The 57,671-nt window shown below is 71.5% G+C and carries 48 protein-coding genes (1 of these 48 running past the window's edge); 28 read left to right on the forward strand and 20 right to left on the reverse strand.

From position 1 onward, the window contains the following. Positions 1 to 12: 12 nt before the first annotated feature. Positions 13 to 156, forward strand: coding sequence for a dienelactone hydrolase family protein (locus ACFY2Q_RS18610; RefSeq protein WP_387132062.1), 144 nt, complete (start codon positions 13 to 15; stop codon positions 154 to 156). 137 nt (positions 157 to 293) lie between these two features. Here the strand turns inward: ACFY2Q_RS18610 and ACFY2Q_RS18615 are convergent, their stop codons facing one another. Continuing rightward, the gene (locus tag ACFY2Q_RS18615; RefSeq protein WP_387131687.1) at positions 294 to 863 is read right to left on the reverse strand and encodes a peroxidase; all 570 of its coding nucleotides are present in this window, start codon (positions 861 to 863) and stop codon (positions 294 to 296) included. A 277-nt stretch (positions 864 to 1,140) separates the two neighbouring features. Between ACFY2Q_RS18615 and ACFY2Q_RS18620 the strand changes: the two genes are divergently transcribed. The 3 genes from ACFY2Q_RS18620 to ACFY2Q_RS18630 all read left to right on the forward strand — a co-directional run bounded on the left by ACFY2Q_RS18620 (position 1,141) and on the right by ACFY2Q_RS18630 (position 4,267). After that, complete coding sequence (locus tag ACFY2Q_RS18620) at positions 1,141 to 2,304, forward strand: M20/M25/M40 family metallo-hydrolase (protein ID WP_387131689.1); 1,164 nt, start codon at positions 1,141 to 1,143, stop codon at positions 2,302 to 2,304. A 47-nt stretch (positions 2,305 to 2,351) separates the two neighbouring features. Beyond that, complete coding sequence (locus ACFY2Q_RS18625; protein WP_387131690.1) at positions 2,352 to 3,503, forward strand: glutamate--cysteine ligase; 1,152 nt, start codon at positions 2,352 to 2,354, stop codon at positions 3,501 to 3,503. 164 nt (positions 3,504 to 3,667) lie between these two features. Further along, positions 3,668 to 4,267, forward strand: a complete 600-nt coding sequence (locus ACFY2Q_RS18630; protein ID WP_387132064.1) for a nitroreductase family protein — start codon at positions 3,668 to 3,670, stop codon at positions 4,265 to 4,267. Here the strand turns inward: ACFY2Q_RS18630 and ACFY2Q_RS18635 are convergent. The 4 genes from ACFY2Q_RS18635 to ACFY2Q_RS18650 form a co-directional block, all read right to left on the reverse strand. Then, positions 4,251 to 5,795, reverse strand: a complete 1,545-nt coding sequence (locus ACFY2Q_RS18635) for an NAD(P)-binding domain-containing protein (protein WP_387131691.1) — start codon at positions 5,793 to 5,795, stop codon at positions 4,251 to 4,253. The two genes, ACFY2Q_RS18630 and ACFY2Q_RS18635, sit on opposite strands and share 17 nt — an antisense overlap. A gap of 94 nt (positions 5,796 to 5,889) precedes the next feature. After that, positions 5,890 to 7,908, reverse strand: coding sequence for a hypothetical protein (locus ACFY2Q_RS18640; protein WP_387131693.1), 2,019 nt, complete (start codon positions 7,906 to 7,908; stop codon positions 5,890 to 5,892). After that, positions 7,908 to 9,656, reverse strand: coding sequence for a hypothetical protein (locus tag ACFY2Q_RS18645; protein ID WP_387131694.1), 1,749 nt, complete (start codon positions 9,654 to 9,656; stop codon positions 7,908 to 7,910). The genes ACFY2Q_RS18640 and ACFY2Q_RS18645 overlap by 1 nt, the downstream gene beginning before the upstream one ends. Positions 9,657 to 9,762: 106 nt before the next feature. Further along, positions 9,763 to 11,541, reverse strand: a complete 1,779-nt coding sequence (locus tag ACFY2Q_RS18650; RefSeq protein WP_387132066.1) for an ABC transporter ATP-binding protein — start codon at positions 11,539 to 11,541, stop codon at positions 9,763 to 9,765. A gap of 97 nt (positions 11,542 to 11,638) precedes the next feature. Here ACFY2Q_RS18650 and ACFY2Q_RS18655 point away from each other — a divergent pair, with 97 nt between their 5' ends. Beyond that, positions 11,639 to 12,070: a MarR family winged helix-turn-helix transcriptional regulator gene (locus ACFY2Q_RS18655; RefSeq protein WP_387131696.1), complete on the forward strand. Its 432-nt coding sequence runs from the start codon at positions 11,639 to 11,641 to the stop codon at positions 12,068 to 12,070. 167 nt (positions 12,071 to 12,237) lie between these two features. Continuing rightward, positions 12,238 to 14,022, forward strand: a complete 1,785-nt coding sequence (locus ACFY2Q_RS18660) for an N-acetylglutaminylglutamine amidotransferase (RefSeq protein ID WP_387131697.1) — start codon at positions 12,238 to 12,240, stop codon at positions 14,020 to 14,022. A gap of 74 nt (positions 14,023 to 14,096) precedes the next feature. Here the strand turns inward: ACFY2Q_RS18660 and ACFY2Q_RS18665 are convergent, their stop codons facing one another. The 5 genes from ACFY2Q_RS18665 to ACFY2Q_RS18685 all read right to left on the reverse strand — a co-directional run bounded on the left by ACFY2Q_RS18665 (position 14,097) and on the right by ACFY2Q_RS18685 (position 21,488). Beyond that, on the reverse strand, positions 14,097 to 15,230 hold the full coding sequence (locus tag ACFY2Q_RS18665; protein WP_387131698.1) for a glutamate--cysteine ligase: 1,134 nt from the start codon (positions 15,228 to 15,230) through the stop codon (positions 14,097 to 14,099). Between the two features lie 69 nt (positions 15,231 to 15,299). Then, positions 15,300 to 16,508, reverse strand: coding sequence for an RNA polymerase sigma factor (locus tag ACFY2Q_RS18670; protein WP_387132069.1), 1,209 nt, complete (start codon positions 16,506 to 16,508; stop codon positions 15,300 to 15,302). A 1-nt stretch (position 16,509) separates the two neighbouring features. Continuing rightward, positions 16,510 to 16,866 carry a YciI family protein gene (locus ACFY2Q_RS18675; protein WP_387131699.1) on the reverse strand — a complete coding sequence of 119 codons (357 nt, stop codon included), beginning with the start codon at positions 16,864 to 16,866 and terminating at the stop codon, positions 16,510 to 16,512. A 512-nt stretch (positions 16,867 to 17,378) separates the two neighbouring features. After that, on the reverse strand, positions 17,379 to 20,012 hold the full coding sequence (locus ACFY2Q_RS18680) for a discoidin domain-containing protein (protein WP_387131700.1): 2,634 nt from the start codon (positions 20,010 to 20,012) through the stop codon (positions 17,379 to 17,381). Positions 20,013 to 20,285: 273 nt separating this feature from the next. Then, the gene (locus ACFY2Q_RS18685; RefSeq protein WP_387131701.1) at positions 20,286 to 21,488 is read right to left on the reverse strand and encodes an ROK family protein; all 1,203 of its coding nucleotides are present in this window, start codon (positions 21,486 to 21,488) and stop codon (positions 20,286 to 20,288) included. Between the two features lie 233 nt (positions 21,489 to 21,721). On the opposite strand from ACFY2Q_RS18685, the gene ACFY2Q_RS18690 reads away from it, so the two are divergent. The 10 genes from ACFY2Q_RS18690 (at position 21,722) to ACFY2Q_RS18735 (ending at position 31,778) form a co-directional block, all read left to right on the forward strand. Beyond that, the gene (locus tag ACFY2Q_RS18690; RefSeq protein ID WP_387131702.1) at positions 21,722 to 23,020 is read left to right on the forward strand and encodes an extracellular solute-binding protein; all 1,299 of its coding nucleotides are present in this window, start codon (positions 21,722 to 21,724) and stop codon (positions 23,018 to 23,020) included. A 70-nt stretch (positions 23,021 to 23,090) separates the two neighbouring features. Then, positions 23,091 to 24,083, forward strand: coding sequence for a carbohydrate ABC transporter permease (locus ACFY2Q_RS18695; protein WP_387131703.1), 993 nt, complete (start codon positions 23,091 to 23,093; stop codon positions 24,081 to 24,083). Further along, positions 24,076 to 24,915, forward strand: coding sequence for a carbohydrate ABC transporter permease (locus ACFY2Q_RS18700; protein WP_387131704.1), 840 nt, complete (start codon positions 24,076 to 24,078; stop codon positions 24,913 to 24,915). Before ACFY2Q_RS18695 ends, ACFY2Q_RS18700 begins: the two co-directional genes overlap by 8 nt. 29 nt (positions 24,916 to 24,944) lie before the next feature. After that, a complete protein-coding gene (locus ACFY2Q_RS18705) occupies positions 24,945 to 26,333 on the forward strand; it encodes a GH1 family beta-glucosidase (RefSeq protein ID WP_387131706.1) in 1,389 nt (462 codons plus the stop codon). Between the two features lie 148 nt (positions 26,334 to 26,481). Next, positions 26,482 to 27,030 carry a 2Fe-2S iron-sulfur cluster-binding protein gene (locus ACFY2Q_RS18710; RefSeq protein ID WP_387132071.1) on the forward strand — a complete coding sequence of 183 codons (549 nt, stop codon included), beginning with the start codon at positions 26,482 to 26,484 and terminating at the stop codon, positions 27,028 to 27,030. Then, positions 27,027 to 28,010 (forward strand): FAD binding domain-containing protein, encoded by a 984-nt coding sequence (locus tag ACFY2Q_RS18715; RefSeq protein WP_387131708.1) that lies wholly within the window; start codon positions 27,027 to 27,029, stop codon positions 28,008 to 28,010. The genes ACFY2Q_RS18710 and ACFY2Q_RS18715 overlap by 4 nt, the downstream gene beginning before the upstream one ends. After that, positions 28,007 to 30,106 (forward strand): xanthine dehydrogenase family protein molybdopterin-binding subunit, encoded by a 2,100-nt coding sequence (locus tag ACFY2Q_RS18720; RefSeq protein ID WP_387131709.1) that lies wholly within the window; start codon positions 28,007 to 28,009, stop codon positions 30,104 to 30,106. The genes ACFY2Q_RS18715 and ACFY2Q_RS18720 overlap by 4 nt, the downstream gene beginning before the upstream one ends. 28 nt (positions 30,107 to 30,134) lie before the next feature. Beyond that, positions 30,135 to 30,500 (forward strand): ArsR/SmtB family transcription factor, encoded by a 366-nt coding sequence (locus ACFY2Q_RS18725; RefSeq protein WP_387131711.1) that lies wholly within the window; start codon positions 30,135 to 30,137, stop codon positions 30,498 to 30,500. Then, the gene (locus tag ACFY2Q_RS18730; protein ID WP_387131712.1) at positions 30,500 to 31,141 is read left to right on the forward strand and encodes an SRPBCC family protein; all 642 of its coding nucleotides are present in this window, start codon (positions 30,500 to 30,502) and stop codon (positions 31,139 to 31,141) included. The genes ACFY2Q_RS18725 and ACFY2Q_RS18730 overlap by 1 nt, the downstream gene beginning before the upstream one ends. A 121-nt stretch (positions 31,142 to 31,262) precedes the next feature. Next, positions 31,263 to 31,778 carry an NUDIX domain-containing protein gene (locus ACFY2Q_RS18735; RefSeq protein ID WP_387131714.1) on the forward strand — a complete coding sequence of 172 codons (516 nt, stop codon included), beginning with the start codon at positions 31,263 to 31,265 and terminating at the stop codon, positions 31,776 to 31,778. A gap of 27 nt (positions 31,779 to 31,805) precedes the next feature. Here the strand turns inward: ACFY2Q_RS18735 and ACFY2Q_RS18740 are convergent, their stop codons facing one another. From ACFY2Q_RS18740 to ACFY2Q_RS18750, 3 genes are all read right to left on the reverse strand, one after another. Further along, positions 31,806 to 33,752, reverse strand: coding sequence for an ABC transporter ATP-binding protein (locus ACFY2Q_RS18740; RefSeq protein ID WP_387132074.1), 1,947 nt, complete (start codon positions 33,750 to 33,752; stop codon positions 31,806 to 31,808). A 104-nt stretch (positions 33,753 to 33,856) separates the two neighbouring features. Next, on the reverse strand, positions 33,857 to 35,296 hold the full coding sequence (locus ACFY2Q_RS18745; protein ID WP_387131715.1) for an ATP-binding protein: 1,440 nt from the start codon (positions 35,294 to 35,296) through the stop codon (positions 33,857 to 33,859). 55 nt (positions 35,297 to 35,351) lie between these two features. Beyond that, positions 35,352 to 37,019, reverse strand: a complete 1,668-nt coding sequence (locus ACFY2Q_RS18750; RefSeq protein ID WP_387131716.1) for an FAD-dependent oxidoreductase — start codon at positions 37,017 to 37,019, stop codon at positions 35,352 to 35,354. Positions 37,020 to 37,208: 189 nt separating this feature from the next. On the opposite strand from ACFY2Q_RS18750, the gene ACFY2Q_RS18755 reads away from it, so the two are divergent. The 6 genes from ACFY2Q_RS18755 (at position 37,209) to ACFY2Q_RS18780 (ending at position 43,128) form a co-directional block, all read left to right on the forward strand. Next, complete coding sequence (locus ACFY2Q_RS18755) at positions 37,209 to 39,401, forward strand: hypothetical protein (RefSeq protein WP_387131718.1); 2,193 nt, start codon at positions 37,209 to 37,211, stop codon at positions 39,399 to 39,401. A gap of 22 nt (positions 39,402 to 39,423) precedes the next feature. Beyond that, positions 39,424 to 39,915: an SsrA-binding protein SmpB gene (smpB, locus tag ACFY2Q_RS18760; protein WP_387131719.1), complete on the forward strand. Its 492-nt coding sequence runs from the start codon at positions 39,424 to 39,426 to the stop codon at positions 39,913 to 39,915. A 123-nt stretch (positions 39,916 to 40,038) separates the two neighbouring features. Beyond that, entirely contained in the window at positions 40,039 to 40,461 is a 423-nt protein-coding gene (locus tag ACFY2Q_RS18765) for a molybdopterin-binding protein (protein ID WP_387131721.1), read from the forward strand. A gap of 11 nt (positions 40,462 to 40,472) precedes the next feature. Continuing rightward, entirely contained in the window at positions 40,473 to 41,252 is a 780-nt protein-coding gene (gene modA / locus ACFY2Q_RS18770; RefSeq protein WP_387132077.1) for a molybdate ABC transporter substrate-binding protein, read from the forward strand. Continuing rightward, entirely contained in the window at positions 41,249 to 42,064 is an 816-nt protein-coding gene (locus tag ACFY2Q_RS18775) for an ABC transporter permease (RefSeq protein WP_387131722.1), read from the forward strand. Before modA ends, ACFY2Q_RS18775 begins: the two co-directional genes overlap by 4 nt. Then, a complete protein-coding gene (locus ACFY2Q_RS18780; protein WP_387131723.1) occupies positions 42,061 to 43,128 on the forward strand; it encodes an ABC transporter ATP-binding protein in 1,068 nt (355 codons plus the stop codon). The genes ACFY2Q_RS18775 and ACFY2Q_RS18780 overlap by 4 nt, the downstream gene beginning before the upstream one ends. 43 nt (positions 43,129 to 43,171) lie before the next feature. Here ACFY2Q_RS18780 and ACFY2Q_RS18785 read toward each other — a convergent pair whose 3' ends face one another. The 3 genes from ACFY2Q_RS18785 to ACFY2Q_RS18795 form a co-directional block, all read right to left on the reverse strand. After that, positions 43,172 to 43,585 (reverse strand): type II toxin-antitoxin system Phd/YefM family antitoxin, encoded by a 414-nt coding sequence (locus ACFY2Q_RS18785; RefSeq protein ID WP_387131724.1) that lies wholly within the window; start codon positions 43,583 to 43,585, stop codon positions 43,172 to 43,174. 42 nt (positions 43,586 to 43,627) lie between these two features. Next, a complete protein-coding gene (locus ACFY2Q_RS18790; RefSeq protein ID WP_387131725.1) occupies positions 43,628 to 44,200 on the reverse strand; it encodes a GNAT family N-acetyltransferase in 573 nt (190 codons plus the stop codon). Positions 44,201 to 44,496: 296 nt separating this feature from the next. Beyond that, positions 44,497 to 45,696 carry a hypothetical protein gene (locus tag ACFY2Q_RS18795; RefSeq protein WP_387131727.1) on the reverse strand — a complete coding sequence of 400 codons (1,200 nt, stop codon included), beginning with the start codon at positions 45,694 to 45,696 and terminating at the stop codon, positions 44,497 to 44,499. Positions 45,697 to 45,918: 222 nt separating this feature from the next. On the opposite strand from ACFY2Q_RS18795, the gene ACFY2Q_RS18800 reads away from it, so the two are divergent. Then, entirely contained in the window at positions 45,919 to 47,475 is a 1,557-nt protein-coding gene (locus tag ACFY2Q_RS18800) for an NAD(P)/FAD-dependent oxidoreductase (RefSeq protein ID WP_387131728.1), read from the forward strand. Positions 47,476 to 47,536: 61 nt separating this feature from the next. On the opposite strand, the gene ACFY2Q_RS18805 is transcribed toward ACFY2Q_RS18800, so the two are convergent. Further along, complete coding sequence (locus ACFY2Q_RS18805) at positions 47,537 to 50,617, reverse strand: S8 family serine peptidase (RefSeq protein ID WP_387131729.1); 3,081 nt, start codon at positions 50,615 to 50,617, stop codon at positions 47,537 to 47,539. A gap of 182 nt (positions 50,618 to 50,799) precedes the next feature. Between ACFY2Q_RS18805 and ACFY2Q_RS18810 the strand changes: the two genes are divergently transcribed. Then, positions 50,800 to 51,072 carry a hypothetical protein gene (locus ACFY2Q_RS18810; protein ID WP_387131731.1) on the forward strand — a complete coding sequence of 91 codons (273 nt, stop codon included), beginning with the start codon at positions 50,800 to 50,802 and terminating at the stop codon, positions 51,070 to 51,072. Positions 51,073 to 51,173: 101 nt separating this feature from the next. After that, entirely contained in the window at positions 51,174 to 51,941 is a 768-nt protein-coding gene (locus tag ACFY2Q_RS18815) for a hypothetical protein (RefSeq protein WP_387131732.1), read from the forward strand. Positions 51,942 to 51,963: 22 nt separating this feature from the next. Here ACFY2Q_RS18815 and ACFY2Q_RS18820 read toward each other — a convergent pair whose 3' ends face one another. The 3 genes from ACFY2Q_RS18820 to ACFY2Q_RS18830 are packed head-to-tail and all read right to left on the reverse strand — an operon-like array spanning position 51,964 to position 55,066. Then, positions 51,964 to 52,767, reverse strand: coding sequence for a sugar phosphate isomerase/epimerase family protein (locus ACFY2Q_RS18820; protein ID WP_387131733.1), 804 nt, complete (start codon positions 52,765 to 52,767; stop codon positions 51,964 to 51,966). Further along, on the reverse strand, positions 52,764 to 53,918 hold the full coding sequence (locus ACFY2Q_RS18825) for a dihydrodipicolinate synthase family protein (protein WP_387131735.1): 1,155 nt from the start codon (positions 53,916 to 53,918) through the stop codon (positions 52,764 to 52,766). Before ACFY2Q_RS18825 ends, ACFY2Q_RS18820 begins: the two co-directional genes overlap by 4 nt. Beyond that, positions 53,915 to 55,066 carry a Gfo/Idh/MocA family protein gene (locus tag ACFY2Q_RS18830; protein ID WP_387132080.1) on the reverse strand — a complete coding sequence of 384 codons (1,152 nt, stop codon included), beginning with the start codon at positions 55,064 to 55,066 and terminating at the stop codon, positions 53,915 to 53,917. Before ACFY2Q_RS18830 ends, ACFY2Q_RS18825 begins: the two co-directional genes overlap by 4 nt. 228 nt (positions 55,067 to 55,294) lie before the next feature. Between ACFY2Q_RS18830 and ACFY2Q_RS18835 the strand changes: the two genes are divergently transcribed. The 3 genes in view from ACFY2Q_RS18835 to ACFY2Q_RS18845 are tightly spaced (at most 41 nt apart) and all read left to right on the forward strand, a layout consistent with a single transcriptional unit that may run on beyond the window. Continuing rightward, positions 55,295 to 56,368 carry a LacI family DNA-binding transcriptional regulator gene (locus ACFY2Q_RS18835; RefSeq protein ID WP_387131737.1) on the forward strand — a complete coding sequence of 358 codons (1,074 nt, stop codon included), beginning with the start codon at positions 55,295 to 55,297 and terminating at the stop codon, positions 56,366 to 56,368. Positions 56,369 to 56,409: 41 nt separating this feature from the next. Then, entirely contained in the window at positions 56,410 to 57,393 is a 984-nt protein-coding gene (locus ACFY2Q_RS18840; RefSeq protein WP_387131738.1) for a phosphotransferase family protein, read from the forward strand. Between the two features lie 10 nt (positions 57,394 to 57,403). After that, on the forward strand, positions 57,404 to 57,671 hold the 5' portion of the coding sequence (locus tag ACFY2Q_RS18845) for a GNAT family N-acetyltransferase (RefSeq protein ID WP_387131739.1). Its footprint extends 218 nt past the window's final position; the window shows 268 of its 486 coding nt (coding positions 1–268); its start codon is at positions 57,404 to 57,406; its stop codon lies off the right edge, out of view.

Genomic DNA, 57,671 nt, shown 5'->3' on the forward strand with positions numbered 1-57,671 from the left:
GCCGCCCGTGAAATCGTCGCGTCCGCCCCGCAGGCCGAACTGTTCCTGTACCCGGGAGACCAGCACTACTTCGCCGATTCCAGCCTGCCGTCCTATGACCCCCAAGCCACGGCCCTGCTCAACAAGAGGGTGCTCGACTTCCTCGCCAGCCGCTAAACGCCCGCAGCCTCACGGAATCCTGTTGTTGTCCGGCCTCGGTTGTCGGGCCCCGCAGCGAGCCACACAGCGAAAGACCTCAACAAAGCCGGCGTCCTCCGCGCTGGGACAGCACCGTCGCTGGGCTCTTCCTGGGTCTAGCCGCCGAAGCTCAGCGCCTGCCGCAGGTCCACGTCGAGGCTGTCGTTGTACTGCGGATCGGGTTCAGCCCCGGCAGCGCTGAGGACCGTGCTGAAGAAGCATCTGGCACCAACGGCGAGGATCACGCGGAAGATCTCCGTGTCATCGAGACCGTGACTGCGCAGGCCCGCGATGTCGGCCTCGACGACCGAGTTCGCATCGGCCGCGACCTTTCCGGCGAAGTTGACGACTGCGACCTCCTGCGCGGAGAGGCCGGTGCTTCCGTGGTCTGACGCGAGGGCGGCGACGGTCGACGCGTCGAAGAACTTGTCTCGCAGGACCTTCCCGTGCGCCAGTCCGCAGTAGGAGGATCTCAGTGCCCGGGCTGCGGCGAGGGTCGCCAACTCGTAGCGGCGCAACTCCATCTCGGCCTTCACCGCACCGTTTAGCTGCTGCCAGGCCAGGTAGACGGCCGGGCTGTGGGCGAACAACCTGGTGTAGTTGGGCAGGTAACCCATCGCCTTCGTGTCCGCGTCGAACATCCGCTCAGTGTCCGGCGACTGCTCAGCCTGCTCCAGATGGCTCATCCGGCTCCCCCTCCGCTCGACCGCGAACGGTACGCCGCTGGGACGGCGGACGCTGTCGGGAAAGTGGCGCACGCGGGGCGCGACGAGATCTGGGGACCGGGTAGCGGCGACCGGGACGGTCGACCCCAGCGCCTCCCGCTCATGCGCGAACGGCGACGGCGGGATCGTCGTCCACCCGGCCATCTGAGCACAGACAAGGGTGACCGCAACCCGATCCCCCTGCGATCGTCGATGGGCACGCCCGGCCACGCCCGTCAGCCGTGCAGTTGGAGGGACGATGGAGCACCCGCGCTCTCTGCTCGATGCCGCTGAGAAGTTCCGAACCGAGATGGTCGACCGGCTGGGCGCGCTCGTCGCCTGCGAGTCGGCGCCGGGCTCGCTGCCCCACCTCGGGTCCTGTGCCGACCTGCTCGCCCGGTGGGGGGAGGAGGTGCTCGGCCGGCCCGCCCGCCGGGTCGTGGTCGACGGCCTGCCGCACCTGCTGTGGCCGGCCGCCGATCAGCGTGTGCTGCTCCTGGGTCATTTCGACACGGTCTTCCCGGTCGGCACGACACTGTCCAGGCCCTTCACCGTGCGCGGGGACGTCGCGACGGGGCCTGGCGTGTGCGACATGAAGGCCGGGATCGTGCAGATGTTCACGGCGCTGCGCCTGATCGAGGACACTTCGGCTGTCGGCGTGCTGCTCACCTGCGACGAGGAGAGCGGGTCCGGCACATCCCGGTCCCTGATCGAACGTGAGGCGCGGCGCTCGGGTGCTGTTCTCGTCTGCGAGGCGGCCACCCCGGACGGGGATGTGAAGGTGGCTCGCAAGGGCGGCTCGGTCTACCGGCTCACCGTCTCGGGTCGCGCCGCGCACGCCGGTGTCGAGCCGCAGCGCGGGGTCAACGCCACGGTCGAGGTCGCCCACCAGGTTCTCACGTTGGGTGCGCTCGGCGCGGCGGACAGCGGCGGCACCTCCGTCACACCGACCCTGCTGTCGGCGGGCACCACGACGAACACGGTGCCGGAACGCGCCAGCCTGGCCGTCGACGTCCGGGCCTGGACGAGGGACGAGTTGGAGCGCGTCGATCACGCCATCCGTGGGTTGGTGCCGTTCCTACCCGAGGCGACAATTGCGGTGCAGGGCGGGATCAACCGCTACCCGATGTCACCGGAGTTGGCGCGACCCCTGCTGGAGTTGGCCCAGTCGATCGCCTGTCAGCTGGGCATCCCGGGTCTCGTCGGCGCGTACGCCGCCGGCGCGTCCGACGGTAACTTCACCGCCGCGTTGGGCGTGCCGACCCTGGACGGCCTGGGCGCGGTGGGTGGTGGGGCGCACGGCGCCGACGAGTACGTCCGCCTCGACCGAATGCCCGAGCGGACGGCACTTTTGGCCGGGCTCGTTGACGCACTGTCCACCGTGGAGCGTTTCGGATCGCAACCCATCGACGAAATCCCGTAACGTGCTGACCGCCGGCAGACGACCGGCAGCGAAAGGTCGGCGTCGGCATGACTTTGCGACAGCGTTCGGGATCGTCAGTTCCCCTGCTCGGCGTCGAGGAGGAGTTCCTCGTCGTCGACGCCGACCGGGGTGAGGTCGCGCCGGAGGCGGCGACTGTGGTCGACCGTGCGCGACCGGCCCTCGGCACCCGGGTGGGTGGCGAGATCACCAAGTTTCAGGTGGAGACGCGCACCGACCCGTGCCGGAGCGTGGAGGATCTCGACGCGCAGCTCGTCGAGGGGCGGGCGGCTGTCCAGGCCGCGGCGCTGTCGGCGGGCCTGCGGGTGATCGCCAGCGGTTCGCCGGTGCTCGGCCGTGCCGTGCCGCCACCCATCACCGAGGGGCCCCGCCAGGACCGGGGCACCGCAACCTTTCGAGGGCTGCACGACGAGCTGGCGATCTGCGCCGTCCACGTCCACGTGGAGCAGCCCGACCGGGACCGCGCCGTGCTGATCGGCAACCACCTGCGCCAGCACCTGCCGGCGTTGCTCGCCCTCACCGCCAACTCGCCCTACTGGCCCGAACGCGACACCGGGTACGCGAGTTGGCGCAGCGTCACGTGGGGGCGCTGGCCGGTGGCCGGACCGCCGCCGTTCCTGACGTCCGCGCGGCAGTACGACGAGCACGTCGACATGCTGCTCGACGCGGGCGCGCTCGTCGACCAGGGCACGATCTTCTGGGATCTCCGGCTGTCGACGAACCATCCCACGCTCGAGGTGCGGGTGGCCGACGTACCCCTCACGGCCACCGAATCCGCGGCGCTCGCGGCCCTCGTGCGGGCCCTTGTGGTCGTGGCCGGGGATGCCGTCGACGGCGGCGACGAAGGCCCGCAGCTGGTCCCGGAGCTGCTGCGGCTCGCGTACTGGCGGGCGGCCCGCGACGGGATGGGCGGCCACGGCGTCGACGTCACCACGGGTCGGCTGCTGCCCGCGGCGGCCCTCGCCGAGCGGTTGGTGGCGCTCGCCCGGCCGGCGCTTGACGAGGCGGGCGACGGTGCGCGGGTGGACGCCTGGCTGGGGTGGCTCGCCACCGACGGCGACGGGGCGACACGCCAGCGGGCCGCCGCGGCGCGGCACGGACGCCTGACCGACGTGGTCGACGAGATCGCCGCGCAGACCGCGCCCAACGTGCCCATGTGTGAAGAAAGCACACCTGCGTAACGACAAGCCGCCCGGCCTCCGAAATGCTGAAGCAACCGGATGTCGGCGGCAGGCAGGCCCTCCCGTGGAAACCGGCACCACCGGATCAGGGGAGGTCCCAGGTGAACGACGCAGACCTGCTGTCCACGGTCCCCATCCAACACGACCGTAGGCCCCCGGCGGACATGGTGCGCGACGCGGAGGCGTTCGCCGACCGGATGGCACGGCGCCGTTCCGTGCGCGACTTCGCCAGCGACCCCGTGCCCGACGGGGTGATCGAGGCCGCGATCCGGGCCGCCTCGACGGCACCCAGTGGCGCGAACGTGCAGCCGTGGCGGTTCGTGGTGCTTACCGACCCGGCCCGTAAGCGCCGGTTGCGCGAGGCGGCGGAGGCCGAGGAACGCGCTTTCTACGACCGCCGCGCCTCGGCGGAGTGGCTGGGTGCGATCGCCGGGCTCGGCACCGACTGGCGCAAGCCGTTCCTGGAAACCGCACCAGCCGTCATCGTCGTCTTCGAGGTGCACCAGGGGCCGCGCAGCCCGAAGCCGTACTACGTCAAGGAGTCCGTGGGCATCGCTGTCGGTCTGCTGATCACCGCGCTGCACCACGCCGGCCTGGTCACCCTGACCCACACGCCAAGCCCGATGCGGTTCCTCAACGAGGTGTGTGAGCGGCCGCCGGAGGAGCGCCCGTACGTGGTGATGCCCGTCGGGTATCCCACGCCGGACGCCCACGTCCCCGACCTGACCCGCAAACCCCTCGACGAGGTCATGGTCCGCTGGTGAGGTCCCCGGTCAGGAACTCGACGAGCGGCTCGACGTGTCGGTCCGGGCGCCGCCACTCGGCCAGCAGGTCCTCCAGCAGGTGCTGCTCGGCGACCAGGTCCGCGCCCCGGTAGCGGCGGATGACCGGATGGATGAAGGCGCTCTCCCGGGCCCGGTCGGGGGTCGGGTGCCTGTCGATGGCGAAGACGTCGCCGTAGTCGTCGCGGCCCCACCGCAGCGCGAGCGTGTACCACTGCGTGGCGGCGCCGAAGCGCTCCACGGCGTAGTCCTCCGGCAGGTCCTCGTAGTGGTGGAAGTCGCCTGTGGCGTCGTCACGGACGAAGACGTCGCAGAGGTATTCGAACTGGGTCCACAGCGCCGACGACCAGTTGACCCGGTCGAGCATCAGCTTGGTCAGTGACGCGGGGTCGGCAGGCGTCGTCGTGTACGACAGCGGCACGTCGTCGTAGCGCTCACGCAGGATCCGGGTGAACGTGCGCAGGTTGTACCGGAAGCCGTCGATGAAGGGCGACGACGCGTGCTTGACGTCCCGGGCCTGGGCGATGGTGCCGGCGAAGTACAGGTCGTCGATGTTGCTGGACTGCCAGTCGGGGCGCAACCCGGGCATCCGGCCGTCGCGCACCATGTCGGGCCGGGCCGTCTCGTCGAACACTGTGGTGTCCATTCGGAACCCGGTGCACCTGAGCACCGTGTGGTAGTCGAGCACCGCGGTCTCGCCCTCGGCGTGGGTGTACGTGATCGACACCTGGAACCGCCCGTCGACGGGCCGGATCTCGTCGATCGTGCAGTCCAGCACCGAGTGCAGCGTCTTGAACTGGTAGCTGTCGAGGATCGCGCCGTACTGGCCACGGACGTCGCCGGGGTGCTTGGTGTTCCAGGCCAGTCGCAGGGGTTGCCGGCTGGCCAGGTGCACCATCGACGCCCGGCCGAGTATGGACGACGCGGTCTCGAACGCCGAGTTGCCCTTGCCGATGATCAGGACCCGTTGACCGTCGTACGCCGTGGGATCGACGACCATGTCCTCGTACCCGATGGCGTGTTCGATGCCCTTGATGGCCGGCACGAACGGCTTGCCCCAACCGGTCGCGACGACCAGGCAGCGCGCCCGGACGTCGCCCTGGTCGGTGCTCACCGTGAAGCCGTCGCCGGTCCGGGTGATCCGCTCGACAGTCGTGCCGTAGTGGACGTTGAGCTGGTGGACGCGTTGGAACTCGGCGAGGTAACGCACCAGGTCGTCGGCGGCCGGCAGGTACTCCTCGCTGAACTTCGGGAACAGCAGGTTCGGGTCGTCGTTGAGCAGCGAGTTCCAGTCCCAGCGAAGGCGGATCTCGGGATCGGGGCTGTCGGTGTGCACCTTGTTGAGCGAGATGAGCCGGCGGTGGCGCGGAAACCGCCGGAAGAACCCGCCCGGCGCGTCGCCCTTTTCGAGGGTCAGGTAGTCGGTGCCCTGCTGCTGGAGGTAGTAGCTCAGTTGAAGTCCGGCGGGCCCCGCCCCGACGATGACGTACCTGTGTTCGCTGCTGACCATCCTGTGACCCTTCGACGGAGAGACGAATCCATCGACCATGGGTCGGAAAGCAGCGTGTGTCAATGCGTTCACGGCCAGCAACCCACCACAGTGGTCAGGGTGTCTGGAAGAAGTTCACCAGGACGTCGAAGGTGAGCTTGTCCAGTAGCGCCGCGCGGACCGCGTTGACGTCCACCCCGGCCGCGGCGATCGTCCCGACCTCCAGGTCGAACGCCTCGCGGAACATCAGCTTGAACTCCTCCGCCAGCTCCTCGTACCCCTTCGGGTCGAGAAGCCACACCAACTCGTCAAGCGTCGGATCGCCGCCGGTGGCGTGCCGACGCAGGTCCTTGCGCATCTGCACGATCAGCTTCGCCCGCCGATCCGGGTCCAGAACCCCGCTCGGGTACGTCTTGATCTCCGCTTCCAGCTTCACCACAAGCCGCCGCACCACCCGGCCGTTGGTCACTGTCGCCTGGATCTCGTACGCCACGATGTCGACGACCCGACGCAGTTCGCCGACCTCGAACCGGAGCCAGGTGCCGGGGTTGGTGTCGAGGATGCTCTTCGCCGCCATCAGCGCGCCGGCCGCGCCCGTGGTCCGGCCGCCGCCGGAGAGGAACTCCGAGATGACAGTGGTCAGCCCTCCGTCGGAGTACTGGACGCGGTGCCCCACCGCGCCGAGCAGGTCCACAAGGAGCTTCACGGAGTCCTCCAGCCCCTCCTCGGCCAGGAATTCGGCCCAGGTGAACTGGGAGTACGGGCCACCGCCGCGGACCGGCGAGTGCGGCGGATGCCGGGAGAGCAGCAGCAGGCCCCGGTACTGCTGATCGGTGTACCCGTCGACGGTGGCGAGCACCCTGGCCAGGGTGGCGGCGGCGTTGTCCAGGTCGGATTCGATCAGGTCGCGCAGGTCCTCGAACAGCTCCGGGGTGCGCTCGCGGGCCATCAACCGGGTGAACTGCCCGAGCGCGTCCCCGCCGATCTCGTCGAGCAGCGGCTGGAAGTAGCGCAACGCGTCGCCGGCCCGGTCCTCGATCAGCAGCACCAGTTTGCGGGCGCCGTCCGTGGGCGGCAGCGCCGGCTTCATCGTCTCCACGAGGGACAACGCGCCGGCGACCCGGGGACCGCCCTTGGCCGCCATGCTCAACGTCGACGCGCCGGTGGCGACCAGGACGGCCTCGAGGAAGACCGGCCCGATCAGCCGGCCGAGCAGGTAGAGGAATGGCACCCCGGTCTCGGTGTCGTGCAGCTTGCCCAACGGCTCGGTGGCGAGCCCGGCGAGCCCGCGGCTGAGGTCCCCGGCCAACTGGACCGCGCCGGCCTGCCACGCCGACCAGAGCACGTACGTGAGCAGCGCGAGCAGGACCGGGCCGGAGGAGAGCAGCAGCACCAGGGCGACCATGCCGACGAGGTCACCGACCACCGACTCCACGATGCCCACCACCATGCCGGCCTGCACCACAGTGGTGGCGACGAGCGCGTGCTGGAGCATGCTCGCGGAGAACTTGTCGTAGATCTCGGCGTAGAAGCCGACGGAGAGCAGCCCCGCCCCGGTCAGCTCGTCGGTCATGCCGCTGGCGAACGACTCCAACGCCGTCCACGCCACCTGCAACTCAGTCGGGAACTCGCTGAGCGGCGGCAGCGCCGGCCCGTACGCGTCCAGCACGGTGCTGGCCACCTCGACGAGCACCGGCGCGAGCAACCCGAACGGCGCCAGACCCAGCGCCAGTGCGCCCGCCTTGGACCAGAGCCGCCCGGACATCGCCCGGTCGCTGAGCTCGGTGGCCAGCGCGACGATCTGGTCCCAGACCGACGTCAGCAGCGCGGCCAGCGCCGCGGGGTCGGGCGCCAGACCGGTCCGCACCGCGTCGAGCAGCGGCGACAGGTCTCCCCGGCCGGCCGCGACGTCGCGCAGCGTACCGGCGATCAGGTCGGTGAGGTCGTCCACGGCGAGCCGTGCGGTGTGGTCCACCGCGCCCGGTGGCAGCGACCCGGGTGGCCGCAGCGCGTCGGCGGCCGTGACGTCGACGCCCGGCGCGGGCGGCGCGGTGACGTCGGTGATCGGGACCGGGCCGCCGAGCGCGGAAGGCGCGGTGACCCGCGCGTCGGCGGCCCGGACGCTCGCGACCATCAGGAGGTCGGCGTGGACGGGCCCGGGGGCACCGGGTCGACAGGCGCGAAGACGGTGGCGTACCGGTCGGCCTGCTCGGTCGAGCCCGTGCCGACCACCTGCTGCGCCAGGCGCTCGCGACTGTTGGCCAGCTCGGCGGCCTCGTTGGCGATGCGCCGCTCGCGCAGCGCCTCGTCCTGGAGGTCACTGTTGTACGGGTCCAGCGCGAGCGCCTGCCCCAGCACCGCCTCGACGATGATCCCCTCGGTGCGCATCACGTTCTTCCGCACCGACATGATCACGCCGGGCACGGTGAACGAGGTGCCGGTCACCGGGTCCCGGTACTCGCTTACCCGATCGCGGTTGAACTGCCAGAGGGTGGTGACCGAGCCGTCCCGCTCCGGATACCGGCTGCGCTTCAGCGCGTCGGTGACCGGCTCGCCGCGCCAGTCGAACAGGGTACGCAGCGAGTGCAGGATCTCCTCGCGTACCTCGGTCTTCTTGGCGTCGTTGTCGACCATCACCTCGTCGAGCAGTGCGTCGAGTTCGGGCAGCGTACGCTCCCGCTTCGACCCGGCGTAGTTGTTGAAGAACGCCACCCGGACGTCCACCAGGTGCAGGAACGTGACGAACTCCTGGTTCATCTGCCGGAAGACGTAGTTGAGCGGCGCGGACAGGTTGATGTTGGCGATCTCCCGGGCGATGGCGGTCTCCTCGCCGACCTCGGTGGACACCTCGGAGCTGGCGTTGACCTGGACGTCGCGTTTGGAGGAGGCGCTTGCGGCGTGCGTCTCGGTGGCCGAGGAGACGTTCTTGGCGAACTCCTGCCGCGAGGAGTTGGTCGAGCCGGCCACCCCACCGGCCACCTTGACCGAGCCGAAGCCCCAACTGGCCGACGCCTCCGCCTCGGCGTTGTACTCGAAGCTCTTGGCGTAGTCGCTCTGGTCGGACTGCTCGGACTGCACAGCGGTCTCGAAGTCGGTGGCGCTCTCCTCGGAGAAGGAGTCCAGGATGCTGGACGCCTCCGCCTGGGTGGTGCTCGACCGGGTGTACGTCTTGACGCTGATCGTGGTCTTCTCCCCCGGCAGCAGCGTCATCGTCTGCACCACCCGCCCGGCCCCGTACGCGCCCAGGTAGGTGGAGAGCCGGTATTCCTCGACAAGCATCAGCCGGGGCTCGGGCGCCGTGGGCTGCGGCACGAAGACCGGCACCTGGCTACCCCACAGGTCGGTGTAGACGGCGACGCTCATCCCGGCCTGGAGGTGCCCGGCGATCTCCCAGACGCTGTCCTCAGCCGGGGCGCCGGCCCCGCCGGACCCGCCGCCGCCTCCGCTACCGCCGGACCCGCCGCCGGGGTTGTCGTCGACCGGAACGCCTGGCTCGTCCACCTCGCCGGTCTGCGGGTTCCACTGCTTTGCGCTGCCGAGCGTGCGGATACGCGCGCCGGAGCGGCGTACCCGGGCGGCGCCGGAGAGCGCGTGCCCGCCGCCCTGGGCGAGCGGGAACACGCGCGGGTCGAGGTAGCCGGTGCTCAGCGAGTCGCGCACGACCCCCACCACCTCGCCGAGCGGACGGCCCGCGAGGTCCACCCGGTCGGGTGCCTGCGCGGCCGTGGCGGTGAAGTAGCTCGCGTCGAACGGCAGATCAATGAGGTTGCGGCCCGGGTACGCGGTCGGTTCGGGCACGTTGTAGCTGAGGACTGTCGCCTCACCGCCGCTCTCCAGGGCGACCAACGGCGTGCGGTCCCGCTCCGTCGACGGGCCGCTCATATCGACCCACAACTATTCATGGCGGGTACGCTATCGCCGCCTGACCTGCGGCTCAATCAGATCGTGGACACGCGCCCGCGGCACATCGGACAGCCGTCGGGCGTCCTCAGGCGGCGAGGGTGGCGTAACGGCCGTTGCGGTGCAGCAGGCTGTCGTGGTCACCGGATTCGACGATCCGGCCGTGGTCGAGCACGGCGATCTGGTCGGCGTCGCGGACCGTGGAGAGCCGGTGCGCGATCGTGATCGTGGTGCGGCCCTCGGCGAGCACGTCGAACGCCCGCTGCACAGCCCGCTCGGTCTCGGTGTCCAGCGCGCTTGTGGCCTCGTCGAGGACGAGGATGCGCGGGTCGCGCAGCAGCGTACGGGCGATGGCCAGGCGCTGCTTCTCGCCGCCGGAGAACCGGTGCCCGCGCGAGCCGACCATGGTGTCGTACCCGTCGGGAAGGTCGGCGATCAGGTCGTGGATCTGGGCGGCGCGGGCCGCGTCCTCGATCTCGGCGTCGGTGGCGTCGGGACGGGCGTAGCGCAGGTTCTCCCGCACTGTGGTGTGCAGCAGGTACGTCTCCTGGCTGACCACGCCGACGATGGCGGCCAGGTCGGCCAGGCGCATGTCGCGCAGGTCGACGCCATCGATGGTGATGCGGCCGGCGGTCGGGTCGTGCAGGCGGCTGATCAGCCCGGCGAGGGTGCTCTTGCCGGAGCCGGTCTCGCCGACCAGGGCGAGGCTGGTGCCTGCGGGCACGTCGAGGGTGATCCCGGCGAGGGCGGCGGTGTCGCTGCCGGGGTAGCCGAAGGTGACCTCGTCCAGGCGCAGGTGGCCGCGTACCCGGGCGGGGTCGACCGCGACGGGCTCGGCGGGGTCGGCCACGTCGACGGGCAGGTCCAGGTATTCGAAGATGCGGGCGAACAGCGCCAGCGAGGCGGTCAGCGACACGCCCACGTTGAGCAGGCCCATCAGCGGCCGGAAGAGACCGCCCTGAAGCGCGGTGAAGGCGACGAGGGTGCCGATGCTCAGCGTGCCGGCGGTGCCGGGCAGGCCTGCGGCGAGGTAGATGACGGCCGGTACGGCGGCGAAGATGATGCTCATCGAGGCCATCCGCCAGCGACCGGCGAGTTCGCTGCGCAACTCCAGGTCGACCAGGCGGGCCGAGGAGGCGGTGAACCGGTCGATGAGCGCCGGGCCGGTGCCGAGGGTCTTGGCCAGTTGTATGCCGCTGATCGAGAGCCCTTCCTCGACTGTGACGTTGAGGTCGGCGAGTTCGCGTTGGCGCTGGGCGGTGATCTCGCGGCGCATGCGGGCGACCCGGCGGGTCAGCCAGATGGCCGGCGGCAGCACGACGAGGGAGACCAGGGAGAGCTGCCAGGACAGCGCGATCATGGCGACCGCGGTGGCGACCACTGTGGTGAGGTTTGCGGCGACGGCTGTCGCGGTGGAGGTGACCACCGACTGCATGCCGCCGATGTCGTTGGTGATGCGCGACTGCACCTCGCCGGTGCGGGTGCGGGTGAAGAAGCCCAGCGACTGGCGCTGGAGGTGGCTGAAGACGTCGGTGCGCAGCCGGTGCATGACCCGCTGCCCGACCTGGGTGGAGATCCAGGTCTGCACGACGCCGAGGGCGGCGGTCACCGCGGCGACGGCGACCATGCCGAGGACCAGCCAGACGAGCAGTGTCACGTCGCTCTGCGGGAGGGCGCGGTCGATCACGGCGCGCAGCAGGAACGGGGTGGCCATCGCGATGATCGAGGAGACAACGATGATCGCGGTGACGGCGGCCAGCGCGGACCGGTGGGGGGTGAACAGGCGGCCGATGCGGCGCAGCGACACGTCGCGGGCCTGCGCCTTCTCCTCGGCGCTGACGGTCTGGTGGCCGCGGTCGCGGCCCATGGGGGTGCGTTCCAAGGGGGTATCACCTCTCAGTTGGGGACATGCTGAGGTTACCTCAACATGAGGGAGCAACAGTATTGGCTGCTACGGTATTCCGGTGATCGCGGACACCACCGACGGCGGCGAGGACGACAGCCTCGCTGAGGCGTTCTGGGGCGTGGCGTCCCGTTTGCGCCGACAGACCCGCGAGGCGCTGGCACCGTGGGACATCACCCCCAGCCAGTCCCGGGCCCTGGGTGTGCTGGCCCGCCACGGCGAGGTACGCCCCGGCACCCTCGCCGAGCACCTGCGCATCGCCCCGCGCTCGGCCACCGAGGTCATCGACGACCTCCAGGCCCGAGGGCTCGTCGAACGCCGCCGCGACCCCGCCGACCGCAGGGCGACCCTCGTCGCCCTCACCGAGGAGGGCAACCGGGTCACCACCGCCATCCGGGCCGCCCGCCGCGCCGAGGCGGACCGCTTCTTCGGCCACCTCGACGACGCCGACCGCGTCGAGCTGGCCCGCATCCTGCGCACCCTGCACGCCTGAGACGCGGCACGGCACGCTGCCCGGGTACCAGCGGGTTTGCTCACCCCGCGCCCGGGTAGCCAGCCGCCCCGTCCGGTCGACGGGACCGGCCACCACCTGCCGGGACGACGCGACAGGAGGACTCCCGTGCCGCTGCTGACCCACCCGCACCACCACCGCGCCGCCTGATGTGTGGGATCAGCGGGGAGGCCCGCTTCGACGGCCGGACGCCCGACGCGGCGGCGGTCACCCGGATGACCGAGGCGATGCGGTCGCGCGGCCCGGACGGCGAAGGGCTCTACACCGCTGACTGGGTGACCCTCGGGCACCGCCGGCTGACAATCATCGACCTGTCCGAGGCCGGCGGCCAGCCGATGGTGCGCGACGACCTGGGCCTCGCGCTTGTCTTCAACGGCTGCATCTACAACTACCCCGAGCTGCGCGAGGAGTTGCGCAACGCCGGGTACGCGTTCCACTCGACAAGCGACACCGAGGTCATCCTCGTGGCGTACGCGCACTGGGGTGAACGCTTCGTCGACCACCTCGTCGGAATGTTCGCGATCGGCCTTGTCGACGGGCCCCGACGGCGGCTGGTCCTGGCTCGGGACCGGCTCGGCATCAAACCGCTCTACCTCGCCGAGACCCCCGGGCGGCTCCGGTTCGCCTCCACCCTGCCCGCACTGCTGCGCGCCGGCGACGTGGACACCAGCATCGACCCGGTGGCGCTGCACCACTACCTGTCCTGGCACTCCATCGTGCCCGCGCCCCGGACCGTGCTGCGCGGTGTGCGCAAGCTGCCGCCGGCCACCCTGCGGGTGATCGAGGCGGACGGGCGCAGCCGGGAAGAGGTGTACTGGCGGCCCGACTACGTGCGGGAGCCCGCCGACGCGGGAATGGACGCGGCCGACTGGCGGGCCGCCGTGGGCGATGCGCTGCGCACGGCGGTACGCCGACGGCTTGTCGCCGACGTACCGGTGGGCGTGCTGCTCTCCGGCGGTCTGGACTCCAGCCTCATCGTGGCGCTGCTCGCCGAGGCGGGCCAGCAGCACCTGCGCACGTTCAGCATCGGCTTCGACAGCCGTGGCGACGAGTCCGGCGACGAGTTCCACTACTCCGACCTGGTGGCCCGCGCGTACGACACCGACCACCAGCGGATCCGCCTGTCGAACGACGACCTCGTGCCCGCCGTACGGCGAGCCGTGGTGGCCATGAACGAGCCGATGGGCAGCCACGACGTGGTCGCCTTCCATCTGCTCTCCGAGCAGGTGGCCCGGCACGTGAAGGTGGCGCAGTCCGGGCAGGGCGCCGACGAGGTGTTCGCCGGGTACGGCTACCACCAGCCGCTCACCGAGGCGCCCCGACACGGCGCCGAGGAGACGTTCGCCGCCGCCTTCTTCGACCGCGACCACGACGAGCTGCGCGGCCTGGTCGGCCCGGCGTACGCGCTTGACCACGACGCCAGCCGGGACCTGCTCGCCGGGCATCTCGCCGCGCCCGGAGCGCAGACCGCGCTGGACGCCGTGCTGCGCCTGGACACCCACCTGATGCTTCCCGACGACCCGGTCAAGCGGGTGGACAACATGAGCATGGCCTGGGGGCTCGAGGTGCGCACCCCATTCCTGGACCAGGATCTGGTCACGCTCGCCGCGCACTGCCCGCCGGAGCACAAGGTGGCCCAGGGCGGCAAGGGCGTACTCAAGGATGTCGCCCGGGAGGTGGTGCCGGCCGAGGTGATCGACCGCCCGAAGGGCTACTTCCCGGTGCCGGCGCTGCGCAACGTGGACGGGCCGATCCGTGAGCTGGTCGCCGAGGCGTTGCAGGCGCCGGCCGCGCGCGAGCGAGGGCTGTTCCGCCCGGAGTACGTGGCGCGGCTGCTCGCCGAGCCGGACCGCGCCGAGGCTGCGGCCGGCAGCAACAAGCTGTGGCAGCTCGGCCTGCTGGAACTCTGGTTGCAGACCCACGACATCCGCTGAGCCCCGCTGACCAGCCGGCGGACACCCGCCGAGCGCCGCCGATCAGCCGGCGGACATCCGCTGAGCCCCGCCGATCAGCCGGCGGTCGTGCGGGCGGCCAGGTCGTCGACGACGGCGCGCAGGTCACCGGTGCGCTCCAGCACCCGCCGCTGCCGGGTCGCGCCGGTGCCGTCGCGGCGCAGCCGGGCCAGTTGCGCCAACACGTACCCGAGGTCGCCGTGGCGCAGCAGGGCCGGGGCGATTACCGCCATCAATTCGTCGACGAGAGCCCAGGCGGGGCGGGTGCCGCCGGCACGCAGGTCGATCAGTTCGCCGTCGAGGCCGTCGTGAGCGGCCCGCCAGTGGGCGGCGGCGACCAGACAGTCGCGGACGGGCGGCGCGGTCACCCCGACGCGTACGTCGTCGGCAAGGGTGGCGACAAGTGACCGGACCAGCGCGGCGACCAGCACCGCGTCGTCCACGTCCGGGCAGACGTCGCCCACCCGGATCTCCACCGTCGGGTAGGCCGACGACGGGCGGGCGTACCAGTAGACCATCGCGGCGTCGAGCATGATGCCGGCCGCGATCAGCTCGTCAACGGTCCGGTCGTAGTCGGCGGCGGAGTCGAAGTACGGCGTCGGGCCGATGCTGGGCCAGCGTTCCAGCTGCATGGACCGCCAACTGGCGTGGCCGGTGTCCTGCCCGTCGTGCAGGGGCGAGTTGGTGGTGATCGCCTGCACCACCGGCAGCCACACCCGCAGGTGGTTGCAGACCTGCACGGCCAACTCCCGGTCGGGCAGCCCGACGTGCACGTGACAGCCGCACACCGCCGGATCGTGCGCCACCGGCCCGTACCGGCGCGACATGGCGTGGTAGCGCGGCTTGTCCGGCACCGTCCGGTGCGGCTCGGCCACCGGGGTGGCACCGACCGCCACCAGCCGGGCGCCGGCAGCGGCGGCGGCCTCCGCGGCGGAGCGGCGCAGTGCCACCAGATGGCCGCGCAGCTCGGTGAGATCGGCGCAGACCGGGGTGACCATCTCCACCATGCTGTGCCGGAACTCCTGGCGGCTCTGGTCGCGGGCCGGGCCGCGCAGCGCGGACAGCACCTGGTCGGCCACCGGCAGGTTCCGGCCGCTGTCCGGGTCGAGCAGCAGGAACTCCTCCTCGACGCCGAGGGTGAGGGTGCCGAGGTCGGGCACGGTGTCGACGGTCGCCGAACGGTACTTCATGGTCCCTCGCCCTCCACTGCTGCGGCCGGCGCCTCGGTTTCCCGGCCCGGCCCGACGGCAAACGCCCGCTCAGGAGGTCGCCAGGGCCGCCGCGCGGACGGTGAGGAAGGCCCGCTCGGCCGCGTTGTCCGTCAAGGCGACGGCTGTCCGGTACGCCTCGACGGCCTCCGCGTCCCGACCGAGGCGGGCGAGCAGGTCGGCGCGGACCGCGTGGTGCACGTGATAGCTGTCCAGGTCGAGCCGCTCCACCTCGGCCAGCCCTGCGGCCGGCCCGGCCACCTCGGCGAGCGCGACGGCCCGGTTCAACGCGACCACTGGGCTGGGGGCGACCACCGTCAGCTGGTCGTACAGCTGGAGGACCTGGTCCCAGTCGGTGTCGGCGCTTCGCGGCGCGGCGCTGTGCACGGCGGCGATCGCGGCCTGGATCTGGTACGGCCCCGGCCGGTCGCGGCGCAGACAGCGACGGACCAGCGCCTGGCCTTCGGCGATCAGCGCGGCGTCCCACAGGCTGCGGTCCTGGCGGGGCAGCGGCACCAGCTCACCGTCGGCAGTTGTCCGTGCCGGTCGGCGTGACTCGGTGAGCAGCATCAACGCGAGCAGGCCGAGTGCCTCCGGTTCGTCGGGCATCAACTCCACGAGCAGCCGTGCCAGCCGGGTCGCCTCCGCGCACAGCTCGGCGCGGACAAGGCTCGGGCCGGCGCTGGCCGTGTACCCCTCGTTGAAGATCAGGTAGAGCACCGCGAGGACGGCGTGCAGCCGGTCGGGCAGGTCGGCTTCGCGGGGCACCCGGTACGGGATGCGGGCGTTTCGGATCTTCGACTTGGCGCGGACCAGCCGCTGCGCCATCGTTGGCTCGGGGACCAGGAACGCGCGGGCGATCTCGGCGGTGCTCAGACCACCGAGCAGGCGCAGGGTGAGCGCAACCCGGGTAGCCGAGGCGAGCGCCGGGTGACAGCAGGTGAAGATCAGGCGTAGCCGGTCGTCGCGCACCGGGCCCTCCTCGACGGGTGGTTCGGCGGCGTACAGCAGGGCCGCCTCGGCGTGCCGGTCGGCCCGGGACGCGTCGCGGCGCAGCCGGTCGATCGCCCGGTTCCGGGCCGTGGTGATGATCCAGCCGGCCGGACTGGGCGGCAGGCCGGTCGTCGGCCAGCGCACCACCGCGACGACGAAAGCCTCCTGCACGGCCTCCTCGGCGAGGTCGATGTCGCCGAGGAGGCGAATCAGAACGGCGACCGCGCGCCCGTACTCCGCGCGGAACACCGCCTCCACATCCGGCACGTCAGTCTCCGGCACCCGCCTGGAACGGACGGACCTCGATCGGCAACGTGGTGGCCAACGCGTAGCGGCGGCCCACGTCCAGGGCGGCGTCGAGGTCGGGCACGTCGATGATCGTGATGCCGCCCAGGTACTCCTTGCCCTCGACGAATGGGCCGTCGGTGACCAGGACGTCGCCGTCGCGGGCGCGCAGCACTGTGGCGGTCTCCGGGCCGTGCAGACCCTGCCCGAAGACCCACGACCCGGCGGCGGACAACTCGTCGTGCAGCTCGCCGACCTGGCGCATCACCCCGGCCAGGAACTCCGGCTCCGGCGGCTGTTCACCCTGTGGCTGGTGGATGCTGAGCAGGTACAGCGTCATCGTTCCTCCTCGCGGCGACGACCCGGCCCGGTGCCGATGTCCCATCCTCTACACGAACGGCCGCCGCCCACCACGACAGGCCGCCGGCAGGAACTTTCGCGCCGGTCCGGGCCGCGGGCGTGCGCCGGGACGGCTGCGATGTCGTGCCGTCGTGGACGACCGGTGCGGGGTCAGCCCGATTGGAAAGCGGCAAGCCTGCGGTGGCGCGACCACCGAGGTGCGAACAACGGCCGACGCCCCGGAGGGTGGGGTTGCGTCCTTTGCTCTGCTTCAACAGACGCAACACTTCTCGACCAAAGTGTTGCGTGGGTTGAAGCAGAGCAAAGGACGCGCAGGGACATGGCGGGGAGGCAGAAGGCGGTGCGACGCCGGCCCGCCCTGCGCGCGGCGGGCGCGGACACGGCCCCTGACGCTCTTCTGCGTGGATCGCCATGCGGGGGCGGGCTTTCGTCGAAGGTGCGTGACCGTGGCCGGCCTGGTCTTCGGCGGTACCGGGCCGGCGGGCGCCCCGGTCAGGGGTAGGTGGTCAGGTACACCTGCTGGTTGGCCGCGTTAGCGGTGCCACCGGCGTTGTTGATCACCCGGTTGATGGTGCCGACGCTGCCGAGCGACACGGTGACCATGTTGGTGAAGCGCACGTTTGGGTTGTTGGGCACCTCGAAGGCACGCTCCTCCACGACGGCGGGGTTGACGTTGAAGTAGCTGTAACTGCCCAGTCCCCACGCCTGGTGGCTGGTCACCGAATCGCCGACCTTGTACGCGGCGTAGCCCCGGGTCGACCCGTTCATCCAGGCCGCCTGGTTGGGCGGGTCGTACGGCAGTTCGTTCTGGTAGAAGTACGTCCGGCCGCCGTTGCCGTTCCAGATGGTCTGGTACTTCTGGTAGTGCTCGACGAAGAGGCCGTACATGGTGACGTAGTCGCCGTTGACCGTGAGCCCGGTGTCGGCGGTGTTCAGCGTCCACCCGGTGGGCACGCCGCTGGCGGCGTGGTCGGCCCGCCACAACCACATGTGGTCACCGATCACGTTGTCGCTGTTGACGGTCAACGTGTTGGTGGCCTTGCCGACGTGTGGACCGCCGATGCGGAAGAACACATCGTGCAGCGAGGTCGGATTGCCGGCGTGGCTCGCGGACGAGCCGGACGGCCCGACCTCCATCAGCACCGGCGAGTTCGTCGTGCCGGCCTCGAACATCAGGCCGGCTACCTTGACGCCGTCCACATCGGCCACCCGCATCCCCACGCTGCCGTTGTCGGCCTGGATGGTGGCCAGACCGAGGCCGAGGACGACTGTGTCGGCGCGGTTGACCTGGATCGGCTCGGTGACGTGGTGCACGCCCGGGGTGAAGAGCAGGTGCCGGCCCTGGGCGAGGGCCGCGTTGATGGTGGCCGCGCTGGTGCCCGGCTGGACGACGTAGAACTGCGACAGCGAGATGGACGAGCCGGCAGGGGTCTTGTTGTACCAGCTGGTGCCTGTCGAGTTGGTGCGCAGCGCCGGCACGAAGACCCGGTACTCACCGCTGCCGTCGACGTAGAGGAACGGCTTCTCCCGCACCTGCGGGGTCTGGGCGATGACGGTGTGCGACGGGTTGGGGAAGCTCGGCGCGGGAGCGCCGTTGACGCCCTGGAAGACCATGTTCCACACCGAGCCGGTCCAGCCGTTGCCGAACTCGCTGTTGCGCGAGTACCACTGCTGCTGCGAGCCGGAGACGACCAGGCCGTCGACGCGGGTGTCGGCCATGAGGCCGCCGCTGGACCAGCCGTCTCCGCCGTTCCAGAGCTGGATCTGGTTCTGCGCGCCGCGCAGGTGCATTCGCCGGTACGGCGCCGCCTGGGACACCGCCCAGCGCTCCACGGTCTGCCCGGCGGGCAGGGTGACCGACAGGTTCTCGGCGGCCCGCCAGAAGTTCTGGGTGGCGTTGCCGCCGAACCAGAACGCCTCGGTGCGCACGTGACCGTTGAGATTGACGTCGTCCGGGCTCATGCCGAGGCCGGCGACCTGGGTGAAGAAGCCGAGGTTGACGTCGGCGGTGTAGGTGCCGGGCTTGAACAGCACCGCGTAGCGCTGCGGGCCGAACTGGTTGGTCTCCTGCTGGGTGAAGAGGGTGTCCAGTCGACTCTGGATCGTCGACGTCGGGGTGCTCGGGTCGAAGACGAACGTGTTCGGCCCGAGGTTCGGGTTGCGCGGGTCCGTGTCGATCGGAGGCTCGCCGGTCCCGCCGCCTGTGGTGTTCACCGCCAGCTCCCACAGCGAGTAGCCGTACGCGGTGCCCCGGGCGGTGCCGTACATCCGCAGGTACCGGCCGCTGCCGCTGACGGTAAGCGACTGGGTGCCGCCGGCGCCCGCGGTGGTCGAGTAGATGGTGGTCCAGGTGGCACCGTCGGCCGAGGTCTGGAGCTGGAAGGTCCGGGCGTACGCGGCCTCCCAGGTGAGCACCACCCGGCAGATGGCGCGGGTGCTGCCCAGATCGACGCGCAGCCACTGCGGGTCACTGGCGGCGCTGGCCCACCGGGTGCCGGTGTTGCCGTCGACCGCGGCGGAAGCCGGCAGGCCGGCGTCCTGGGTGGAGGACGCGGTTGCCGGGCTGCCCTGCGCGACGTTGGTGCTGCCGCAGGTGGGCATGCTGCCGCCGGTCTCGCCGTAGACCTGGAACTCCCACAGCGAGTAGCCGTAGCCGGTGCCCCTGGCGGTGCCGTTCATCCGGACGTAGCGGCCGGCGCCGGTGACGGTGAGGTTCTGGGTGCCGCCGGTGCCGGTGGTGGTCGAGTAGATCGTGGTCCAGGTGGCGCCGTCGTCGGAGGTCTGGAGCTGGAACGCCCGCCCGTAGGCACCCTCCCAGAGCAGGTTCACCTGGCTGATGGTGGCCCGGGCGCCCAGGTCGACCTGGAGCCACTGCGGGTCGCTGAACGCGCTGGCCCAGCGGGTGCCGGTGTTGCCGTCGACCGCGGCGGAGGCCGGCGTGCCGGCGTTCTCGGTGGACGACGCGGTGGCTGGGCGGCCCTGGGAGAGCAGGGTGGGTGCGGCCTGCGCTGGTGTGGAGGCACTGGCCGGGGTGAGCGCCGCGACCAGGGCCACGGTGAGCCCGACGATCAGGTGCCGGACGGCCCGTCGGGGATGTGGGCGTGCGGATATTGCAGAAGATGCCATGACATCGCCTGTCGGTAGGGCGTTACGGACGCCGTGCGGGTGGAGGTGCGGATTTCGCCCGTGGTGCCGTGGGTGTGCCGCCGACGCGACGCCGCGGGGATGAGAGCGCTCTCGTAGGAGTGTTGCGGCGAGGTTGCAGAGCCGTCAAGACATCGATCTATAACTTCGTTATTTATCCCGAAAATCGGGTTCTGCGTGATTCCTGACCCCCCGCTGCGGTCACCCGTCGCCGATCACCGCAAGGACGGGCGCGGAGGCGCGGGGGGTGTCCGGTCAGGCGCGGCGGACGCCGCCCTCGCTCAGGAAGCGGGCGATCGGCAGCGTGGCCGCGCCCAGCGCGACCGCGTCCACACCGAGCCGGCACAGCTCGATCGACGCCTGCCGGTACGGCTGGCGCAGCGCCTGCCGGCCGGCGGCCTCCCGGACGGCCGGCAGCAGGTCGCCCAGCGCCATCGCCGCCCATCCGCCGAGCACCACCCGCTCGGGGTTGAACAGGTTGATCAGGTTGGCCACCCCGGCACCGAGGTATCCGGCGGTGTCGTCGAGCACCCGGCGGGCTGTCGCCGACGTTTCGGCGGCTGCCACCAGCGCGGCTAGCTGGGACTCCTCGTCCTCGCCCGGCACGGCACGACCCCGGCGCGCCTCCCGGTAGCGGTCGATGATCGCCTCGGCGCCCACGTACGCCTCCAGGCAGCCACGGGCACCGCACCGGCAGGCACGGCCGCCGTACACAAGCGTGGTGTGCCCCCACTCCCCCGCGCTGCTGGACGCGCCCCGGTAGGTGGCGCCGTTCGTCACCACCGACGCGCCCACGCCGGAGCCGACCAGCGCGAAGACGGCGTGCCGGGCGCCCCTGCCGGCGCCGAACCACATCTCGGCCTGACCGAGGGTCTTCGCGCCGTTGTCGATGTGAAGCGGCAGGTCGGTGCCGGCACCGATCAGGCGTTGCAGCGGCACCCGGTCCCAGCCGAGGGCCTGGGCGTCCACCACGGCCTCGACGCCCTGCTCGACGACCCCGGAGACACCGATGCCGACGCCGAGTACGTCGCCGATGCCCACCCGGGCCTGCCCGGTCACGGCCTCGATGCCGGCCAGGACGTGCCCGGCCACCACGTCGGGTTCGGTGCGCGCCGGGTCGAGCGGATATTCGATGCTTGCCAGCAGGGTCATCGCGAAGTCGAACAGCTCGACACGGACCCGGGTCTCGCCGACGTCCACGCCGACCACGAAGGCGAACCGGGGCGCGACCCGCAGCAGCATGCTCGGTCGGCCGCCGTCGGATTCGGCGGCACCGGCCTCGGCGACCACTCCCTCGTCGATCAGGTCGGCCACCACGTTGCTCACGGCCGGTTGGCTGAGCCCGGTGCTGCGGGCCAGGTCCTGGCGGGTGAGCGGGCCGTCGAGGAAGAGCTTGGTCAGCAGGGCGGACCGGTTGCGCAGCCGCACGCTGCGATTGGTGGCACGCGCCAGCTCCACTCGGCACCTCGTTCCCGTCGGCCGTCCGAGCGACTGTAACCGCCCTGTGCTTGACGACCCACTGGACAGCAACTTTAATGACGACATTCATTAAGCCGTGATGTAACTACCGGGAAACGTTGTCGGCCCTCGTCAGCGCGCTCCCGGACCCCGTCCGCAGCCGGCCATCCGTCGCCCACCCCTATCGACGACGGATGCCGGCGGACCCCCACCACGCACCGGAAGGGCTGACCGTGTCGAGACGACACCTCGGGATCCTCACCGCCGCCGTCCTGGCCGCCGCCTCGCTGACGGCCTGTGGCGGCTCCGGCGACGACTCCGCCGGATCGAGCAAGACCCTCACCTACTGGGCCAGCAACCAGGGCGCCAGCCTGGAGGCCGACAAGACAATCCTCCAGCCGGAGCTGGACAAGTTCGAGAAGCAGACCGGCATCAAGGTCAACGTCGAGGTGGTCCCCTGGTCGGACCTGCTCAACCGTCTGCTGGCCGCGGCCGCGTCCGGCAAGGGCCCGGACGTGGTGAACATCGGCAACACCTGGTCGGCGTCGTTGCAGGCCACCGGCGCGCTCGTCGAGTTCGACGACGCCACCCTGCAGGCTGTCGGCGGCAAGGACCGGATCGTGCCCGCCGCGCTCGCCGCCGCCGGTGCCCCCGGCAAACCGCCGGCCGCCGTGCCGCTCTACAGCATGGCCTACAGCCTGTACTACAACAAGAAGTCGTTCGCCGACGCCGGCATCACCGCGCCGCCGACCACCTGGGAGCAGCTTGCCGAGTACGGCAAGAAGCTCAGCACCGGCGGCAAGTGGGGCCTGGCGATCGAGGGGGCCAACCCGTCGGAGAACGCCCACCACGCCTTCACCTTCAGCCAGCAGTACGGCGGCGAGTGGTTCGACTCGGCCGGCAAGCCGACCTTCGACACCCCGCAGAACGTCTCGGCGATCAAGCGCTACATCGACTTCATGGCCGCCGACAAGATCACCAACCCGAGCAACGCCGAGTACGCGCAGAACCAGTCGGTGTCCGACTTCGCCAACGGCAAGGCCGCCATGCTGCTCTGGCAGTCCGCCGGCTCCAACCTGAAGACGCAGAACATGCCCGCCGACGCGTACGGGGTGGCTCCGGTGCCGTTCCTGGCCAGCCCGCCGGCCGGCGGCAAGAAGGTCAACAGCATGGTCGCCGGGATCAACATGGCGGTCTTCAAGCACACGAAGAACCGCGACGGGGCGCTGAGCTTCGTCAAGTTCATGACCAGCGACGAGGAGCAGACGATCCTCAACGGCACGTACGGGTCGCTGCCGGCGGTGAAGGCGGCGGGCTCCGCCCCGGCGTTCAGCGCCCCGGAGCAGAAGATCATCCAGGAGACCCTTGCCACCACAGCCGCCCCGCTGCCGCAGGTGCCCGACGAGAGCACCTTCGAGACCCTGGTCGGCACCGCGATGAAGGAGCTGTTCGCCGACGCGGCGAGTGGCAAGCCGGTCACCGAGGAGTCGGTGAAGTCGAAGCTGACCGACGCGCAGCAGAAGATGCGCTGACCCAGGTGTCACCGGTGGCCGTGGACGGGTGCTGAAGCCCGCCACGGCCACCGCCTCCGAGAGGACCCCGATGGCAACCAGCACCACCGCCCCGGACGCCGACCGGCGCGACTCCCGGGCCGGTGACCCGCCCCGGGACCGGGCGCGCCGGCCCCGCGGCCCGCGCCGATCGCTCCTGCCGTATTTGCTGCTCGCACCGGCCATCGTGCTGGAGCTCGCCATCCACGTGATCCCGATGGTGGTCGGGGTGTGGATGAGCCTGCTGGAGCTGACCCAGTTCCACATCCGCGACTGGTCCACCGCGCCCTTCGTCGGGTGGGAGAACTACCGGGCGACGCTCGACCTCAACAGCGCCGCCGGCAAGGAGCTGCTGCACTCGTTCTGGGTCACCCTGGCCTACAGCGTGCTGTCGGTCGGGTTCGCCTGGCTGCTCGGCATCGCGGCGGCTGTCGTCCTGCAACGGCCGTTCCGAGGACGCGCGATCCTGCGGGCGCTGTTCCTCACCCCGTACGCGCTGCCGGTCTACGCCGCCGTGATCACCTGGAGCTTCCTGCTGCAACGCGACACCGGCCTGGTCAACCACGTCCTCGTCGACCAGCTCGGGGTGCTCAACGAGCGACCGTTCTGGCTGATCGGCGACAACAGCTTCTGGTCGCTGCTCGTGGTGTCGGTGTGGCGCAACTGGCCGTTCGCGTTCCTCTGCCTGATGGCAGGTCTGCAGAACGTGCCAGGCGAGCTGTACGAGGCCGCCGCGATCGACGGCGCGGGGTTCTGGCGTCGGCTGCGCTCGGTCACCCTGCCGATGCTGCGGCCGGTCAACCTGGTGCTGCTGCTCGTGCTGTTCCTGTGGACGTTCAACGACTTCAACACCCCGTACGTCCTCTTCGGCGGCTCGGCTCCGGAGCAGGCCGACCTGATCTCCATCCACATCTACCGCAGCTCCTTCAAGACGTGGGACTTCGGCTTCGGCTCGGCGATGTCCGTGGCGCTGCTGCTATTCCTGCTTGTCGTCTCGGCCGTGTACCTGCTGATCACCAACCGTCGGAGGGACGACAATGCGTGAGACCGCCGGTGAGCGCTGGGGCCGGCGCATCGTGCTGACCCTGCTCACCCTCTTCGTCCTCGTCCCGCTCTACGTGATGGTCACCTCGGCGGCCAAGCCGTTGCAGGACGTGCAGAACGGCTTCACCTGGTGGCCCAGCCGGCCCACGCTGCAACCGTTCGTCGACATGTGGAGCACCGTGCCGCTGGCCCGCTACCTGGTGAACAGCCTCGTTGTGTCGAGCGTCGCGGCGATCTGCTCGGTGACGGTGGCGATCTTCGCGGCGTTCGCGGTGAGCCGCTACCGGTTCCGTGGCCGGGGCGTCTTCTCGGTGACCGTGCTGTCCACCCAGATGTTCCCCGGCATCCTCTTCCTGCTGCCGCTGTTCCTCATCTACGTCAACCTGGGCAACGCCACGGGCATCGAGTTGTACGCCAGCCGTACCGGCCTGGTCATCACGTACCTGACGTTCTCGCTGCCGTTCTCGATCTGGATGCTCGTCGGCTACTTCGACTCGATCCCCCGGGGGCTGGACGAGGCGGCGCAGGTCGACGGTGCCGGGCCGCTGCGCATCCTGTTTCGGGTCATCCTGCCGGCCGCCGTGCCCGGCGTCGTCGCGGTCACCGTGTACGCGTTCATGACCGCGTGGGGCGAGGTGCTCTTCGCCTCGGTGATGACCGACGAGGGCAGCCGCACCCTGGCCGTCGGCCTCCAGGGCTACTCCACCCAGTTCAACGTGTACTGGAACCAGATCATGGCGGCCTCGCTTGTGGTCAGCATCCCCGTCGTCGCCGGGTTCCTGGCCCTACAGCGCTACTTCGTCGCCGGTCTCACCGCTGGCGCGGTCAAGTGACCCACCCAACCCCTGAGGAGAACCGACCCGTGCCCGACCTGTCCAAGCTGCCGCCCGACTTCCTCTGGGGCGTCGCCACGGCGGCGTACCAGATCGAGGGAGCCGTCGACGTCGACGGCCGGGCGCCGTCCATCTGGGACACCTTCTCGGCGACACCGGGCAACGTCGACAACGGCGACACCGGCGCGGTGGCCTGCGACCACTACCACAGGTGGCCGGAGGACCTGGCGCTGCTGCGCCGGCTCGGCGTGGACGCGTACCGTTTCTCGGTGGCCTGGCCCCGGGTGCTGCCCGACGGCGTGGGCCGGGTCAACCCGGCCGGGCTGGACTTCTACGACCGGCTCGTCGACACGCTGCTCGCCGACGGAATCCGGCCGTTCGTCACGCTCTACCACTGGGATCTGCCGCAGGCTCTCCAGGACTCCGGCGGCTGGCCGCAGCGCGCGACAGCCGGGGCGTTCGCCGACTACGCGGCGGTGGTCGCCGCCCGCCTCGGTGACCGGGTGGCCGACTGGAACACCGTCAACGAGCCGCTCTGCGTGTCCTGGATCGGGCACCTGGAGGGGACGATGGCTCCCGGCGAGCGGGACCTGACCCGGGCGGTGCACACGTCGCACCACGTGCTGCTCGGGCACGGTCTGGCCACCCAGGCGATCAGGGCCAACGCCGCCCGACCGGCGTCGGTGGGGCTTGTGCTCAACCTCAGCCCGATCGAGGCGGCTACCGACAGGCCCGAGGATGTCGCGGCGGCCCGGCGGGCGGACGGGCACGTCAACCGCTGGTGGCTGGACCCGATCCACGGGCGCGGCTACCCCGCCGACATGATCGCCACCTACGGCGTCGAGCCTCCGGTACGCGGCAACGACCTGACGGTCATCGCCACCCCCACCGATTTCCTCGGGGTGAACTACTACTTCCGTCAACTGGTGGTCGACGACCCGGCCGGCGCGGCACCGTACGCGAAGCAGGTGCCGGTGCCCGGCGCGGTGGAGACCGCGATGGGGTGGGAGGTGTACCCGGCGGGGCTGGAGCGGCTGCTTGTCGAGGTGCACGAGGAGTACCGGCCGGGCCGGATCATCGTCACCGAGAGCGGGTCGGCGTGGCCGGACGAGGTCACCGCGGACGGCACTGTCCAGGACAAGGAGCGCACCGACCACTTGGAGCAGCACCTGGCCGCCTGCGCGTCGGCGGTGGCCCGGGGCGTGCCACTGGACGGCTACTTCGTCTGGTCGCTGCTTGACAACTTCGAGTGGGCGTACGGCTATGACAAGCGTTTCGGGCTGGTGCACGTCGACTACGCCACCCAGCGTCGGACGGTCAAGGCGAGCGGTATGCGCTACGCCGAGCTGATCCGCGCCCACCGGAGTCTCGCCGCGGCGACCGGCGCAGGCACGCCGGTGGCCCAACGGGGGCGGTGAGGCAGCCGCCCGGGGCGCAGGTCCCGCGCCCCGGGCGGCCATTTGCGTCCCGACCTGACGAAAGCCGCCTCCGAAGGTCCTGGTAGTTCGCCCGGTTTTATACCGAAAACGCTAGTCTGAGCCGGTGCGCGGACCGGAGAACGAGACGATCACCGACGAGCGGCACTCGTCCCCGTTGGCGTTCGAGGTCAACGGTGACCGGCGAGAGCTGACCCTGGACAACCGCACCACCCTCCTGGACGCGCTACGCGAACGACTCGGCCTGACCGGGGCGAAGAAGGGCTGCGACCACGGCCAGTGCGGCTCCTGCACGGTGCTGCTCGACGGCCGCCGGGTGAAGAGCTGCCTGGTGTTCGCGGTGACGCTTGACGGCCGCTCGGTGCTGACCGTGGAAGGGCTGGCCGGGCCGGACGAGCTGTCCCCGTTGCAGGCCGCGTTCATCGCCCACGACGCCTTCCAGTGCGGCTACTGCACCCCCGGTCAGCTCTGCTCCGCCCGCGGCATGCTCGACGAGGTCGCCCGAGGCTGGCCGAGCGCCGTCACCGACGACCTCACCTCCCCCGCCGAGCTGACCGACGCGGAGATCCGCGAGCGGATGGCCGGCAACCTCTGCCGCTGCGCCGCGTACCCGCACATCGTCGCGGCCGTGCGCGAGACGGCGACGATGGCCGTTCACGAGACGGCGGCCACGCGGTGAGGCCGTTCCGCTACCACCGGCCGACCGACGTTGCCGACGCGGTCGCCACGCTGACCGCCGAGCCGCAGGCGGCGTACCTGGGCGGCGGGACCAACCTCGTCGACCTCATGAAGCTCGGGGTGCAGCGGCCCGACCTACTGGTGGACGTGACCCGGCTGCCGCTGGACACCGTGCAGGAACTGCCCGACGGCGGGCTGCGGATCGGCGCGACGGTACGCAACAGCGACCTCGCCGCCCACCCGGTGGTCCGCCGCGACTACCCGGTGCTTGCCCGCGCCCTGCTCGCCGCCGCCTCCGGTCAGCTGCGCAACCTCGCCACCACCGGCGGCAACCTGTTGCAGCGCACCCGCTGCGTCTACTTCCAGGACACCGGCAAGGCGTGCAACAAACGCGAGCCGGGCAGCGGATGCGCCGCCCTGCACGGCCAGAACCGCGACCTGGCCGTGCTGGACTGGTCCGAGCAGTGCGTGGCCACCCACCCGTCCGACCTGGCGGTCGCCCTCGCCGCGCTGGACGCCGTTGTGGAGGCGCACGAGGCCGACGGGTCCCGCGACATCCCGCTCACCGCGCTGCACCGCTCCCCCGGCGACCATCCGGAGCGGGAAACCACACTCGCGCGGGGAGCGCTGATCACCGCCGTCCGACTGCCGGCGCTGCCGGCGGCCCGCCGCTCGACGTACCTCAAGGTGCGGGACCGGGCGTCCTTCGCCTTCGCCGCCGGCTCGGTGGCCGCGGTGCTCGACCTGGACGGCGACGTGGTCCGCGACGTCCGACTGGCGTACGGGGCTGTGGCACATCGGCCGTGGCGGGCGTACCGGGCCGAGGAGGAGTTGCGGGGTCGACAGTTCAGCCCGGAGCTGGCGGCGCGGGCCGCCGACGCCGAGTTGGCCGAGGCGCGACCGCTGCGGCACAACGGTTTCAAGCTGCCACTGACCCGGGCGATCACCGTGCGGGTGCTCACCGAGCTGGCGTCGTCGTGAGCACCGACGCGGTCGGTCGGGCCCACCCCCGGCTGGAGGGCGCGGAGAAGGTCACCGGCACGGCCCGCTACGCGGTGGAGTACCCGGTGGACGGCGTCACCTACGGCTGGGCGGTGCCGGCCACTGTGGTCCGGGGCCGGATCACCCGGATCGACACGACAGACGCGCTCGCCTCGCCCGGCGTGCTTGCGGTGCTGCACCACGGCAACGCGCCGCGCCTCGCTCCCGGGCCGGAGCGGGACCTGTGGCTGTTGCAGACCCCTGCGGTGCACTGCCGGGGGCAGCTGATCGCGGTGGTGGTGGCCACCAGCCTGGAGGCGGCCCGGGAGGGCGCCCGGCTGGTCCAGATCGACTACGACACCGGGCCGCACAGCACCGTGCTCACCGCCGACCATCCCGGCCTGTACCGGCCGGACCACGTCAACCCCAGCTATCCGACGGACACCGCCGAGGGCGACTTCGACGCCGGGTACGCCGCCTCGCCGGTCCGCTTCGACGGCACGTACCGCACTCCGGCGTATCACAACAACCCGATGGAACCACACGCCAGCACGGCACGATGGCACGACGGGCGACTGCTAGTGCAGGACTCCAACCAGGGCACCACCTCGGTGCGGGCGACGCTCGCCGAACTGTTCGAGCTGCCCCCGGACTCGGTCCGGGTGATCGCCGAGCACGTGGGCGGCGGCTTCGGCAGCAAGGGGTACGCCAAGGCTGCGGTGGTGCTCGCCGCGCTCGCCGCCCGGCACGTGGACCGGCCGGTCAAGCTGGCGCTGACCCGCCAACAACTGTTCGGGCCGATCGGCTATCGCACCCCCACCATCCAGCGGGTACGCCTCGCGGCCGACGCCGACGGGCGGCTCACCGCGATCTGCCACGACGCGATCAGCCAGACCTCGACCACCCGGGAGTTCGCCGAGCAGACAGCCGTCTACACCCGCAGCATGTACGCGGCACCGCACCGGCGCACCACGCACCGACTGGTCCGCCTCGACGTGCCCACCCCGTTCTGGATGCGCGCACCGGGCGAGTGCCCCGGCGCGTACGCCCTGGAGTCGGCGATGGACGAGCTGGCACATGCCGTCGGCATCGACCCGGTGGAGTTGCGCGTACGCAACGACGCCCAGGTCGACCCCGACCAGGGTGCGCCGTTCACCAGCCGCAACCTGGTGGCCTGCCTGCGCGAGGGGGCCGCCCGCTTCGGCTGGGACGGCCGGGACCCGACACCTCGGGCGCGGTGCGACGGGCGTTGGCTGATCGGGACCGGGGTGGCCGGGTCGAGCTACCCGGCGCGCTCCCGGCCGTCGTCGGCGGCGGCCACCGCCCGGCCCGACGGCAGTTTCCTGGTACGCGTCAACGCCACCGACATCGGCACCGGCGCCCGGACGGCGCTCTGGCAGGTGGCCGCCGACGCGCTCGGGGTGCCCCCGGAGCGGGTGGACATCCGCATCGGCGACAGCGACCTGCCCACCGCCCCGGTGGCCGGCGGCTCGATGGGCACCTCGTCGTGGAGTTGGGCGGTGATCCGTGCCTGCCAGGCGCTGCGCGAAAAACTGCGCAATACTTCCGCCGGCGGGCCTGCCGACGGCGAGGTGACCGCCGAGGTGAGCACCGACGACGAGGTGGCCGAGCAGCCGACACGGCCCCGGTACGCGTACGGGGCGCAGTTCGTCGAGGTCCGGGTGGACGCCGACACCGGCGAGGTGCGGCTCAACCGGATGCTCGGGGTGTTCGCCGCCGGGCGGGTGGTGAACCCGACGACGGCGCGCAGCCAACTCATCGGCGGCATGACGATGGGGCTGTCGATGGCGCTGCACGAGGAGGGGCTGCTCGACGAGCGGTACGGCGACTGGGTCAACCACGACCTGGCCACCTACCACATCACCGGCTGCGCGGACGTGGAGTCCATCGAGGCGTACTGGCTCGACGAGCGCGACGACGAGCTGAACCCGGCAGGGGTGAAGGGCATCGGCGAGATCGGCATCGTCGGCGCGGCGGCGGCTGTCGCCAACGCGGTGCACCACGCGACAGGAATCCGCGTGCGCGACCTGCCGATCCGATTGGACAAGCTGATCGGCACTTCATCAGTCGCTTAAATAAGCCGCCGGTGATATAACTGTCGTCGTGCACGCCTTCGACGTGCTGGGCGATCCGGTCCGGCGCCGCATCCTGGAGCTGCTCGCCACCGGCGAGCAGACCGCCGGCGCGGTAAGCGCGATCATCCGCGACGAGTTCGGCATCTCCCAACCCGCCGTGTCGCAACACCTCAAGGTGTTGCGGGACAACGGCTTCGCCACCGTGCGGCCAGAGGGCGCCCGGCGGCTCTACGCGGTCGACCCGCGCCCGTTGCGTGAGGTCGACGGCTGGCTGGAGCACTTCCGCCGGTTCTGGACCCCGCCCCTGGCGGCACTCGCCACCGAGCTGGCCCGGGGCCGACGCGAACGCCGGCTGCGCGAAGCCTCTGACCCCACCGACGAGAGGAACACCTGATGTACGACGCGACCGAGCAGATCAACGCCGTCCAACGGCAGGTAGGCAGCCGCACACTGGAAGCCGGCGAGGCCCGGGTGTCCACGATCAGCCAGACCTACCAGACCACTGTCGAGGATCTGTGGGACGCCTGCACCAACGCCGAGCGCATCCCCCGCTGGTTCCTGCCGATCTCCGGTGACCTGCGGCTGAACGGCACGTACCAACTCCAGGGCAACGCGCACGGCACCATCGAGAGCTGCGAGCCGCCGCACCGCTTCACCGCCACGTGGGAGTACGGCGACGAGGTGAGCTGGATCGAGGTGCGACTCACGCCCGTCGACACCGAGCGGACCCGGTTCGAGCTGGAGCACATCGCCCACGTGGACCAGGACCGGTGGGCCCAGTTCGGGCCGGGCGCCGTCGGCGTCGGCTGGGACCTCGGGCTGCTCGGCCTCGCCGCGCACCTGGCCGGCGACGGCAGCGGAATCACCCCGGAGCAGAGCGCCGAGTGGAGCGCCTCCGACGAGGGTCGACGGGCCATGGAGCTCAGCAGCCGCCTGTGGGGTGAGGCGAGCATCGCCGCCGGCACCGACGCCGACGAGGCGAAGGCCGCCGCCGAACGCACCACAGCCTTCTACACGGGCGTCCCGGCAGCCTGACCCGGCCCGAGGTAAGCACGCCCAGCCGCGCCGCGCCCGGCTGCGGCATGGGTGCGCTGTTACGGGCTGCGCGAAGAGCGTTGGGGCGTGGCGGGTCGCGGGCCGGGTAACGTGCTGCGGCATGACCGGTACGCCGTACTCGCACTGCTCCTACTGCGGCGCCGCCTACCCGGCGGATGCCGGGTGGCCGCGGGTCTGCGTGGTCTGCGGTGAACGCGTCTGGCGCAACCCCCTGCCCGTCGCGGTCGCGGTGCTGCCGGTCCGCACCGCCGACGGCCTGGGCGTGGTGGTGGTCCGCCGGGACATCAAGCCGGCCCGCGGGCTGCTCGCGCTGCCCGGCGGCTTCATCGAGTACGGCGAGGGGTGGTCCGACGCGCTGGTCCGCGAGTTACGGGAGGAGACCGGCCTGATCGCGGCGGCCGAGGACGCCCGGCTCTTCGCGGTGCACAGCGCCACGGCGGGCGGCACGATGATGATCTTCGGTGTGCTACCCGAACGGGCGGCCGAGGACCTGCCGCCGTCCGCGCCGACCGAGGAGGCGACGGAGTGGCGTGTCCTCACCGACCCGGTCGAGCTGGCGTTCTCCACCCACACCCGCGTCCTCGCCGACTTCCTCACCTCCACCCGCCCGGCCTGAGCCCACAGGCCGTGCGCGGCGGTGGGGTCAGCGGGGCAGTGCGTCGTCGGTGCCGGTCAGGTAACCGCTGGCCTGAAGCTCGAACAGTTCGCGGTAGAGGCCACCGGCCGCCATCAGCTCGTCGTGGTTGCCGTGTTGGACGAGTCGACCCCGCTCCATCACGAAGATCCGGTCGGCGTGTCGGACGTTCGCCAGCCGGTGGGTGATCAGCACGACCGCCCGGTCGGGCCGGCGGCGCAGGTGCTGGAACAGGGCGTGTTCGGCGCGGGCGTCCAGGGCTGCTGACGGCTCGTCACAGATGAGCAGGGCGGCGTCGCGGTAGAGCCCGCGGGCGGCGACCAGCCGCTGCCACTGCCCGCCGGACAGCTCCTGACCGTCCTTGAACTCCCGGTCCAGCAGGGTGTCGTACCCGTGCGGCAGGCCGACGATCATCTCGTGTGCCGCCGCCGACACGGCCGCTTCCTGCACGGTCGGGCCCTGTCGGTCCGGCGGGCGGTCGTGCCGGCCGACGCGGATGTTCTGCCCTGCGGTGAACGGGAACTTCCACCATTCCTGGGTCATCACCGCCACCTGGGCGCCGAGGGCACGCGGGTCGAGCTCGGTGGCGTCGACTCCGTCCCAGCGGATCACCCCGCCGGTCGGCCGATAGAGCCCCGCGATCAGCTTGGCCAGTGTGGTCTTGCCGGAGCCGTTCTCGCCGACAAGCGCGATCACCTCACCCCTGCGGATGGTCAGACTGACCCGGTCCACCGCCGGGGTGTCGGTGTCCGGGTAGGTGAGGCTCACCGCGTCCAACTCGATGGCGTCGACACCGTCGGTCACCCGGTCACCGCCGATCGGCACCCGGCTGTGGGCGCGGGCCAGGAAGTCCCGGTAGTCCTGGTAGTAGAGAGCGTCCTCATAGAGCGAGTTGGTGGCGACAACCGCAACGCCCAGGCTGGTCCGCGCCGACTGGAGGGCCAGCAGCGCGGTCGCCGCGGCGGCGAGGGCGACCATCCCGTTGAGCAGCAGGCCGCCCAGCACCGCGTACACCCCGAAGGTGGCCAGGCCCGCGACGGTGGCGCCGACCACACGCGTGCCGGTCTGCGAACGGACCAGGTGCAGTTGCGCCCGGGTCTCCACGGTCATCACCCCGCGGTACTCGGCGAGCAGAAAATCACGCATCTGGTACGCGCGCACCTCGGCGGCGGTCCGCCGGTTGGCCATCAGATGGGCAAGCATAAACATCCGCCGCCGACGGGTGATCCGGGCCAGCATCGCCAGATACTCCCGGCGGGCCATCCGCACCGCCGTGATCGCCTGGGGCACCGCCGCGAGCAGCAGACAGGGCAGCAGCAGCGGCTGGATGACTGTCACCGCGACGGCTGTGGCGAGCATCCCGACCACGCCGGTGACCAGGTTGACGGTGTGGTCGACGATGTACGCCGCCTCGGCCATCCCCCGGTCCCGTGCGCGGTCCATCTCCTCGGCGAAGCCGGCGTCGTCGAATGCCGCCAGGTCCACCGCCGTGGTGGCCTCGAACAGCCGCAACTCCACCTGGTAGTTGATCTGCGGGGTCAGCCGGGCCTGCGCCCAACTGGCCGCGATTGTCAGGCCACCTCGGGCGGACACGGCCACGGCGGCCACGATCAGCGCCGGCAGGGCCGAGCGGACCCGGTCCGGGGTGGGGCCGGCGGCGAACAGCTCCCGCAGCACGCTCGTGGTGGCGAGCAGGCCGAACGTGGTCATCACCCCGGCGGCGACGTTGAGGCCGATGGAGACGACGGTGTCGCGACGGCTGGTGGCCCAGGCCAACCCGACCGCCTCCCGGACCAGCCGGGGCAGCCGACGGGCCACCGCCCAGAAGCTTGTGTGCGCGAACTCCTGCGCGTGGTGCAACCAGTCGCGGTCCTCCAACTCCGGCAGCATCGTGCCGCCGGACGGCGGGTCGACCGCCTCGTCGTCGTCCGGGCCAGCGGTGCGCTGACGGGCCATCGACTCCACGGAGACTCCTCGGGGGCGTGGACACGGACGCCGCCCGAGACTACTGCCGGCCACCACGCAATGTCTCTAGGTAGTCGGCGCGTCGTACACGTGTGTCAGGAACCCGGCGACGCGGTGTCGTTCACGGGCAGCAGCACCCGGAACGTCGTCCGACCGGGCTCCGTCTCCACCCGGATGTCGCCGTGGTGCTTGTGCACCACGATCCGGTACGAGATGTCCAGCCCCAACCCGGTGCCCGCGCCGACGGGCTTGGTGGTGAAGAACGGCTCGAAGATGCGCGGACGCACCTCCGGTGGGATGCCGGGGCCGGTGTCGGTGACCTCCACCGCCAGCAGGTCACCAACGCGTCCGGTGCGGACGGTCAACACGCCCTTCTCCCCCATCGCACCCAACGCGTTGTCGATCAGGTTGGTCCACACCTGGTTCAGCTCGGCCGGGTACGCCGGGACCTGCGGGAGGTCGCGGTCGTACTCGCGGACCAGCTTGACCTCGGCGGGAATCTTCCCCTTGAACATGACAAGCGTGGCGTCCAGCAGGTCGTGCACGTCCACCACCCGGTGCGGCGCGCGGTCCAGTTGGGAGTACTGCTTGGCGGCGCCCACCAGACCGGAGATCCGGCTCACCGCGTCGTCGATCTCACGCATCAGCAGCTCGGTGTCGACGGTGTAGGTGAGCCAGCGCACCGCGGCCTCCAGATCGGCCGGGCCGACCGCCGCCTTCACCTGCGCCAACCAGGGCACGTCGAGCCCGCCGCCGACCAGGATGGGCGCCAGGTCCCAGGCACCACCGACCCCGTGCTCCTCCATCCAGTCGGTGAGGATGTCCTCGGCGTCGGCGGTGGCCATCGGGGTCAGCTTCGGCGCTGTGGCGACACGCGCCACCGCCTCCTCCTGCAACGCGACGAGGCCGTGCAGCGCACGCCCGTCGAGCCGGCCGTCGGCGATCATGGCGAGCTTGTGCCGCATCCCGGCGACCCGGTCACGCAAGACCGAGGTCGCCCGCACCGCCGCCGCCGCCGGGTTGTTCAGCTCATGGGTGAGCCCCGCCGAGAGCGAACCGAGCGCCAGCAGCCGCTCCCGCTCACCGACGATGGTCTGGGAATCCCGCATGCCGAAGAACAACCCCTCCAGCAGGTGCATCGGCATCGGGAACCAGGACCGCAGGGCGTACGCGAAATCCTCCGCCGGCAGCACGAAGAACTCCGCGTCCACCACCGCCCGCAGGCTGTTGCGGTAGATCTGGTCGACCTGGTCGCCCAGGTACGCCTGGGTGGCCCCGCCGTACACGCCGCGCTGGTCGGTGCGGCTCACCTCCACGTCGTCACCGCGCACCTGCCGGCTCAACGCCACCGCGCCGCGCACCAGCACGAAGAAGCAGGTCGCCGGCTCCCCCTCGGCGTAGACGAGGGTGCCGGCCGCGTGCTGCTCGACCCGGCCGTGCTCGGCCAGCCAGTCGAGCTGCCCGTCGTCGAGGGCCTCGAACAGGAACAGGGTACGCAGCTGCGCAGGCGTCAGCCGGTCCGACTCGGCGCTCACTGGACCTCCCTCGTTCGCGACTGCGGGGCTCGCAACACCGGCTCACTCCTCGCGCTCACTGGACCTCCAGGTAACGGTGCACGAGCGACACGGCCATCGCTCCCTCGCCGACGGCCGAGGCGACACGCTTGACCGACTCGGCGCGCACGTCACCGGCGGCGAACACCCCCGGTACGCTTGTCTCCAGGTGGTACGGGTCGCGCGACAACGACCAGCCGGCCGGCCGACGGCCGTCGGTGAGCAGGTCCGGGCCGGTGACGATGAACCCGCGCCCGTCCCGGACCACCACCCCGTCCAACCAGTCCGTCCGGGGCTCCGCGCCGATGAAGATGAACAGCCAGGACGTGTCGACAGTGCGGCCCTGCCCGGTGCGCGTGTCGCAGAGGGTGAGCTGTTGCAGGTGGCCCTGCCCGGTGCCGGCGACGACAGCCGTGTGCGGGTGCACGGTGATCCGGTCGATCCGTTCCAGCTGGTCGATGAGGTACCGCGACATCGACGCGGTCAGGTCCGCGCCACGGATCAACAGGTGCACGCGGGCGGCGTACCGGGAGAAGTGCACAGCGGCCTGGCCTGCCGAGTTGGCCCCACCGACGATGTAGACGTCCTGGTCGACGCAGCTGGGCGCCTCGGTGGCGGCGGCGCCATAGAACACGCCGCGGCCGGTGAAGTCGGCAAGCCCGGGGGCGTCGAGCACCCGGTAGGAGACGCCGGTGGCCAGCACGACTGTGTGCGCGGCGATCTCGGTGCCGTCACCGAACCGCAGCAGCCGGGCGGAGCCGGCCTCGCTCAGGCCGACGACCTCCCGGGCGCTGAGCAGTTCGGCGCCGAACTTCACCGCCTGTCGCCGGGCGCGATCGGTCAACTGCGCGCCGGAGACGCCGTCCGGGAAGCCCAGATAGTTTTCGATCCGGCTGCTCTGCCCGGCCTGCCCGCCGGTCGCCCGCCGCTCGACGAGCACGGTCCGCAGCCCCTCCGACGCCCCGTAGACCGCCGAGCCCAGACCGGCCGGGCCGGCGCCGATCACCACGAGGTCGTAGAAGTCGGACGCCGGCACCACCGTCAACCCCGCCAACGCCGCCAACTCGGCCTGGGACGGCGAGATCAGCGCCTTACCCTCGGCGGTCACCACAAGCGGTACGTCCGCCTCGGTGGCACCCGCCGCGTCGAGCAGCCGGACGCCCTCCGGGTCGTCCGCCAACAACCAGCGGTACGGCACCAGGTTGCGGGCCAGGAAGTCGCGGACCTTGAACGACGGCGACGACCAGCGGTGCCCGACGACCCGGATCTCGACCGACGCCGCGTCCGGGGTGACCGACCACGCCTCCAGCAGACCGTCCACCACCGGATACAGCTTCTCCTCCGGCGGATGCCAGGGCTTGAGCAGGTAATGATCCAGGTCGACCACGTTTATCGCCTCGATCGCGGCGTCGGTGTCCGCGTACGCGGTGAGCAGCACCCGACGGGCGGCCGGGAAGATGTCCATCGCCGCTTCGAGGAACTCGACACCTGTCATCTCCGGCATCCGGTGGTCGGCCAGCAGCAGTGCCACCTGCTCGCCGCGCAGCTTGACCTCCCGCAGCGCGTCAAGCGCCTCCGGCCCCGACGCGGCGCGCAGCACCCGGTAGCGGTCGCCGTAGCGGCGGCGGATGTCCCGGGCCACCGCCCGGGAGACCACCGGGTCGTCGTCGACGGTCAGGATCACCGGGTTCGCCATGGCGCCCATGAAACCACCTGCCGGGGGTCGACCGCACGACCGCCCAGACCTCGGAGCCACGGTTGATCAGGCTCGGGATGGGTAAGCCGGTGAGCCGCGCGGGCGGACGCACCTGCCGACCCGCCCGACTGCCGTGCACACCTCGGGGGGCCTATGGCGGACGCGTCACCGACCGAACCGACAACGTCGGCCCCGGTCGTGGAGCTTCGTGTGCACGGCGTCTCCCGAGCGGGTGCCGACCAGGTGCTGAACCAGCCGCACTTGGAACAGGTCGCCGGCGACCGCAACGGCGGTTTCTACCGTCCCCGCGCCGGCTACCCGGGCGCCACCGGCCCCGGCGGGGTGACGACGGAGGCGTACCGCTGGAGTGACCTGCCGTCCGGCACGGCCGTGCGGACGCTGTCGCTGGTGTTCCTGCTGCCCTTCATGCTCTGCAACGTGGCGCTGTGGATGCGCCCCGGAAACCCCGGCTCCAAGCACGTCGTCCTCGCGCTGTGCCGGATACTCGCGCTGACCCTCACGATGCTCTACGTCCTGTCCATCGTCGGTGTGGCGCTGGACCTGGTCGCCTGGCGCTGCATGGGCACCCCGTCCTGCATGTCCGGGCGGAGCTGGCTGTCCTGGCTCGGCGGACGCTCACCCGGGCTGCGCCTGGGGGTGCTGTCGGTGGTACCCGTCGCCGCGATCGGAATCCTCTGGTGGCTGGGTTCGCGCCAGGGGCAGACGTTCGACGCCTTCCGGACGCCTGTGGAGGAGACCTCGGCGCACCGGTTGAGCGGCGTCGGCCAGTGGGACGCCGCGCCCCTGGTCGGCCGGCTGCGCTCGGTGCACGTGGCCGCCGCGTTCGCCACGCTCGACGGCAGCCTGCTGCTCGCCCGCGCCACCACGCACTCCTCGCCGGTGATGATGGTGCTGCTGGTGGTCTGCGGGGCGGTGCTGCTCGCCTGCCTGGCGCTGCTCACCTCCGTACGGGTCATCGACCAGCTCGGTCGGGAACGCCAGGTGGACGGGTTCACCCGCGCGCTCCGCACGGTCACCTGCGGCCTGACGATCCTGGTGATCGTGCACATCATCAGAAGTCCGGCGCCGTGGCCGGAAGGCGGCTCGCTGCCCGGCTACAGCGCCACGATGGCCTGGCTGTTCGTCAGTCAGACCGTGCTGGTGGCGATCCTCGCCGTCGTGGTCGTCTCGCGGCGGGGCGGCAGCCGGCGAGGCGGGGCGCTGCGCGCACTGGGCGTGCCGGTCTTCATGACGATCGCCGCCGGGTTCGCCGTGGCGTTCTCGGCGGAGCTGGTCTACCGCGTGTCGGACCTGCTGGACCGCGAGGGAGACACCGCCGACACCCTCGAAACCAGCCCGCCACTGGCGTACAAATGGGCGATCTTCGGGTTTTTCTTGGCGGTGATGACCTCGTTGCTGGTCGCCGGGGTGATCACCCTGCTGACCCGGCGCAAGCGGCGGCGCGCGGCGGCCGCCATCGTGGCGGCCGACTTTCCGGACGCGCCTCCCGAGGCGGCGCAGCGGCTGCGGCAGATCGAGGAGGCGGTAGCGCGAGCCCGGTTCACCGAACGGCTGGAACCGCTTACCGTTGTGTACGCCGCCCTGGCCGCGCTGGGTCTGGCGACGAGCCTGCTGGGCCTGTTCCAACTCCACCCCGACGACGTGCTGGAACGCTACATCGGGGTGCCCGCCGGCCTTGTCGACTTCATGGTCGGGCTGGGCAGCTACCTCATCGCCGCCATCATCGTCGGGCTGGTCCTCGGTGGCATCTTCGCCTACCGCACGGCGCCGTTCCGCCGGTACGTGGGCGTGCTGTGGGACCTGGGGACCTTCTGGCCCCGGGCGGCGCATCCGTTCGCCCCACCCTGCTATGCCGAGCGGGCCGTGCCGGAACTGACCAAACGAATCACCTACCTCGTGGACCAGGGCAACGGGGTGCTGCTGGCCGGGCACAGTCACGGCTCGGTGCTGCTCGCCGCCACGGTGCTGCAACTGCCGCACCGGATCACCGAACGGGTCGGTCTGCTGACCTACGGGTCCCCGCTGCGACGGCTGTACTCGCCGCTGTTCCCCGCGTACGTCGACGACGAGGTGCTGCACGAGATCGGCCAGCGGGTCGGCTGGCGCTGGCTGAACCTGTGGCGCGACACCGACCCGATCGGCGGTTGGATCTTCGCCGCGCACCGCCCGGGTGACACCGAGACGTTGACCGGCCCGTCGGCGACCGTCGACCGCCGGTTGAAGGACCCGCAGGGCGTGGTGCCGCCGCCCAGCGACAGCGCGCCGCCGCCGATCCTCGCGCACCTGCCCTGCGAGTCGCAGGAGGCGTTCGCCGAGGCCGTACGGGACCTGGCCCACCGCCTGCGCGCCGGCCGAGCGCGCAGCGAATGACCCGGCCGGATATCGTCGCCGCGTGAGCAGGTCCCAGCAGCCGCAACGCCGACTGATCGCCTCCAACAAGAAGGCTCGACACGAGTACACCGTGCTCCGCACGTACGAGGCGGGCATCGTGCTTGTCGGCACCGAGGTGAAGTCGCTGCGCGAGGGGCGGGCCTCGCTCGTGGACGCGTTCGCACACGAACGCGACGGCGAGATCATGCTGTACGGCCTGCACATCGCCGAGTACGCCTACGGCACATGGACCAACCACGCCCCCCGCCGCAACCGCAAGCTGCTGCTGCACCGCGCCGAGATCGACCGGATCCTCGACAAGGTACGCGAGGGCGGGGTGACGATGGTCCCGCTGTCGATGTACTTCGAGAACGGCTACGCCAAGGTCGAACTGGCCCTGGCCAAGGGCAAGCGCTCCTACGACAAGCGGCAGACGCTCGCCGAGCGGGACGCCAACCGGGAGATCGCCCGCGAACTGGGCCGGCACCTCAAGGGCCACCCCCGCCGCCCCTGACCGCCTTCCCTCCGCCACACCCGGCTTGATGCGGCAGTTGCTGGCCTGGATGCCCGGATCTTCGCGCGGATGCCGGCGGGTAGGGCCTTCCGTGCTCGCAGATGCGGGCGCTAGGGTGAGCCGGTGACGATGTTCCGGATCGGCGAGGCGGCTGACCTGCTCGGCGTCAGCGCCGACACGATCCGCCGCTGGGTGGACGCGGGGCGGCTGCCCGCCGGGCGCGACGAGCACGGCCATCGGGTCATCGACGGCGTCGACCTCGCCGCCTTCGCCCGCGCCCAGGCCGCCGATCCGGACGCGGGCGCCGAGCTCTCCTCCGCCCGCAACCGGCTGCGCGGCATCGTCGTCGACGTCCGCAAGGACACGGTGATGGCCCAGGTCGACATCCAGGCCGGCCCGTTCCGGATCGTGTCGCTGATGAGCCGGGAGGCTGTCGACGAGCTTGGCCTGCGGGTCGGTTCGGTGGCCGTCGCGGTGATCAAGTCGACAACTGTGGTGGTGGAGCGGGCAGCACCCACGCCGGTGCGGGGACGGTCGGGCGGATGAGCGTACGGACGATGCGCGCGGCGATGGCCGGCCTGGTGGCGGTTGCCGTACTGGCGGTTGCCGGCTGCGGCGGAGGCGACGACCCCGCACCGGGCGCTGCCACGGACGGCCGGGTCACCGGCGCGGTGACGGTGTTCGCCGCCGCCTCGCTGACCGAGTCGTTCACCCGGATCGGCAAGGATTTCGAGGCCGCCAATCCGGGCAGCACAGTGACCCTCAACGTCGCCGGCAGCTCCGCCCTGGCCAACCAGATCAACCAGGGCGCACCGGCGGACGTCTTCGCCTCGGCCGCCCCGAAGAACATGACGACGGTGACCGAGGCCGGCAACGCCGACGGCACACCTGTCATCTTCGCCCGCAACCAACTGGTGATCGCGGTGCCCGCCGGCAATCCGAAGGGGGTGACCGGGCTGGCCGACCTGACCCGCCCGGGTGTGAAGGTGGCGATCTGCGCCGAGCAGGTGCCCTGCGGCGCGGCGGCCCGCACCGCCCTGGACGCCTCCGGGGTGAAGCTGACGCCGGTCACCCTTGAGCAGGACGTCAAGGGCGCGCTGGCCAAGGTGAAGCTCGGCGAGGTCGACGCGGCACTTGTCTACCGCACGGACGCGCGGGCTGCGAGCGCGGACGTGACAGGCGTGGAGTTTCCCGAGTCGGCGCGGGCGGTGAACGACTACCCGATCGTCGCGCTGAAGGCCGCGCCGAACCTCACCGGCGCGCGGGCCTTCGTCGCGTACGTCCGCTCGGCGCCGGCGCAGGCGGTCCTCGCCGAGGCGGGGTTCCAGGCTCCGTGACCCGGGTCCACACCGTCGCCGCGCCGCGCCGCCGAGGGCGGGTGCCTGCGGCGCTGCTGATCCCGGCCGGGCTGGGCCTGCTGTTCCTCGTCCTGCCGCTGGCCGGGTTGGTGATCCGGGCACCGTGGACGACCCTGCCGCAGCGGCTCACCGAGCCGGGCGCGTTGACCGCGTTGCGGCTGTCGGTGCAGACCGCCACCCTCGCCACGTTGCTCTGCCTGCTGCTCGGGGTGCCGTTGGCCTGGCTGCTGGCCCGGGTCGAGTTCCCCGGCCGCCGGCTGGTCCGGGCGCTTGTCACCGTGCCTCTGGTGCTGCCGCCGGTGGTCGGTGGCGTGGCGCTGCTGCTGGTCTTCGGCCGGCGCGGGCTGCTCGGGGGCTGGCTCGACGCCACATTCGGCATCAGCCTGCCGTTCACGACGACGGGTGTCGTGCTGGCCGAGTCGTTCGTCGCCATGCCGTTCCTGGTCATCGCCGTGGAGGGTGCGCTACGCGCCGCCGACCATCGTTACGAGGAGGCCGCCGCGACGCTCGGCGCCAGCCGATGGACCACGTTCACCCACGTCACGCTGCCGCTCGTGGCACCGGGGCTGGCCGCTGGCGCGGTGTTGTGCTGGGCGCGGGCGCTCGGCGAGTTCGGCGCCACCATCACCTTCGCCGGCAACTATCCCGGCCGGACGCAGACCATGCCGCTCGCCGTCTATCTGGCGTTGGAGACCGACCTGGAGTCCGCGATCGTGCTCAGTCTGGTGCTGCTCATCGTGTCTGTGGGGATCCTTGTCGCGTTGCGGGACCGCTGGATGACAAGCGCGTGACCCCTCCGCTGCTCGACGCCCGGCTCGTCGTCGACCGGGGCGCCTTCCGCCTCGACGTGCCACTGCGGGTCGCGCCCGGCGAGGTCGTCGCGCTGCTCGGCCCGAACGGCGCCGGCAAGACCACCGCGCTACGCGCCCTGGCCGGGCTGCGCCCACTCACCGACGGGTACGTCACCCTCGACGGCATCGACCTGGACCGCCCGGCGACACGGGGCTGGGTGCCCACCGAACGCCGGCCGGTAGGCGTGGTCTTCCAGGACTACCTGCTCTTTCCACACCTCAGCGCGCTCGACAACGTGGCGTTCGGGCCGCGTCGGCACGGCGTCGACCGGCGGGCCGCCCGCGCCACGGCCCGCGACTGGCTCGGCCGGGTGGGCCTGACCGGGCAGGAGCACCGCCGGCCCCGGCAGCTCTCCGGCGGTCAGGCGCAGCGGGTCGCACTGGCACGCGCGCTTGCCGTGGCACCGTCGCTGCTGCTGCTGGACGAGCCGCTCGCCGCACTGGACGCGCGCACCCGGCTGGACACCCGCGCGGAGCTGCACCGGCACCTGTCGGCGCACCCGGGCGCGACGGTGCTTGTCACCCACGACCCGCTGGACGCGTTGGCCCTGGCCGACCGCCTGGTCATCGTGGAGGGCGGCCGGGTGGTGCAGGAGGGGGACGGGCCGAGCGTCACCGCCCGCCCGCGCACCGACTATGTGGCCCGATTGGTCGGGCTCAACCTCTATCGGGGTCGGGCCGAGGGGCACGGGGTGCGGGTCGCCCCGGAGCTGACCCTCACCGTCGCCGACCGACTGGACGGCGAGGCCTTCGTGGCGTTCCGCCCGGCCGCGGTGGCCCTGCACCCGACCCGGCCGGAGGGCAGCCCGCGCAACACGTGGGAGGGGACGGTGGCCGGTGTCCAGCGCCACGGCGACAACGTGCGGGTGCAGGTCGACGGGCCGATCGGGGTGGCCGCGGACGTCACGCCTGCCGCCGCCGCCCAACTGCGGCTGATCCCCGGCCAGCGGGTCTGGGTGGCGGTCAAGGCTGCCGAGACAAACGCCTACCCGGCCACCAGTTGAGGCTCACGGCGGCCGACCAGTCGGTCAGCGGATCGGCGGCCGATCAGCCGGTCAGCAGATCGGCGTGCGCGGCGCGGAGCCGGGCGAGCGCCGGATCGCTGCCCGGCGTGACGCGGCGATCCAGCTCGGCCCACACCTCGGTTAGCGCGGCGCGGACCGCGCCCAACTCGGCGGCGTGCCGTTGGCTGCTGCGGCGATGCTGCTCGTCGAGACGGCGGGCCCAGCCTGCCGTAACCTCGGCGAGCCGACCGGCGTCGGCGCGGGCCTGTGCGCCGCTGCGGGCGGCCACGGCGGGGACGATCGCGGCGACCGGGCGGGGATCACCGTCGCGGGTGACGACTGTGACCGCGTCGGTCAGCTCGGCAAGCGCGACGAGTTGGCTGAACCGCGTGCGCGCCTCACGCAGCGGCACGGAACGCGGCGGGTCGGGGTGGGGGGTGAGCGCGGGGACGGCCATGGATGCATGGTGCCGCGCGGGTACGACAGAATTCCGCAGTCGTCAGTGGACTGTCGACTCGGGGTCCGGTTGCCGGGCCAGCCACTCGTCGGCCAGCACCGACCAGATCTGGAGGTCGATGCGCCCGCTCGGGCTCGGGTAGACCTGTCGCAATGTGCCGTCGTGGCGCAGACCGAGCCGGCGAGCCAGAGCGATGCTGCGGACGTTGTCGGCGTTGGTCCGCCACTCGACGCGATGAATGCCACGCTCGCGTACCGCCCAGTCGACGATCCGGCGGATCGCGGGGGCCATCATTCCCCGCCCCTGCGCCGCCGGCTCCAGCCAGCAGCCGACCTCGCAGACACCCAGCGTGACGTCGAACGACACGAACATGACCCCGCCGGCCAGCCTCCCGCGCCACCACAGCCCCCAGATGCCTCCGCTGTCACTGGCCCAGCGGTCCGCGTACCGCTGCAACACCGCGCGGGCCGACGGCAGGTCGGTGGCGACGAACGACGGCGACACCCAGGGCCGGATGTGCTCCCGCGACCGGTCGAGGTTGGCGAGGAACTCCTCGGCCCGCCACGGGTCCAGCGGGCGCAGCTCGACCTCGTCGGTAAGCGGCAGGGCGAACACCGGGCCTCCATCTTCTCCAGCCGGGCCCGAAGCGCGAGCCGACACGAGGACGGCGGTCCGGTCCCGCTCGCAACAACGGGCAAGCAGACTCGCACAGCCCCACCGCCCGGACACGCCGGGCCACGCCAAGAAGAGCCGGCAAGATCGCAGCAATTTCCCGGAAACTGCTGCCTCGGGACGCGAGGAGGCGACAACTTCCCCGAAACTGCGCGGATCATGACGACACATCGGCGGCGGGGCAGCGGCGGGGCGGCGAGGCGGCGGCGCGACGGGGGCACCTGCGGGGCGGCGGCTTGTCAGATGATCATGTGGGTCCAGTAGCTGAGCCAGAGCGCGAACAGCGCGCCCTGCACCACGGCGAGGGTCGCGGTCAACCACACGTCGACGGTGGCCCGGCGCGCCCACCGCGCCAGCACCAGGGCGACGGGAAACACCGCAAGCAGGTAGCGCAGCAGGCTCTTGTAGACCGGCGGCCCCATCGACAACGGCACGAGCACCATGAGGACTCCGTAGACCACGTACGCCACCTCCCGGCGGCGGAACCCGGCGGCCAGGACGGCCAGCACTGCCACGGCGAAGGCGACCCGGGCGGCGTCGCGCGGCTCCCCCGCCAGCCCGCCCAGCAGCACCGGCACCGGATTCTGCACCTCGATGCCCCAGCCGGTCTGCTGGGCATGCTGGTAGGCGAACCAGTCCCCGCCGCGCCACCGGCAGAACGCCATGAAGGTGAACCAGCCGGCGGGCAGCAGCAACAGCGGCCAGCCGATCCGCAGGTAGCCGAGCAGCGCGCGGGGGCCGAGCCGCCAGTCGTGTTGGCGCAGCAGCACCAGGGCCAGCGGCAGCGCGACAAGCAGACCTACCGACCGACTCATCGCCAGGAAGTAGCCGAGCACGCCGACCAGCAGCCACCGCCGCCCCTCGGCGTAGTAGAACGCGGCCAACGCGAGGCAGACGAACAGCGACTCGGTGAGCGCCGCCTGGAACAGGAACGCGGTCGGCAGCAGCACCAGATATCTGGTGAACCGGCGGGCCGCGTCCGCGCCGCCGAGCAGCACCTCGGCCAGCCGGTAGCCGTACCAGAGGGCCAGCAGGAACGCGACGTTGCTGATCAACAGCAGGGCCAGGGCGTTGTCGCCACCGAGCAGCGCGCCGACCGGTCGGGCCAGGAACGGGTACAGCAGCGGAAACCCGAAGTCGTTCCACGGTCGTCCGGTCAGCGGCAGCTCGCTGAGCCGCAGGTAGAGCAGCGCGTCCCAGGCGAACCAGAACGAGATCCACCGGTGGCCGGAGATCTCCCGCTGCTGCGTCCACATCAACGTCTCGTCGGGCGGCGGCGCTCCGGGGATGCCGTCCCAGGCGTGCAGGATCAGCAGCCCGAGCAGGGTCAGCAGCACCTTCGCGCCGACGAACAGCCCGATCACGTACGGCCAGGGCGCCGGCACCCGGCGGGCCACGCGCACGCCGGCGTGGGCCGCGCCGGCCACGCGCGCGGTCATTGCCGCCGCGCGCCGCCGGCCGTCTCGCCACCGGTGCATCCGCCCCGCTCCCCCGGTCCGACCGGCCCACCCGCCGCGCGGGGGTTCGCCCTTCCTGTTGTACGCCCCAGCGCGCCCGGACGGAGTCGAAACTCAGGACCGCCGGGTCGTGAAGGTGACATCTGCCGCGGAACGGGTAGGCGTCGCGCCTCAACCACGGCAGTGAACAGGGAGTACGGCGGCATGAGCGAGCAGCACGGCACGGTGGTCATCGGTGCGGGGCCGGCGGGGCTCACGGCGGCGTACGAGTTGCTGCGGCACGGCCAGCCGGTCCGGGTCTTCGAGGCCGACGAGGTGGTCGGCGGGATCAGCCGGACCGTGGAGCGCGACGGGTGGCGGTTCGACATCGGCGGGCACCGGTTCTTCACGAAGGTGCCGAGGGTGGAGGCGTTCTGGCACGAGATCCTGCCGGACGAGGACTTCCTGACCCGGCCCCGGATGAGCCGCATCTTCTACCGGGGCGCACTGTTCAACTACCCGCTCAGCGCCACGAACGCGCTGCGCAACCTGGGGCTGCCGGAGGCCGTCCGCTGCCTGGGCTCGTACGCCCGGGCACGGCTGCGCCCACCGCGCGACCAGTCACACTTCGAGGGCTGGGTGTCGGCCCGGTTCGGCTGGCGGCTGTATTCGATCTTCTTCAAGACGTACACCGAGAAGGTCTGGGGGATGCCGGCGGACCGGTTGCAGGCCGACTGGGCCGCGCAGCGGATCAAGAACCTGTCGCTGGCCACGGCGATCCGCAATGCGCTGCTGCCCCGGCGGCGGCGCACCGACGTGACAAGCCTGATCGAGGAATTCCAGTATCCGAAGCTCGGGCCGGGGATGATGTGGGAGCGCTGCGCCGAGCAGGTCCGCCAGCGCGGCGGGCACCTCTCGACCGGCACGTGGGTGACCGCCGTGCACCGCGACCCGCAACGCCGGCGGGCGATAAGTGTGACCGTCAACGGTGCCGGGGGTCAGCGCACCGAGCCGGCCGACGACGTGATCTCGTCCATGCCGATCTCGGAGCTGGTGGCAGCCCTGCGCCCGCCCGCGCCGCCGGAGGTGCTGGCCTGCGCCGCCGACCTGCACTACCGCGACTTTCTGACCGTCGCCCTCGTAGTGCCGGCGGAGTTCTCGTTCCCTGACAACTGGATCTACGTGCACGACCCGGCGGTGCGGGTGGGCCGGATCCAGAACTTCGGCTCCTGGTCGCCGTACCTGGTCAAGGACGGCCGGACCTGCCTCGGCCTGGAGTACTTCGTGTTCGAGGGCGACGAGATGTGGCGTACCCCGGACGCCGACCTCGTGGCGTTGGCCACCGCGGAGCTGGAGCGGTTGGGGTTGGTCCGGTCCGGTGTGGTGGAGGCCGGTCACGTGGTGCGGATGCCGAAGGCCTATCCGGTGTACGACGAGCGCTACCAGCACAACGTGGACGTGATCCGGGGGTGGCTGGCCGAGGCGGTGCCGAACGTGCACCCGGTGGGGCGCAACGGCATGCACCGTTACAACAACCAGGACCACTCGATGCTGACCGCGATGCTCACTGCCGACAACATCGCCACAGGCAGTACGCACGACGTCTGGTCGGTGAACGTGGAGCAGGACTACCACGAGCAGACGGGCGGCGGCGACGGCCGACGGGGCACCGGCCGGGACGCCCCGGTGCTGCCCAGCCGCATCGTCACCGCACCGATCACCGTGCCCAAGGGTGCGGGCGTGGCCACCGACGGCGGCCGGTCGGCACAGCCGCTGGGCTGACGAGATGACACCCCGGTGGGGTGGTGCGTCCGGGACGCACCACCCCACCGGTCGGTACCTGTTACTCCCAGGCGTCTCGCCGCGTGTAGACGAGGTTTCCGGGGATGACCGTGCCGTTCGTGCTCCACTCGGTGTAGCCCCACACGTCGCCCTCCGGCAGCGACGTGTTCGGCTTCAGAGTGAAGTTGGTCGACATGCCGCGCTCCGCCGTGCGAGGGACGGTCAGCGTGGCGGCCGAGTACGTGGCGTTACGACCGATGATGGCGTGGCCCAGTTCGAAGTTGACGACCGGGCCACCGGGCACCTGGGCGAACACGTACGCGGTGTAGCGCCCCGGCTCGGGCAGGAACTTGTACGCCTGCTCCTCGCTGGTCCAGGATCTGTCACTGCGGTGGATCAGGGTGTCACCCTTGTACAGGTAGAGATCCAGGTTCGCGTTCGGGTTGTCGGTGTTGACCTCGATGACGATGCCGGCGGTGTTCGCCGGCACGGTGAAGTCGACCTTCTTCACGCCGGTGGCGTTCGGGTCGAACACCCCGCCGTCGACGCCGGCCGGCATCGAGTACGCCGTCCGCACCATCGGCGTGTAGCCGGTGCTGCGGCCGGCGAGTGGCCCCGTGAAGCCCGGCTGGAGGGCGCCGAACGCGCCGTTGACCATCCGGCCGTACTCCTCACCGTCGTCGGCGTAGGGCCGGGGGCTGATTCCCCACGGTCGGGCGGCGACCGGGATGCGGGCACTGTGGGACTTGCCGCGCCAGGTGATCGAACCGGTCACGTACCGGTCCCAGGGCGCGTTGCCCCGGCGCACGGTGATGGTCACCGTGGCGGACTTGCCCGGCTCCAGCGTCACCGATGCCGGCGTCACGCTGACCTTCATGTTGTCCAGGCCGGACACCGACGAACGGTAGGTTTCCCGCTCCTTGCCCACGTTGGTCAGGGTGCGGGTGATCGTCACCGGGCGGGTGCCGTCGTACTCGCGCAACGAGATGGCCGGCAGGTTGAGTTCCTTGCCGTCGGGCTGGGCTGTCTCGCTGAACGTGACCAGGTCCGCCGCCGACGGCTGGATGACCAGGCCGGGGTCGGTGGCCTTGGCCAGGTTGATGAAGCCGCTGCCCTGGTCCAGAGGGCTGCTGGTGCCGACGGTGTCGGTGGCCGTGGTCCGCAACGCCGAGGCGACCGTAGCGGGTGACCAGGTCGGATGCGTGGCACGCAGGATCGCCGCCGCGCCGGCCACGTAGGGCGAGGCCATCGAGGTGCCCGAGTACGCGTCGTAGTTGCGCCCGAAGTTGCCGGCCGGGGAGACCGCGGCGATGATGTTCGAGCCCGGCGCGACCAGGTCCGGCTTGAAGACGCCGGTGGCCACCTTGTTCGGGCCGGTGGACGAGAAGTCCGCGACGCTGGGTATGCCCGGGACGCTGGAGCCGTCACCGCCGCTGCGCAGAGACACCTTCGCGTCGGTGGGGTGGCGCATCAGATAGGTGAACAACGTGCCGGCCTGCTTCTCGGTCGGCAGGTAGACCACCGGGAAGTTGTAGATCGAGTTGATCCGGTAGTTGCCGACCGGGTCGAACGACACCATCGCCGCCCCGCCCTTCGCCTTGACCTCGGCGGCGGAGTTGAACGGGTTGTACAGCGCGCAGGCGACCACCCTGCCCTTGATCTTGGCAGGGTCCAGGCTTCCCGGTTCGCAGTACGCCGACCCCTGCTCCAGGGACCCGGCCTGTTCGCCGAAGACGATCGACCGTGCGTTGCCGCCGGGCAGAGCGTCCAGTGAGCCGCCGACGAGCTTCGTGCCGTCACCCAACGTGACAGTCGCCTCGTCGAGTTTCGTCACCGCCGCGCCGACCGTGGTCACCCAGGGCGCCGCGTTGCTGATGGCCCCGCTCACGATGCCGGTGTTGCCCGCCGACGCCGCCACGAACACCCCGGCCAGCGAGGCGTTGAGGAACGCGACACCGATCGGGGTGTTGGCCTCCCAGTCGCCGAGGTCGCTGCCGATCGAGAAGTTGATGACGTTCACCCCGTCGGCGACGGCCGCGTCGATGCCGGCGATGATGTCGGCGTCGAAGCCCGCGCCACCCCAGAGCACCTTGTAGACGGCGATCTGGGCGTCCGGTGCGGTCCCGGAGACGGGACCGAAGCGGCGGCCGTCGATCGTGACGTCCGGCAACGACAGACCTGCCGCGGTGGAGGCGGTGTGGGTGCCGTGCCCCGCCATGTCGCGCGGGGACAGCACCTCACCCTCGGGCACCGAGCCGCCGTAGGCGAGCCACGAGTCGGCGAAGTACCGGGCGCCGACGATCTTGCCGTTGCAGTGTTCGGCCACGAAGGCGACACCGGTCTGGCAGGTGCCGTGCCAGCCCGCCGGGGCGGGCATCTTCTTGGCGAACGACGCGCTCTCCGGCCAGATGCCGGTGTCCAGAACACCGATCACCATGCCCGAGCCGGTGCCGGGACCCGGCTTGCCCGGCTTCCCTGGCTTACCGGGCTTCCCTGGCTTACCGGGCTTCTCGGGCTTGTCGGGCTCGGGGCGGTCCGCAGCGGTGGCTGGCGTCGACGGATCGGCCTCCGCAGCCCCGGTGGGGGTGGCAGCGGTCGGATCGGTCGCGCGTGGCAACGTTGTCTCATTACCGAGCGCTTGTGCGGCAGTGACGGCGCGGACCCGCTTGTCCGCCCGCAACGCGGCAGCCTGCTGGGCGGTCAACCGCGCCGAGAACCCGTTGAAGACCGTGCCGTAAGCCGCCCTGACCTCGACCCCGGCCTTGCTGGCGACGGCGGCCCGCTGCGCGTCGAGGTGTCGGCGGTACGCCTGCGACGGCGTCGACGTCACGTCCAGTCGGGCGCCCGGCTCCGGACGTGTCCGCGTCAGACCGGACACACCACCGGCGTACCTGGTCAGCGGCTCCTCGGCCAACTCGACGACGTACACGCCGGAACCGTTCGCGTCCACGGCGACCTTCGGGCTGGCCGCGTGGTTGCCGTTCGGGCGACGGTCGGCGCCGTCGGTCAGGGTGACCTTCCGGTCGGACCCGGTGGAGAAGTAACCCGCGCGGCTGTCGGCCGCCTGCTTCCCGGGGGCTGCCGACGCCGCGCCACCGGTTGTGCCGGTGATCAGGGCGACGACCAACGTCGGTATCGCCAATCGTCGCAGCCTGACTCTGCTCGTGCTGTTGGTCACGAGGCTCCTTTCACACGCTCCCCTGCGGAGCGGAGATCATTCTGCACTTTTTTCCATCGACGGGATGCCCTTCGGCCACGGACACCGTCCATCGAGACATCCGATGATCCTTTACAGCGTCGCGCTGCCGTGCGACGGTCTACCCCGTGCTCCCCACCGCCGTCAGCAGCTCCACAGACGCGTCGTCGCAGACTCCGTTCGGCGTTCTCGGCGTTCTCGCTCTCGCCTTCGCCCTCGCGAACACCGCCCTGCGGATATGGGCCGCTCGGCGACTACGCGCGGGCCAGACGCTCCCGGGACCGTTGCGCATGCTTCGCCTGTTCGTCGACCACCCGAAGCTCTTCCTGGGTGTCCTGTGTGCAGAGATCGCAGTGGGCGTCCTGCTGTTGGTCGCCGCGGTCGTCGCCACCGACCACTGACCGTCAGCCGTCCATGACCTGTCGCGGCGTGTCGGTGCGGCCGTACGCGTTTCGGCGGACCTGCCGGCGGAAACTGCTGGTGGGGAGATGGGGGTATAGCCATGAGCCGGTACACACCACCGACCAACCGGACGACGAGGGTCCTCGCGCTGATCCTGCCGCTGATCGGCACCGTCACCGTGGGCTCGGCCTGCACCGACGGTGAGCCCTCGACCGGCGCGGCGTCGTCCACGCCGACGCCGACGGCCGTGGCGACCTCGACGAGCCCTGCCGGTCAGCCGTCGCCGACGACAAGCGCCCGGCAGACGACCATTCCCACATCGGCCTTCTTCGAGCTGCCCCCCGAGTTGCGCAAGTCGCCCCGGCAGGTGACACCCGTGACCAACGCCCTACCGAAGTTGTGCGCCAACGAGTTCGGCACCGGCGGCCGGCAGGTGACCGCGAGCGCCGCGATGACAGTCACCTACAAGAAGCCCGACGAGCCACCCACGAACGTGCCGCAGGGCATGATCCACCAGACCATCTTCACCTTCGACGGCGACGGCGCCTCGGACTACCTGGGGCGAGTTCGCAGCGCCGTGCTGGCGTGCCCGACCTATCAGCAGGGCGACAACCCGGTCACTGTCGAGAGCCGCGCGTTGCCCGGAGTCGGCGACGACGCCCTGCTGCTGACCCGGACGTGGGCCGCGACGAGCCTGAACGGAGAACGCACCGGCGGCACCGCCTCCAGCCAGATCGCTGTGGCGCGCGTCGGCAACGCGGCGACGGTGTTCGACGACCAGGGTTGGGAGGGCACCAGCGGCAACCCGGCCACCCTGGACCGGGCGGTACGCGACGGCGTACGGACTCTGGACGCCTGGCAGCGCTAGGCGCTCGCACGGTCGGGCCACGTCAGGCGACGTGGCGTAGGTAGCCCGTGATGGCCGCGTCCAACACCTCCGCGCCCGGCCGCGCCCAGACCTCGGCGGAGAAGACCTCCACCTCGATCGGGCCGACATAGCCTGCCGCGTCCACCGCCTCGCGCAGCCGACGCAACTCGATGCAGCCGTCGCCGGGCAGCGCCCGACCGAGCAGCACCCCCTCCGGCAGCGGCGTCACCCAGTCGCAGACCTGGAACGCGGCGATCCGCGGGCCGGCACGCGCGATCTGCGCGTACACGGTGTCGTCCCACCACACGTGGTACGCGTCCACGACCACGCCGACCACGGCCGGGTCGAACCGCTCGGCGATGTCCAGCGCCTGCCCGAGGGTCGCGATGACGCAACGGTCGGCGGCGAACATCGGGTGCAGCGGCTCGATCGCCAGCCGCACACCTGCCGCCGCCGCGTGCGGCGCCAACTCACCGATCGCGTCGGCCACCCGACGCCGCGCGCCGTCGATGTCGCGGCTGCCCGGCGGCAGCCCACCGGAGACCAGCACCAGCTCGGGCGCACCCAGCGCGGCCGCCTCCTCGATGGCCCGCAGGTTCTCCGAGCGCCAGTCGTCGGCCGAGAAGAACCCACCCCGACACAGCGAGGTGACCGCGAGGCCGGCGTCGCGGACCAGCTTTACCGAGCGGGCCAGCCCGTACTCCGCGACCGGCTCCCGCCACAACCCGATCCCCGGCACACCGGCCGCCACGCAACCGGCCACCACGTCGGGCAGCGGCCACCGCTGGGCGGTCGCCTGATTGAACGAGAAGCGCTCCAGGCTCATTGGGCGATACCTGCCACGGTGAAGAAAGCCCGTGCCCGGGCGGCGGCCAGGTCGGCGTCGGGCAGCAGCCCCGCCGCGTCGGCAAGGGTGAGCAGGGTGGCCAGGTGCTCCGGGGACCGGCCGGACTGCGCACCGCCGACCATCGTGAAGTGGTCCTGGTGCCCGGAAAGCCAGGCCAGGAACACGATGCCCGTCTTGTAGTGCCAGGTCGGGGCCGCGAACAGGTGCCTTGCCAGCGGCACGGTCGGCGCGAAGATCTCGTCGTACGCCGCCAGGTCGCCACGATCGAGGGCCGCCAGCGCGGCGGCGGCGGCAGGTGCGATGGCCGCGAACACCCCGAGCAGCGCGTCGGAGTGGCCCACCTCGTCACCCCGGATCAGCTCCGGGTAGTGGAAGTCGTCGCCGGTGTAGAGGCGTACCCCCGCCGGTAGCCGGCGACGCAGCGCGACCTCCCGGCCGGCGTCCAGCAGCGACACCTTGATGCCGTCCACAGTCGACTTGTGTGCCTTGATCAGCTCGACGACCGTGTCGGCGGCCAGGTCCAGGTCGGCCGCACCCCAGTAGCCGGTCAACGCCGGGTCGAACATCGGGCCCAGCCAGTGCAGCACCACCGGTTCGTCGGCGGCGGTCAGCAGCTCGTCGTACACCCGCAGGTAGTCCTCCGGGCCGCGGGCGGCGGCGGCCAGGTGCCGGCTGCACATCAGCACCGGCCGGGCGCCGGCCGCGCGGACGTCGCCGAGCTGCTCGATGTACGCGGCGGTCACCTCGGCGAGCGTGGCCGGGCCGGCCGGCAGCTGGTCGGTGCCGACACCTGCGACGATCCGCCCGCCCACCGCGCGCGCCTCGGCGGCGCTGCGCCGGATCAGCTCACGGGTCGCCGGATAGTCAAGCCCCATCCCCCGCTGGGCGGTGTCCATCGCCTCGGCGACCCCCAGCCCGTACGACCACAGGTGCCGCCGGAACGCGAGTGTGGTGTCCCAGTCCACCGCCGCCAGAGCGCCGGGCACGTTCTCCGCGCCCGGATCGGCCACCACGTGCGCGGCGGCGTACGCGATCCGGCTGGTGGCAGGCGTGGTCGGGCGGGCGAAGCCGCTCCCCCCGGCGAGCCGGTGCCGCCGACCACCGGGCAGCACCACATCGGGTGCGGTCACGAGCGCAGCTCCGGCACCTCGACGCGGACGCCCTCGCGGGCCGCGCGCAGCCCCAGCTCGGCGAGCTGCACACCGCGTGCGCCGGCGAGGAAGTCCCACCGGAACGGCTCGCCGGCCACGACGTGCCGCAGGAACGCCTCCCACTGCACCTTGAACCCGTTGTCGAACTCCTCGTTGTCGGGCACCTCGGCCCACTGTGCCCGAAAGTCCTCGGTGACCGGGAGGTCCGGATTCCACACCGGCTTCGGCGTGACCGCCCGGTGCTGCACCCGGCAGCGTCGCAGCCCCGCCACCGCGCTGCCCTCGGTGCCGTCGACCTGGAACTCCACAAGCTCGTCGCGGTACACCCGAACCGCCCAGGACGAGTTGAGCTGCGCGATCACCCCGCCGTCCAGCTCGAAGACGGCGTACGCGGCGTCGTCGGCGGTGGCCGGGTAGGCACGGCCGTCCTCGTCGACCCGCTCCGGCACGTGGGTGGCGGTGACGCAGGAGACGGCGTTCACCCGCCCGAACAGCTCCTCCAGCACGTAGTGCCAGTGCGGAAACATGTCGACGACGATGCCGCCGCCGTCCTCGGCCCGGTAGTTCCACGAGGGACGTTGGGCCGGCTGCCAGTCGCCTTCGAAGACCCAGTAGCCGAACTCGCCGCGCACCGAGAGGATCCGGCCGAAGAAGCCGCCGTCGACGAGCCGCTTGAGTTTGCGCAGGCCGGGCAGGAAGAGCTTGTCCTGTACGACGCCGGTGCGGACCCCTGCCGCGTCGGCGGCCCGGGCGAGGTCGAGCGCGGCGGCGGTGTCCTCGGCGAGGGGCTTCTCGGTGTAGATGTGCTTGCCGGCCTCGATGGCCTGCCGGATCGCCTTCTCCCGCTGCTGGGTGACCTGCGCGTCGAAGTAGATCTCGACGTCGTCGCGGGCCAGCGCGGAGGTCAGGTCGGTGGTCCAGTCGGTCAGGCCGTGCCGCTCGGCGAGCTCCCGGAGCTTGGTCTCGTTGCGGCCGACCAGGACGGGCTCGGGCCAGATGGTCGTGCCGTCGGCCATGGGCACGCCGCCGGCCGCACGGATCGCCAGCAACGACCGGACGAGGTGCTGGCGGTAGCCCATTCTGCCGGTCACGCCGTTGACGATGATGCCGATCGACCTGCGGGTCATGGTCACGCGGAACCTCCTCTGAGGCCGGCACGGCAACCATGGATCGGGCCGGGCGGCGGGTCAGGCAAACGCTTTCCCGCGAGCGTAGGCGGGCCTCCCACGCCAGGCAAGGCCTTTCCTCGATCCACGTCACACCCTCAGGGCCTCCCGGCGGGAAAGGGCTTTCACTGCGGTACCGTGACGCTGACCGGCACGGCGGACCGCCGGCGACACACCGAGAGGGCGGCCATGGCGACCCTGTCCGACGTGGCACGACGCGCAGGCGTCTCACCCGCCACCGCCTCCCGCGTGATCAACGGCAGCAGCAAGCCGGTCACCGACGAACTGCGCGAACGGGTGCTCGCCGCCGTCGCCGAGTTGCAGTACGTGCCGAACGCCCACGCCCAACTGCTGGCCCGATCGCACCGCAGCGCGGTAGGCGTGATCGTGCACGACGTCTCCGACCCGTACTTCGCCGAGATCACCCGCGGGCTGCAACGGGTCGCCACCGACCAGGGCCGGCTGCTGATGATCTGCAACAGCTACCGCGACCCGGACCGCGAGCTGGAGTACGTGGAGCTGCTGCGCGGCCACCAGGTGGCGGCGCTGATCCTGGCCGGCTCCGGCTACCACGACGACGCCTTCACCCGACACCTCAACGAGAAGCTCGCCGCGTACGAGGCCACCGGCGGGCGGGTCGTGGTGATCGGCCGGCACGAGCACTTCGGCGACGCGGTGATGCCCGACAACCGGGCCGGCGGCTACCTGGCCGGCCGGGAACTGTGCGAGTTGGGCCACCGGGCGATAGGCGTGGTCGCCGGCCCCCGCATCCTCACCACCACCACCGACCGGCTCGCGGGGCTCCGGCAGGCCCTCGGCGAGCAGGGCCGCGAACTGACCGAGCGACGCATCCGGTACGCCGAATTCGACCGCGACGGCGGCGCCGAGGCCACCGCCCGGCTGCTCGACGCCGACCCCGACCTGACCGCGATCGTGGCGCTCAACGACTCGATGGCCATCGGCGCGCTCGCCACCCTGCGCGCCCGCTCGCTGGCCGTGCCCCAGCAGGTCTCCGTGGTGGGCTTCGACGACATGCCGATCGCCAGGGACGTGACTCCGGCGCTGACCACCGTGCGGCTGCCGCTTGTCGACATGGGAGTCCGGGCGATGTCCCTGGTGCTCGGCGCGCAGGAGCCAGCGCCACGGGTCGAGGTACTCCCCGCCGAACTGGTCCGCCGCGGCACCGCCGGCCCCGCACCGCATCCCGGGTGGGACACCGCCGGCTCGCCGCCCGATGCCCGCCGGGCCGACGCCGCGTCGTGACCGCCACCAGCCCGACGCAGCGTCCCCTCACGACGGACGACGTGACCTACCTGGTCCGCGCGTCGTTCGGTTCGTCGACCCGGGTACGCGACGCGGGCCCGCTGACCGGCGGCGGGTACGCGACGGTCTGGTGGGTTCTGCTCGACGACGACCGCCGGGTGGTGCTGAAGGTGTTCCCGCCGGCCGGAACGCGTCTGCTGCGCTACGAACGAGGGCTGTGCGCCGCCGAGGCGCGCCATTTCCGGCTGGTCGCCGAGCGGGTGCCGCACGTTCCCGTACCCCCGGTCCTGCACCACGGCACCGACCCGGCGTACGGCGAGTGGCTGGTCACCGGGTTGCTGCCCGGCCGATCCCTGGCCGACCTCGCCGTATCGGGTGCCCCGGTGGACGACGGCCCGGTGCGGTACGACCTCGGGGCGGCACTCGCCGCGCTACACGAGATCAGCGGCGACCGGTTCGGCTACGAGGGCGGTCGGGCCAGCGGGGCGACCTGGCGGGCGGCGTTCACCGCGATGCTCGACGCGCTGCTCGCCGACGCCGCCGACTGGGGCGTCCCGCTGCCGGTCACCCCGGACCAGCTACACGCGCTTGTCGGACGGCACGCCGACGTTCTGGACGAGGTTCGCCGGCCGGCGCGGCTGCACTTCGACTGCTGGGACGGCAACGTGCTTGCCGCGCCCGACGCGGAGGGCCAACTGCGGCTGTGCGGCCTGGTGGACGGGGAGCGTTGCCTGTACGGCGATCCGCTGCTGGATCTGGTCTCGCCGCTGCTCTACCGCCGGATCGAGGACGAGCCGGAGCATCCACTGCTGCGCGGCTATCGCAGCGTTGCCGGTGAGCCGCTGCTGCTGAATGACTCCGCCCGGCGGCGGCTCGGCCTCTACCGCCTGCACCTGTACCTGCTCATGACTGTGGAGATGCCCAGCCGAGGCATGACCCGGCAGAGCCACCCGGGGCGGCACGCCAGGCTGTCGGCCCTGCTCGACGAGGAAATCGCTGTTGTCCGCTCCGGCGCGTCTGCGTAGCCTGCGCCGGGTGGTGATTCGCGAGTTCGTCGAGCAGGACTGGTCGCAGGTGTGGCCGATCATCCAGGACGTGATCCGGGCGCAGGAGACCTTCCCCTACGACCCGGCGATGACCCCGGACGCGGCATACGGCATGTGGGCGGAGGCCCCACCCGGGCGGACCGTCGTGGCGGCCGACGGCGAGCGGGTGCTCGGCACCGCGAAAATGGGCACCAACCGGCCCGGGCCGGGCGCGCACGTCTCCACCGCCAGCTTCATGGTCGCCGCCGACGCCCGGG

Source organism: Micromonospora sp. NPDC000316 (assembly GCF_042898885.1).
GTDB lineage: Bacteria > Actinomycetota > Actinomycetes > Mycobacteriales > Micromonosporaceae > Micromonospora.

Bases quoted from the DNA above. Each gene is read 5' to 3' on its own strand.
- ACFY2Q_RS18615 (WP_387131687.1), bottom strand. From the start codon at position 863: ATGAGCCATCTGGAGCAGGCTGAGCAGTCGCCGGACACTGAGCGGATG.
- ACFY2Q_RS18620 (WP_387131689.1), top strand. From the start codon at position 1,141: ATGGAGCACCCGCGCTCTCTGCTCGATGCCGCTGAGAAGTTCCGAACC.
- ACFY2Q_RS18625 (WP_387131690.1), top strand. From the start codon at position 2,352: ATGACTTTGCGACAGCGTTCGGGATCGTCAGTTCCCCTGCTCGGCGTC.
- ACFY2Q_RS18630 (WP_387132064.1), top strand. From the start codon at position 3,668: ATGGTGCGCGACGCGGAGGCGTTCGCCGACCGGATGGCACGGCGCCGT.
- ACFY2Q_RS18635 (WP_387131691.1), bottom strand. From the start codon at position 5,795: ATGGTCAGCAGCGAACACAGGTACGTCATCGTCGGGGCGGGGCCCGCC.
- ACFY2Q_RS18640 (WP_387131693.1), bottom strand. From the start codon at position 7,908: ATGGTCGCGAGCGTCCGGGCCGCCGACGCGCGGGTCACCGCGCCTTCC.
- ACFY2Q_RS18645 (WP_387131694.1), bottom strand. From the start codon at position 9,656: ATGAGCGGCCCGTCGACGGAGCGGGACCGCACGCCGTTGGTCGCCCTG.
- ACFY2Q_RS18650 (WP_387132066.1), bottom strand. From the start codon at position 11,541: ATGGGCCGCGACCGCGGCCACCAGACCGTCAGCGCCGAGGAGAAGGCG.
- ACFY2Q_RS18660 (WP_387131697.1), top strand. From the start codon at position 12,238: ATGTGTGGGATCAGCGGGGAGGCCCGCTTCGACGGCCGGACGCCCGAC.
- ACFY2Q_RS18665 (WP_387131698.1), bottom strand. From the start codon at position 15,230: ATGAAGTACCGTTCGGCGACCGTCGACACCGTGCCCGACCTCGGCACC.
- ACFY2Q_RS18675 (WP_387131699.1), bottom strand. From the start codon at position 16,866: ATGACGCTGTACCTGCTCAGCATCCACCAGCCACAGGGTGAACAGCCG.
- ACFY2Q_RS18680 (WP_387131700.1), bottom strand. From the start codon at position 20,012: ATGGCATCTTCTGCAATATCCGCACGCCCACATCCCCGACGGGCCGTC.
- ACFY2Q_RS18695 (WP_387131703.1), top strand. From the start codon at position 23,091: ATGGCAACCAGCACCACCGCCCCGGACGCCGACCGGCGCGACTCCCGG.
- ACFY2Q_RS18700 (WP_387131704.1), top strand. From the start codon at position 24,076: ATGCGTGAGACCGCCGGTGAGCGCTGGGGCCGGCGCATCGTGCTGACC.
- ACFY2Q_RS18730 (WP_387131712.1), top strand. From the start codon at position 30,500: ATGTACGACGCGACCGAGCAGATCAACGCCGTCCAACGGCAGGTAGGC.
- ACFY2Q_RS18735 (WP_387131714.1), top strand. From the start codon at position 31,263: ATGACCGGTACGCCGTACTCGCACTGCTCCTACTGCGGCGCCGCCTAC.
- ACFY2Q_RS18740 (WP_387132074.1), bottom strand. From the start codon at position 33,752: ATGGCCCGTCAGCGCACCGCTGGCCCGGACGACGACGAGGCGGTCGAC.
- ACFY2Q_RS18750 (WP_387131716.1), bottom strand. From the start codon at position 37,019: ATGGGCGCCATGGCGAACCCGGTGATCCTGACCGTCGACGACGACCCG.
- modA (WP_387132077.1), top strand. From the start codon at position 40,473: ATGCGCGCGGCGATGGCCGGCCTGGTGGCGGTTGCCGTACTGGCGGTT.
- ACFY2Q_RS18785 (WP_387131724.1), bottom strand. From the start codon at position 43,585: ATGGCCGTCCCCGCGCTCACCCCCCACCCCGACCCGCCGCGTTCCGTG.
- ACFY2Q_RS18795 (WP_387131727.1), bottom strand. From the start codon at position 45,696: ATGACCGCGCGCGTGGCCGGCGCGGCCCACGCCGGCGTGCGCGTGGCC.
- ACFY2Q_RS18800 (WP_387131728.1), top strand. From the start codon at position 45,919: ATGAGCGAGCAGCACGGCACGGTGGTCATCGGTGCGGGGCCGGCGGGG.
- ACFY2Q_RS18815 (WP_387131732.1), top strand. From the start codon at position 51,174: ATGAGCCGGTACACACCACCGACCAACCGGACGACGAGGGTCCTCGCG.
- ACFY2Q_RS18820 (WP_387131733.1), bottom strand. From the start codon at position 52,767: ATGAGCCTGGAGCGCTTCTCGTTCAATCAGGCGACCGCCCAGCGGTGG.
- ACFY2Q_RS18830 (WP_387132080.1), bottom strand. From the start codon at position 55,066: ATGACCCGCAGGTCGATCGGCATCATCGTCAACGGCGTGACCGGCAGA.
- ACFY2Q_RS18835 (WP_387131737.1), top strand. From the start codon at position 55,295: ATGGCGACCCTGTCCGACGTGGCACGACGCGCAGGCGTCTCACCCGCC.